Annotated in this window: 51 protein-coding genes; 32 read left to right on the plus strand and 19 right to left on the minus strand. The window is 56.4% G+C overall.

The features are described from left to right. Positions 1–120: 120 nt before the first annotated feature. The 6 genes from V9K67_RS17995 to V9K67_RS18020 all read left to right on the plus strand — a co-directional run bounded on the left by V9K67_RS17995 (position 121) and on the right by V9K67_RS18020 (position 6,118). Entirely contained in the window at positions 121–1,659 is a 1,539-nt protein-coding gene (locus tag V9K67_RS17995; RefSeq protein WP_336724814.1) for a glycoside hydrolase family 32 protein, read from the plus strand. Positions 1,660–1,720: 61 nt separating this feature from the next. Further along, positions 1,721–2,488, plus strand: coding sequence for a TIGR02757 family protein (locus tag V9K67_RS18000; RefSeq protein ID WP_336724815.1), 768 nt, complete (start codon positions 1,721–1,723; stop codon positions 2,486–2,488). Positions 2,489–2,536: 48 nt separating this feature from the next. Then, complete coding sequence (locus V9K67_RS18005; protein WP_336724816.1) at positions 2,537–2,932, plus strand: hypothetical protein; 396 nt, start codon at positions 2,537–2,539, stop codon at positions 2,930–2,932. A 45-nt stretch (positions 2,933–2,977) separates the two neighbouring features. Continuing rightward, positions 2,978–3,322, plus strand: a complete 345-nt coding sequence (locus V9K67_RS18010; RefSeq protein ID WP_336724818.1) for a hypothetical protein — start codon at positions 2,978–2,980, stop codon at positions 3,320–3,322. A 32-nt stretch (positions 3,323–3,354) separates the two neighbouring features. Next, positions 3,355–4,470, plus strand: coding sequence for a GNAT family N-acetyltransferase (locus tag V9K67_RS18015; RefSeq protein WP_336724820.1), 1,116 nt, complete (start codon positions 3,355–3,357; stop codon positions 4,468–4,470). Between the two features lie 118 nt (positions 4,471–4,588). Continuing rightward, positions 4,589–6,118, plus strand: a complete 1,530-nt coding sequence (locus V9K67_RS18020; RefSeq protein WP_336724821.1) for an FAD-dependent oxidoreductase — start codon at positions 4,589–4,591, stop codon at positions 6,116–6,118. A 72-nt stretch (positions 6,119–6,190) separates the two neighbouring features. Here V9K67_RS18020 and V9K67_RS18025 read toward each other — a convergent pair whose 3' ends face one another. After that, on the minus strand, positions 6,191–7,252 hold the full coding sequence (locus V9K67_RS18025; RefSeq protein ID WP_336724823.1) for an NADH:flavin oxidoreductase/NADH oxidase: 1,062 nt from the start codon (positions 7,250–7,252) through the stop codon (positions 6,191–6,193). 247 nt (positions 7,253–7,499) lie between these two features. Then, positions 7,500–8,000: a c-type cytochrome gene (locus V9K67_RS18030; protein ID WP_336724825.1), complete on the minus strand. Its 501-nt coding sequence runs from the start codon at positions 7,998–8,000 to the stop codon at positions 7,500–7,502. A gap of 165 nt (positions 8,001–8,165) precedes the next feature. On the opposite strand from V9K67_RS18030, the gene V9K67_RS18035 reads away from it, so the two are divergent. Beyond that, positions 8,166–9,197: a 2-oxoacid:ferredoxin oxidoreductase subunit beta gene (locus V9K67_RS18035; RefSeq protein WP_336724827.1), complete on the plus strand. Its 1,032-nt coding sequence runs from the start codon at positions 8,166–8,168 to the stop codon at positions 9,195–9,197. Between the two features lie 82 nt (positions 9,198–9,279). On the opposite strand, the gene murA is transcribed toward V9K67_RS18035, so the two are convergent. Further along, the gene (murA, locus tag V9K67_RS18040) at positions 9,280–10,587 is read right to left on the minus strand and encodes a UDP-N-acetylglucosamine 1-carboxyvinyltransferase (RefSeq protein ID WP_336724829.1); all 1,308 of its coding nucleotides are present in this window, start codon (positions 10,585–10,587) and stop codon (positions 9,280–9,282) included. Between the two features lie 119 nt (positions 10,588–10,706). Beyond that, a complete protein-coding gene (locus V9K67_RS18045) occupies positions 10,707–11,408 on the minus strand; it encodes a DUF4290 domain-containing protein (RefSeq protein WP_336724831.1) in 702 nt (233 codons plus the stop codon). Between the two features lie 542 nt (positions 11,409–11,950). Between V9K67_RS18045 and V9K67_RS18050 the strand changes: the two genes are divergently transcribed. The 14 genes from V9K67_RS18050 (at position 11,951) to murI (ending at position 25,365) form a co-directional block, all read left to right on the plus strand. Continuing rightward, positions 11,951–13,042: a glycosyltransferase gene (locus V9K67_RS18050; RefSeq protein WP_336724833.1), complete on the plus strand. Its 1,092-nt coding sequence runs from the start codon at positions 11,951–11,953 to the stop codon at positions 13,040–13,042. A gap of 32 nt (positions 13,043–13,074) precedes the next feature. After that, positions 13,075–13,422 (plus strand): gliding motility protein GldC, encoded by a 348-nt coding sequence (gene gldC / locus V9K67_RS18055; RefSeq protein ID WP_336724835.1) that lies wholly within the window; start codon positions 13,075–13,077, stop codon positions 13,420–13,422. Positions 13,423–13,523: 101 nt separating this feature from the next. Continuing rightward, entirely contained in the window at positions 13,524–13,976 is a 453-nt protein-coding gene (locus V9K67_RS18060) for a GatB/YqeY domain-containing protein (protein ID WP_336724837.1), read from the plus strand. Between the two features lie 10 nt (positions 13,977–13,986). Next, complete coding sequence (locus V9K67_RS18065; RefSeq protein WP_336724839.1) at positions 13,987–14,526, plus strand: CvpA family protein; 540 nt, start codon at positions 13,987–13,989, stop codon at positions 14,524–14,526. Positions 14,527–14,640: 114 nt separating this feature from the next. Continuing rightward, positions 14,641–15,420 carry an alpha/beta fold hydrolase gene (locus V9K67_RS18070; RefSeq protein WP_336724841.1) on the plus strand — a complete coding sequence of 260 codons (780 nt, stop codon included), beginning with the start codon at positions 14,641–14,643 and terminating at the stop codon, positions 15,418–15,420. A gap of 29 nt (positions 15,421–15,449) precedes the next feature. Continuing rightward, positions 15,450–16,106 carry a CBS domain-containing protein gene (locus V9K67_RS18075; RefSeq protein ID WP_336724842.1) on the plus strand — a complete coding sequence of 219 codons (657 nt, stop codon included), beginning with the start codon at positions 15,450–15,452 and terminating at the stop codon, positions 16,104–16,106. 82 nt (positions 16,107–16,188) lie between these two features. Beyond that, positions 16,189–17,643 (plus strand): POTRA domain-containing protein, encoded by a 1,455-nt coding sequence (locus V9K67_RS18080; RefSeq protein ID WP_336724844.1) that lies wholly within the window; start codon positions 16,189–16,191, stop codon positions 17,641–17,643. Between the two features lie 30 nt (positions 17,644–17,673). Beyond that, complete coding sequence (locus tag V9K67_RS18085; protein WP_336724846.1) at positions 17,674–18,555, plus strand: NAD kinase; 882 nt, start codon at positions 17,674–17,676, stop codon at positions 18,553–18,555. 66 nt (positions 18,556–18,621) lie between these two features. Further along, positions 18,622–19,467 (plus strand): type IX secretion system protein PorG, encoded by an 846-nt coding sequence (porG, locus tag V9K67_RS18090; RefSeq protein WP_336724848.1) that lies wholly within the window; start codon positions 18,622–18,624, stop codon positions 19,465–19,467. Positions 19,468–19,543: 76 nt separating this feature from the next. After that, positions 19,544–20,293, plus strand: coding sequence for an undecaprenyl pyrophosphate synthase (gene uppS, locus V9K67_RS18095; RefSeq protein WP_336724851.1), 750 nt, complete (start codon positions 19,544–19,546; stop codon positions 20,291–20,293). Positions 20,294–20,487: 194 nt separating this feature from the next. Next, on the plus strand, positions 20,488–23,232 hold the full coding sequence (locus V9K67_RS18100) for a BamA/OMP85 family outer membrane protein (RefSeq protein ID WP_336724852.1): 2,745 nt from the start codon (positions 20,488–20,490) through the stop codon (positions 23,230–23,232). Between the two features lie 52 nt (positions 23,233–23,284). Then, complete coding sequence (locus V9K67_RS18105) at positions 23,285–23,800, plus strand: OmpH/Skp family outer membrane protein (protein ID WP_336724853.1); 516 nt, start codon at positions 23,285–23,287, stop codon at positions 23,798–23,800. Between the two features lie 78 nt (positions 23,801–23,878). Then, positions 23,879–24,433, plus strand: coding sequence for an OmpH/Skp family outer membrane protein (locus V9K67_RS18110; RefSeq protein WP_336724855.1), 555 nt, complete (start codon positions 23,879–23,881; stop codon positions 24,431–24,433). An 80-nt stretch (positions 24,434–24,513) separates the two neighbouring features. Next, the gene (gene murI / locus V9K67_RS18115; protein WP_336724858.1) at positions 24,514–25,365 is read left to right on the plus strand and encodes a glutamate racemase; all 852 of its coding nucleotides are present in this window, start codon (positions 24,514–24,516) and stop codon (positions 25,363–25,365) included. Here murI and V9K67_RS18120 read toward each other — a convergent pair. Both V9K67_RS18120 and V9K67_RS18125 read right to left on the minus strand, forming a co-directional pair. Next, entirely contained in the window at positions 25,362–26,468 is a 1,107-nt protein-coding gene (locus tag V9K67_RS18120) for a glycosyltransferase (RefSeq protein WP_336724860.1), read from the minus strand. The genes murI and V9K67_RS18120 overlap by 4 nt on opposite strands. Before the next feature lie 248 nt (positions 26,469–26,716). Further along, positions 26,717–27,016, minus strand: a complete 300-nt coding sequence (locus V9K67_RS18125; RefSeq protein WP_336724862.1) for a hypothetical protein — start codon at positions 27,014–27,016, stop codon at positions 26,717–26,719. Between the two features lie 201 nt (positions 27,017–27,217). Here V9K67_RS18125 and ypfJ point away from each other — a divergent pair, with 201 nt between their 5' ends. After that, entirely contained in the window at positions 27,218–28,060 is an 843-nt protein-coding gene (ypfJ, locus tag V9K67_RS18130; RefSeq protein WP_336724864.1) for a KPN_02809 family neutral zinc metallopeptidase, read from the plus strand. A gap of 154 nt (positions 28,061–28,214) precedes the next feature. Here the strand turns inward: ypfJ and V9K67_RS18135 are convergent, their stop codons facing one another. Both V9K67_RS18135 and V9K67_RS18140 read right to left on the minus strand, forming a co-directional pair. Next, a complete protein-coding gene (locus V9K67_RS18135; protein ID WP_336724866.1) occupies positions 28,215–30,002 on the minus strand; it encodes an acyl-CoA dehydrogenase FadE in 1,788 nt (595 codons plus the stop codon). Between the two features lie 10 nt (positions 30,003–30,012). Beyond that, a complete protein-coding gene (locus tag V9K67_RS18140; protein ID WP_336724868.1) occupies positions 30,013–30,462 on the minus strand; it encodes a MarR family winged helix-turn-helix transcriptional regulator in 450 nt (149 codons plus the stop codon). A 144-nt stretch (positions 30,463–30,606) separates the two neighbouring features. On the opposite strand from V9K67_RS18140, the gene V9K67_RS18145 reads away from it, so the two are divergent. Next, on the plus strand, positions 30,607–31,719 hold the full coding sequence (locus V9K67_RS18145) for a glycosyltransferase (protein WP_336724870.1): 1,113 nt from the start codon (positions 30,607–30,609) through the stop codon (positions 31,717–31,719). 12 nt (positions 31,720–31,731) lie between these two features. Next, positions 31,732–32,811 carry an ABC transporter permease gene (locus V9K67_RS18150; protein ID WP_336724873.1) on the plus strand — a complete coding sequence of 360 codons (1,080 nt, stop codon included), beginning with the start codon at positions 31,732–31,734 and terminating at the stop codon, positions 32,809–32,811. A 153-nt stretch (positions 32,812–32,964) separates the two neighbouring features. Here the strand turns inward: V9K67_RS18150 and V9K67_RS18155 are convergent, their stop codons facing one another. Beyond that, entirely contained in the window at positions 32,965–33,444 is a 480-nt protein-coding gene (locus V9K67_RS18155; protein WP_336724874.1) for an Lrp/AsnC ligand binding domain-containing protein, read from the minus strand. A 512-nt stretch (positions 33,445–33,956) separates the two neighbouring features. On the opposite strand from V9K67_RS18155, the gene V9K67_RS18160 reads away from it, so the two are divergent. The 3 genes from V9K67_RS18160 (at position 33,957) to V9K67_RS18170 (ending at position 37,084) form a co-directional block, all read left to right on the plus strand. Next, a complete protein-coding gene (locus V9K67_RS18160; RefSeq protein ID WP_336724875.1) occupies positions 33,957–34,211 on the plus strand; it encodes a hypothetical protein in 255 nt (84 codons plus the stop codon). Positions 34,212–34,369: 158 nt separating this feature from the next. Continuing rightward, entirely contained in the window at positions 34,370–35,839 is a 1,470-nt protein-coding gene (locus V9K67_RS18165) for a DUF1800 domain-containing protein (RefSeq protein ID WP_336724877.1), read from the plus strand. 39 nt (positions 35,840–35,878) lie between these two features. Next, positions 35,879–37,084, plus strand: a complete 1,206-nt coding sequence (locus tag V9K67_RS18170; RefSeq protein ID WP_336724878.1) for a DUF1501 domain-containing protein — start codon at positions 35,879–35,881, stop codon at positions 37,082–37,084. 288 nt (positions 37,085–37,372) lie between these two features. Here V9K67_RS18170 and V9K67_RS18175 read toward each other — a convergent pair whose 3' ends face one another. Beyond that, complete coding sequence (locus tag V9K67_RS18175; protein ID WP_336724880.1) at positions 37,373–38,890, minus strand: peptide MFS transporter; 1,518 nt, start codon at positions 38,888–38,890, stop codon at positions 37,373–37,375. A 77-nt stretch (positions 38,891–38,967) separates the two neighbouring features. Then, positions 38,968–40,551 carry a peptide MFS transporter gene (locus V9K67_RS18180; RefSeq protein ID WP_336724882.1) on the minus strand — a complete coding sequence of 528 codons (1,584 nt, stop codon included), beginning with the start codon at positions 40,549–40,551 and terminating at the stop codon, positions 38,968–38,970. A 132-nt stretch (positions 40,552–40,683) separates the two neighbouring features. Between V9K67_RS18180 and purD the strand changes: the two genes are divergently transcribed. Both purD and V9K67_RS18190 read left to right on the plus strand, forming a co-directional pair. Beyond that, positions 40,684–41,973, plus strand: coding sequence for a phosphoribosylamine--glycine ligase (gene purD / locus V9K67_RS18185; protein ID WP_336724883.1), 1,290 nt, complete (start codon positions 40,684–40,686; stop codon positions 41,971–41,973). 101 nt (positions 41,974–42,074) lie between these two features. Next, positions 42,075–43,079, plus strand: a complete 1,005-nt coding sequence (locus V9K67_RS18190; RefSeq protein WP_336724885.1) for a tryptophan 2,3-dioxygenase — start codon at positions 42,075–42,077, stop codon at positions 43,077–43,079. Here the strand turns inward: V9K67_RS18190 and V9K67_RS18195 are convergent. From V9K67_RS18195 to V9K67_RS18220, 6 genes are all read right to left on the minus strand, one after another. Next, positions 43,069–43,845 carry an MBL fold metallo-hydrolase gene (locus tag V9K67_RS18195; protein ID WP_336724887.1) on the minus strand — a complete coding sequence of 259 codons (777 nt, stop codon included), beginning with the start codon at positions 43,843–43,845 and terminating at the stop codon, positions 43,069–43,071. The genes V9K67_RS18190 and V9K67_RS18195 overlap by 11 nt on opposite strands. 55 nt (positions 43,846–43,900) lie before the next feature. Then, positions 43,901–45,241 (minus strand): rod shape-determining protein RodA, encoded by a 1,341-nt coding sequence (rodA, locus tag V9K67_RS18200; protein WP_336724888.1) that lies wholly within the window; start codon positions 45,239–45,241, stop codon positions 43,901–43,903. 4 nt (positions 45,242–45,245) lie between these two features. Further along, entirely contained in the window at positions 45,246–47,366 is a 2,121-nt protein-coding gene (mrdA, locus tag V9K67_RS18205; RefSeq protein ID WP_336724890.1) for a penicillin-binding protein 2, read from the minus strand. Between the two features lie 149 nt (positions 47,367–47,515). Then, complete coding sequence (locus tag V9K67_RS18210) at positions 47,516–48,049, minus strand: rod shape-determining protein MreD (protein WP_336724891.1); 534 nt, start codon at positions 48,047–48,049, stop codon at positions 47,516–47,518. Then, complete coding sequence (gene mreC / locus V9K67_RS18215; protein ID WP_336724893.1) at positions 48,046–48,927, minus strand: rod shape-determining protein MreC; 882 nt, start codon at positions 48,925–48,927, stop codon at positions 48,046–48,048. Before mreC ends, V9K67_RS18210 begins: the two co-directional genes overlap by 4 nt. Positions 48,928–49,016: 89 nt before the next feature. Then, positions 49,017–50,042, minus strand: coding sequence for a rod shape-determining protein (locus V9K67_RS18220; protein WP_336724894.1), 1,026 nt, complete (start codon positions 50,040–50,042; stop codon positions 49,017–49,019). 216 nt (positions 50,043–50,258) lie between these two features. On the opposite strand from V9K67_RS18220, the gene V9K67_RS18225 reads away from it, so the two are divergent. The 3 genes from V9K67_RS18225 (at position 50,259) to purH (ending at position 54,424) form a co-directional block, all read left to right on the plus strand. Further along, the gene (locus V9K67_RS18225; RefSeq protein ID WP_336724896.1) at positions 50,259–50,711 is read left to right on the plus strand and encodes a hypothetical protein; all 453 of its coding nucleotides are present in this window, start codon (positions 50,259–50,261) and stop codon (positions 50,709–50,711) included. An 80-nt stretch (positions 50,712–50,791) separates the two neighbouring features. Continuing rightward, positions 50,792–52,870, plus strand: coding sequence for a ComEC/Rec2 family competence protein (locus tag V9K67_RS18230; protein ID WP_336724898.1), 2,079 nt, complete (start codon positions 50,792–50,794; stop codon positions 52,868–52,870). Positions 52,871–52,915: 45 nt separating this feature from the next. Beyond that, complete coding sequence (gene purH, locus V9K67_RS18235) at positions 52,916–54,424, plus strand: bifunctional phosphoribosylaminoimidazolecarboxamide formyltransferase/IMP cyclohydrolase (RefSeq protein ID WP_336724899.1); 1,509 nt, start codon at positions 52,916–52,918, stop codon at positions 54,422–54,424. A gap of 120 nt (positions 54,425–54,544) precedes the next feature. On the opposite strand, the gene V9K67_RS18240 is transcribed toward purH, so the two are convergent. Both V9K67_RS18240 and V9K67_RS18245 read right to left on the minus strand, forming a co-directional pair. Beyond that, positions 54,545–55,843: a polysaccharide deacetylase family protein gene (locus V9K67_RS18240; protein WP_489753313.1), complete on the minus strand. Its 1,299-nt coding sequence runs from the start codon at positions 55,841–55,843 to the stop codon at positions 54,545–54,547. A 9-nt stretch (positions 55,844–55,852) separates the two neighbouring features. After that, on the minus strand, positions 55,853–57,235 hold the full coding sequence (locus V9K67_RS18245) for a lactate utilization protein B (protein ID WP_336724903.1): 1,383 nt from the start codon (positions 57,233–57,235) through the stop codon (positions 55,853–55,855). Between the last annotated feature and the right edge of the window lie 85 nt (positions 57,236–57,320).

Consider the following 57,320-nt stretch of genomic DNA (forward strand, 5'->3'; position numbering starts at 1 on the left):
GCTGGCCTTCCTCTTCATCTGGAAATTCATGCCCGAGACCAAGGGGCGCTCCCTCGAACAAATCCAACAAGAATTAGAAATCCATTAAAAAGACCCATAACCCAACAAAACAAATCAACGATGCTTCATAAAAAAACAAATAACCTCCTGGTCCTGGCCCTGCTCGCCCTCTCCTTCGGCGGCTCGGTGCAGGCGCAAACGGCCCATTCTTCCTTTATCGTAAAAGAACCCCACCGCCCGGAGATCCATTTTACCCCTCCGTCCAAATGGATGAACGATCCCAACGGCATGGTGTATCATAACGGTACCTACCACCTGTTTTACCAGCATTACCCCGACAGCACCGTCTGGGGTCCCATGCACTGGGGCCATGCCACCAGCAAGGACCTGGTGCGCTGGGAGCACCAGCCCATCGCCCTCTACCCGGACAGCCTCGGTTACATCTTCTCCGGCAGCGCCGTAGCGGATCCGCACAACACCACCGGCTTTGGCAAAAACGGAAAAACACCCCTGGTGGCCATCTTCACCCACCACAACCTCAAAGGCGAACAGCAGGGACGGACGGACTACCAGAACCAAAGCCTGGCCTACAGCCTCGACGACGGGAAGACCTGGACCAAATATGCCGGCAACCCGGTGCTCAAAAATCCCGGCATCGTGGACTTCCGCGATCCCAAGGTCATGTGGTATGAAAGAGGCAAAAAATGGATCATGACCTTGGCCACCAAAGATCGCATCACCTTCTACTCCTCGCCCAACCTCAAAGAATGGACGAAAGAAAGCGAGTTTGGGCAGAACCTCGGCGCCCATGGCGGCGTGTGGGAGTGCCCCGACCTGTTCCCGCTGGAGCATAAGGGCAAAAATGTATGGGTGTTGCTCGTCAGCCTCAATCCCGGTGGCCCCAACGGCGGCTCCGCCACCCAGTACTTCCTGGGCGACTTTGACGGCACCACCTTTACCCCGCAAAGCACCGACACCAAATGGCTCGATTACGGCCCGGATGATTATGCGGGCATCACCTGGTCCCAAACCGGCAACCGTAAAATTTTCCTGGGCTGGATGAGCAACTGGTCGTATGCCCAGGTAGTGCCGTCTGCCTCCTGGCGTGGCGGCGCTACCCTTCCCCGCGAGCTTCAGCTGCGGGGTGAAGGCAAAAACCTGTACGTATCCTCTGTACCGGTAAAGGAGCTGGAGCGCCTCACAACGACCCCATTTACCCTGCAGCAGCTGTCCCTCGCCAACGGCTTCGACCTGTCGGCCAAGGTGGGCAAGGCGGAAGGACCGTTTCGACTGGACCTGAACCTCCAAAAAGCCGCCGGCTTTTCAGTAGTCTTATCCAATGACCTGGGCGAGGAAGTCGTGATCGGTTATGACCCACAGCACCACCACTACTTTATTGACCGCAGCCGGTCGGGGAAGGTGGATTTTCACCAAGAATTTGCCGCCCGCCACACGGCGCCCCGGCAGGCCACGGGCAGCGCCCTGGACCTGACCCTGGTGGTGGATGCCAGCTCGGTGGAACTGTTCGCCGACGGTGGCCTGAGCGTGATGACGGCGCTTTTCTACCCCCGCCAGCCCTTTCACCAGCTTACCCTGCGCTCCGCCGACGGTGCCGAAGTGAAGAAGCTCACCTACAGTCCATTAAAGCCCGCACGGTAACAAAAGGCCGCCCCGGCAAGACCGGGGCGGGCTTTTCCTTCCTTTCTTTTAGCTTTGAAGGGTGGAAGATTTTATACAGTTTTTGAACCGCAAGGCGGAAGAGTACAATACGGCCGACTTTATCCGGACCGACCCCATCTCCATTCCCCACCTCTTTACCCGCCAGCAGGATATCGAGATCGCCGGCTTCTTCGCTTCCATCTTTGCCTGGGGCAACCGCACCCTGATCATCAACAAATGCAAAGAGCTGCTGCAGCGCATGGACTATGCCCCCTACGACTTCGTTCGCCACCACGGTCCCCGCGAATTACAGGGTTTGCTGGGCTTCAAGCACCGTACCTTCAACGAAACCGACCTGCTGTACTTTGTGGAGTTTTTCCACCATCATTATGCGCAGCATCAAAGCCTCGAAGAGGCTTTTACCCGCGGCCTGGATGCCGGCGACGATACCGTGGCCGGCGCGCTGAACGGGTTTTACCGCTATTTTTTCAGCCTGCCCGATGCGCCCGCCCGTACCCGCAAGCATATTGCCGCCCCGGAAAAAGGCTCTACCTGCAAGCGGCTCAACATGTATTTGCGCTGGATGGTGCGCGCCGACAACTGCGGCGTCGACTTCGGCCTGTGGAAAAGAATCTCCCCGGCACAGCTGGTCTGCCCCATTGATGTGCATGTGGCCCGGGTGGCCCGCCGCTTCAACCTGCTGCAGCGCACCCCCACCGACTGGCAGGCGGCCCTGGAGCTGACCCGTAACCTGAAGAAGTTTGACCCTGCCGACCCGGTGAAGTACGATTTTGCCCTGTTTGGCCTGGGGGTTGTAGAAAAATATTGAGCGAATTACACGAATTTCACGGACGGAAAGAATTTTGGGGTTTGCCTTATGAAAAGAGATAACGACTTTTATTACTTCCTGGCCTTTATTACGTTTTATGGCATCATGCTGATCTGGTACCTGTACTACGTTTCCAATTACGAGGAAATGATGGTGCCCACTTACACGGAGCGCGGCTTTACCGATTACACCTCGGTGACCTTCCTGTTCAAGGTGGTTCTTGCTTTTCCCCTGGGCATTATCAACTGGCTGAAGGATGCGCCGCTGAACCCGGTTTTCTACCTTTTTGGCTGTATCTTTTATTCGTTCCTGCTGTACCGCATTTACTACCGCAAGGTCGATAAGCTGCTGTGGTTCATGCTCATGCTGAACGTACTGGCCGCTATCTTTTTTATATCCTTCCTCCAGGAAAACCCCCTAATTATTCAAGGGCTTCCGATTTGATAAAACAGGCAAGAGGCAATAAAAACAAACCCTAACCGTGAACCAATGAACGTAACAGTTATGGAACTTCCCGAAAAATACGAAGCCTCGTTCCACAACCTGCTGCGGCAGGTGAACCCCAACGATAGTGCCCGGTTTGCCGAACTGAAGGAACAGCTGGCCGGCATCATCAACTTCCTGATCGAGCACCATTTCGAGCGCCTGGTGCACCTGCTCTATACCATCGACGTGGACGAGCGGCAGCTGAAGGAGGCCCTGCTGCACCACCAAAACCGGGACGCGGCAGAGGTGATGGCCGAACTGGTGCTGCAGCGCCAACTGCAAAAGGTGGTGGCCCGCGGCAGCTTCTATAGCGACCCGGGCAATATTCCGGAAGAAGAGCGCTGGTAGCTTTTGATGAGTCAATGCCGTAAGTTTGCAGCATGAGCATAGTGGAAGTGACCACCAAAAGGCAGCAGCAGGATTTTTTAGCCCTCCCCCATACTATTTATAAAAACGACCCCAACTGGATCTGCCCGCTGGAAGCCGAGATCTCCGCAATTTTCAACCCGCAGCAAAACAGCTTTTTCAGCCACGGCACCTGTACCCGCTGGGTGCTGTACCAGGAAAATCGCTGTATCGGCCGCATCGCCGCCTTCATCAATTTTAAAAAAGCCGAAAAGGAAAGCGCCGGCGGCGCCGGTTTTTTCGAATGCATCGACAACCAGGAGGCCGCCAACCTGCTGTTCGACACCGCCAGAGCCTGGCTGCAGCAGCAGGGCGTGCAGGCCATGGACGCCCCGGTCAATTTCGGCGAGAACGACAAGTACTGGGGCCTGCTGGTCGACGGCTTCAAGCCGCCCAGCCTGGGCATGAACTACAACCCGCCTTATTACATCGGCCTGTTCGAAAATTACGGCTTCCGAAAAAATTACGACCAGTTCACCAATTTCCTCGATGCCACCACGCCCATGCCCGAACGCTTTACCCGCATTTCGGACTGGATCATGCAAAAGCCCCAATATTCCTTCAAACATTTTAACAGAAAGGAATTCGACCGCTTTGCCCGCGACTTCCAGGAGATCTACAACGACGCCTGGATCGACTTCGACCACTTCACGCCCATCGACATGGGCAGCATCAAAGACTCGTTTCGCCAAATGGAAGCCATCATGGACGAAAAGATCATCTGGTTTGCCTACCACGACAACGAGCCCATCGCCTTTGTCCTCTGCCTGCCCGACGTGAACCAGCTGCTGAAGCACGTAAACGGAAAGCTGGATCTCTGGGGCAAGCTCAAATTCCTGTGGTACAAGAAAACCACCACCATGGACCGCCTGCGCATCATCATCATGGGCTGCAAGCAGAAGTTCCGCAACCACGGCGTGGAATCAGCGCTGATCCGCTGCCTGCAAAACGAAGTGCTGCCCCGCAAAACCATCAAAGGCGTGGAGCTGGCCTGGGTAGGCGACTACAACGAAAAGATGATGTCCATCCACAAAGCCACCGGCGCCGTTAAAGACAAAGTGCACCGGACCTACCGGATTGAGTTCCGGTAGGTAGTTTATAAGTTTACGAGTTTACGAGTTGTTTCCGTGCAGGGCAGAACTCGTAAACTTGTAAACTACCCCTCCGGGGTCGGGCATCATTTTTTCCGCAGGTCACAAAAAGGAAGTTATGAAAAGAGATGGCGCCTGCATCAGCCTGTGGCAACAAGCTATGCCCGAGTTTACCCCCAGGGAGTACCAATCGGAAAAGAAATCATTTGACGTGATCATTGTCGGTGGCGGCATTACCGGCATCACTACAGGGTTGTTGCTGCAAAAGGCCGGGAAGTCGTGCCTCGTGGCCGAGGCCCACAACCTCTGCTTTGGCACCACCGGCGGCACCACCGCCCACCTCAATACGCTGATGGACACGCCCTACAACACCGTCGAAAAAGATTTCGGACTGTCGGGCTCCCGCCTGCTGGCAGTGGCCGTCCGCGAGGCCCTGGACCTGGTGAAGCAGCAGGTGGCCGACTACCAGATCGATTGCGGCTACGAAGAAAAAGACGGCTATTTGTACTCCCAAAATGCTCAGCAGACCGGCGAGTTGGAAGCGATACTGGAGGCTACGAGGCGGGCCGGCGTCGATGCGGAATTCACCGGCAGCATCCCGGTGCCCCTTCCTTTCGAAAAAGCCATTGTTATCCGCAACCAGGCGCAGTTCCACCCCTCCCGCTATGTGTATGCCCTGGCCCGGCAGTTTGAGGAAAGCGGGGGCGTGCTGCTGCAACATTGCCCTGTCATCAATTTGGAGGAAGGCGAGGAGCTGACGGTACATACGGGCCGCGGCGCCTTTACTGCCCGCCAGCTGATCTATGCCACCCATATACCGCCCGGCATCAACCTGCTGCATTTCCGCTGCGCCCCCTACCGCAGCTATGCCCTGGCGGCTACGTTGAAAGAAGGCGCTTATCCCGATGGGTTGGCCTACGATATGTACGACCCCTACCATTATTACCGCACCCAGGACATCGACGGTAAAAAATACCTGGTAGCGGGCGGCGACGACCATAAGACCGGCCACGAGGAAAATACCGAAGCCCCGTTCACATCGCTGGAGGCGCATGTTCGCCACTATTTCCCCGTGGAGGAAATCGTTTCGAAATGGTCGTCGCAGTATTTTGAGCCCACCGATGGCCTTCCCTATATCGGCCACCTGCCCGGCCATTCCGAAAACGTGTACGTGGCTACCGGCTATGGCGGTAATGGCATCACCTACAGCCATGTGGCGGCGCTGTTGCTGACCGGCCTGCTCACCACCGGCGACAGTCCCTATAAAGAATTATTCGCCCCCGGCCGGGTAAAACCGGTTGCCGGCTTCAGCAGCTTTATCAAGGAGGCCGCCGATGTGGTCAAGGAGTTTTTCGGCAAAAGGCTGTCGCAGGAAGAGCTGCATGCGTTTGCCGACCTGGCGCCCGGCGAAGGCCGTGTGGTCAAGTACGACGGGGAATCGATCGCCCTGTATAAAGAGGAGAACGGGCGGCTGCATGCCGTCAACCCGGTTTGCACCCATGCCAAATGCCTGGTGGACTGGAATCGCGCGGAAAAAAGCTGGGACTGCCCCTGCCACGGCTCCCGCTTCTCCCCCGACGGCGAAGTGCTGACCGGCCCCGCAAGACAAGGTTTGGAGAAGATTGATTTGGGGGGAGCGAGTGAGTAGTTTACGAGTTTACGGGTTTACAAGTTGCTGGCGCCCGTATGGAACTCGTAAACCCGTAAACCCGTAAACTTCTTAGTCTCTCGCCCGCTCATACTGTTCCGGCCACGGCAGTTGGACGCCCAGTTCTTTGGCGGCGCGGAGCGGGAAGTAGGGGTCGCGGAGCAGCTGGCGGGCAAACAGGATAAGGTCGGCCTGCCCGTCGGCCAGGATCATTTCGGCTTGTTTGGGCGTGGTGATCAGTCCGACCGCGCCGGTCATCATGCCGGTTTCCTTTTTAATTTTTTCGGCGAAAGGCACCTGGTAGAGCGGTCCCACCGGGATCTTCACCCGGGGGACGTTGCCCCCGGTGGAGCAGTCGATCAGGTCCACTCCCTGGGCTTTCAGTTCGCGGGCCAGGCGTACCGAATCCGCTTCGGTCCAGCCACCTTCGGTCCAGTCCGTGGCGGAAATACGGACGAAGATGGGGAGGTCCGGTGCCGCCTCCTGTACCGCCGCCGTTACTTCCTGCAGCAGGCGGATGCGGTTTTCGAAGGAGCCGCCGTATTCGTCTTCGCGGGAATTGCTTAGGGGCGAGAGGAACTCGTGCAGCAGGTAGCCGTGGGCCGCGTGGACCTCCAGCACCTGGAAGCCGGCTGCCACGGCCCGGTGGGCGGCTGCCCGGAAGTCTTCGGTGATCTTTTTGATGCCGTCTTTCGAAAGGGCCTGCGGGGGCGGGTCGCCTTCCTTGAAGGGCAGGGCGCTGGGGGCTACGGTGGTCCAGCCTCCGGCTTCGGCGGGCAGCAGGGCGCCGCCTTCCCAGGGTGCCTGGTGGCTGGCCTTGCGGCCGGCATGGGCCAGCTGGATGCCGGCTACCGAGCCCTGGCTGTTGATGAAGGCCGTGATCCGTTTCAGGTTATCGATCTGTTCGTTTTTCCACAGGCCCAGGTCGCCCGGGCTGATGCGGCCTTCCGGTGATACCGCCGTAGCCTCAACCAGTACCAGGCCGGCACCGCCGGAGGCCCTGCTGCCCAGGTGCACCAGGTGCCAGTCGTTGGCAAAGCCATCGGTGGCCGAGTACTGGCACATGGGCGAAACAACGATCCTGTTTTTCAGCACAACCTTTTTTAAGGTCAGGGGTTGGAACAGTAGACTCATTTCTTTAAAATTCTGTGTCCGGAGCAGGTTGCAAATAGCTCACCATAATCCGGGGATGATAGATATTTCGGATGTCGGATTTCGGATGTCGGAACCCTTGATTGTTGGATGTGTCTTTCCCTTGAGGGCACTGCCGAAAACCGAAGGATAATTTAGCTCTTTGATTTTAAATTAGGAAGACTTTCCTGAAAAGAGGGCCCTGTCAGCAGTCAAGGTTCCGAAATCCGAAATCTGAAATTCGAAATCCCTAGGGGTTTTCGCGTTTGGCGGCGGAGTCGGCGCCGGGCGGGCGCTGGCCCTGGAAGCCTCCGGGCTGACCACCGGGTTGACCTTCCCGGGGAGCGCGCTGCTCGCCTACCTGCGGCTTATGGGCCACGTGCGCCGAGCCGTGGTGGCAGGAGTAGCAGGTGACCTCCAGGCGGCTGTCGAGGCGCTCGGGGTGCTTGATGTTGAATGATTTCTTGTTGAGCTTATTGGTCATTTTCATCATTTCGCGGGCAATCTGCTTGTGCTCATTGTTGTCGCTGGCGAAGTCCATGGCTTTTTCCGCCTGGTTGAACACGTGGCAGAAGTTGCAGCGCACGCCCAGCGACTGGGAAAAATGCTTCATGACGCTGTCCATCTGTTGTTTGTTGGTGTTTTTGGGCAGCACCTTCAGGTTCTTATAGCGGACTTCTTCTTTGCTCAGGGCAAAGGACATCAGGAGAATGGCTCCGAAAAGCAGGGAAACGGTGAAAACGCTCTTCATGTGGTCGATTTTGGTCTAATTTAATTAAAGTTTAAACAATCGTTACATAAGTATTACATATGGGCGGAAAGGGTTTCCTATTTTTGCGCCGCAATGCATCCGCAGGCAGGAGGGCAGGGCAGAAGAAGTGCCCGGTTCCGGCCTGCCGCCCCAAAAAAATACAAAATGTCTGAAGCCTTAGCAACAAAAATAAACCTGACCCCGAAAGATTTCGCCACCGACCAGGAAGTACGCTGGTGCCCCGGCTGTGGTGACTACTCCATTCTGGCGCAGGTACAGAAGGTAATGCCCACCCTGGGCATTCCGCGGGAAAATATCGCCATTATTTCCGGCATTGGCTGCTCCTCGCGCTTCCCTTATTATATGAACACTTACGGCATGCACTCGATCCACGGCCGGGCCACGGCCATCGCCAGCGGCCTGAAGGCGGCCCGCCCCGAGCTGAGTGTATGGATTGTTTCCGGCGACGGCGACGGCCTGAGCATCGGCGGCAACCATACCATTCACCTGCTGCGCCGCAACTTCGACGTGAACCTGCTGCTGTTCAACAACCAGATCTACGGCCTTACCAAGGGCCAGTATTCGCCCACTTCCGAAGAGAACAAGGTGACCAAGTCCACGCCCTTCGGCAGTATCGACCACCCCTTCAACCCGGCGGCCCTGGCCCTGGGCGCCGACGCCACCTTCGTGGCCCGGAGCATGGACCGCGACCCCAAGCACCTGCAAAGCATGCTGCTGCGGGCCCACGCCCACAGGGGTGCTTCCTTCCTGGAGATCTACCAGAACTGTAACATCTTCAACGACGGCGCCTTCGAGGTATTTACCGAGAAAGGCAGCAAGGCCGAAGAGACCATCTTCCTGGAAAACGGCCAGCCCCTGGTCTTTGGCGCCAACAAGGATAAAGGCATCCGCCTCGACGGCTTCCGCCCGCAGGTGGTGAGCCTCAACGACGGCTTCAGCACCGCCGACCTGTGGGTGCACGACGAAAGCGATATATTCAAAGCGCAGATCCTGACCCGCATCTTCGACGATCCCCGCCAGGAAGGCCACCTGCCCCGTCCCTTCGGCGTGTTCTACCAGGTGGACCGCCCCTGCTACGAGGACATCATGCAGGAGCAGATCGAGGAAGCCAAGAAGCGGAAGACCGCCGACCTCGACAAGCTGCTGCGCGGCAACGAAGTTTGGAGCATCGCCTAATAAATTAGCACATAAATGAAAAAGCCCCGGTCGATCCGGGGCTTTTTCATTTATGTGCTAATGGTATCGCTTACTTCGTACTTTATTGTATTCTTTTGATTTCGGCGCCCAGTTGCTGCAGGCGGGTGTCGATGTATTGGTAGCCGCGGTCGATCTGGTCGATGTTCTGGATGGTGCTTTTGCCTTCGGCGCTGAGGGCGGCGATCAGCAGGGCCACGCCGGCGCGGATGTCGGGGCTGGTCATGGTGATGCCCCGCAGCGGGAACTTCCGCTCCAGGCCGATAACGGCGGCGCGGTGGGGGTCGCAGAGGATGATGCGGGCGCCCATCTCAATGAGCTTGTCCACGAAGAACAGGCGGCTTTCGAACATTTTCTGGTGGATCAGCACCGAGCCCTTGGCCTGGGTAGCCACTACCAGCAGGATGCTTAACAGGTCGGGGGTGAGTCCCGGCCAGGGATGGTCGTAGATGGTCAGGGAGCCGCCGTCGAGGAAGGTCTGGATCTCGTAAAGGTCCTGGGCCGGGATATGGATGTCGTCTTCGACGAAGTTCATTTTGATGCCCAGCTGCTGGAATTTCTCGGGGATGATGCCCAGGTTCTCGTGGCTGACGTTCTTGATGGTGATGTCGCTCTGGGTCATGGCGGCCAGGCCGATGAACGAGCCGATCTCGATCATATCGGGCAGCATGCGGTGGGCGGTGCCATTGAGCTTTTCCACGCCCTGGATGGTCAGCAGGTTGCTGCCCATGCCGCTGATGTTGGCGCCCATGTGGTTGAGCATTTTACACAGCTGCTGGATGTAGGGTTCGCAGGCGGCATTGTAGATGGTGGTAGTGCCTTCGGCCAAAACGGCGGCCATGATGATGTTGGCGGTGCCGGTCACCGAGGGTTCGTCCAGCAGCATATAGGTGCCCGTGAGCTGGGGCGCCTCCAGGTGGAAAAAGCCGTCTTCGGTATCGTAATTAAATTTAGCTCCCAGCTTTTCAAAGCTCAGGATATGGGTGTCCAGGCGCCGGCGGCCGATCTTGTCGCCCCCGGGCTTGGGGATAAAGGCTTTTTTAAAGCGGGCCAGCATGGGGCCGGCCAGCATCACGGAGCCGCGCAGGCGGCCGCTTTTCTTCTTGAAATCGTCGCTGCGCAGGTAGTCCACGTTCACGTCGTCGGCCTGGAAGATGCAGGTATCCCGTTGGGGACGTTCCACCTTCACGTTCATTTCCTGCAGCAGCTCGATCAGCAGGTTGACGTCCAATATATCCGGAATGTTGCTGATGGTCACCCGGTCGGCGGTGAGCAGGACGGCACTGATGATTTGTAAGGCCTCGTTCTTGGCGCCCTGCGGGATGATCTCGCCTTTCAGCTTCTTCCCGCCGATTACTTCAAATGATGACATATGGGATAGTTGATAAAGTTATTTCCGATACAAGCCGGAAAACTATGAATTGGAGGGTAAATAAAAAAAAAGTTGATTGAAAACTCAACCAACTTTTCTGCAAATGCGGTATAAAGGAATTATTTGAACCGTTTTTTGCCGCCATGGCGGTTGCGGTTGTCCTGCTGGCGGTTGTCCTGGCGGGGGCCGCCGCCGCTGCCACCACTGCCGCCGCGGTGCTGGAACTTGCCCCGGGGTTTGCCGCCGTAGCCGCCGCGTTGGTCGCGGGTTTCCTGCTGGGGACGGAAGGCCTTTACATAAGGCGTATTGGTAAATTCCAGTTGTCCCTGGGTGATGTTTGTCAGCTCGCTTTGGATGGCGTCGTCGTGCACCATATCCTTATGCCAGTTGTTGTAGGCCAGTTTCATGTAGTAGGCGATGGCGTTGGCGAAGCCCAGGCGCTTTTGCTGGTCGTCTTCGGCCAGTGCCTTGTTGATCACCAGCTCCAGGTTCTTGCCCAGGTGGGAGTATTTGGGATAGCGCTTCGGGTACGGCAGGGGCTTGGGCTTGCTTTTCAGGGTTTCCCGGGTAGGGATGGGGTAGGGCGATTGTACGTCCAGTTGGAAATCGGAAATGAGGAACAGGTGGTCCCACAGTTTATGGCGGAAATCTTCAACGTTTTTCAGGTGGGGGTTTAAAAAACCCATGAGTTCGATCACGGCCTGGGCGTTGGCCTGGCGGCGTTCCGGCTCCTCGATGGTCAGCAGGTGATCCACCATTTGTTGGATATGGCGCCCGTATTCGCGCATGATCAGGTGGTTTCTCGTTGTATTGTATTGCATTATAATTTGTTGCTGTGCTGATGAAGTAAATAAGTTTGCAGATTCAATTCTTTATCCGCGGGCACCGTGGGCCCTGGCTGTTTCTAACCGGCTGAGAGTAAGCAGGCGGCGTCTGAAAACGCTAAAGTAACCTTTGGACACCACAAAATAAAAAATTAGCGGCAAAAAGAGCGGGGAACCATCCTGTACCCTTAAAAAAAAAGCGGTTCTGCCGCTTAAATGAAGAAAGGGGCCCCGAACCAAGGCCCCTTTTACAAGCCACCATCCTCTTCCACCTAAGAGGTCGTTTATAGTAAGTTGTAAGGTTAAGGGTGAAGATGCTTCTTCAGAATATTCTTCAAATAGGGTGCCATTCAGGAAAAAAGGGCCTTTTGGGTTTTCTTCCGGGGCGCTTTTCCTTTTTGTTGAAATATTACAACAACAGGAAAGAATTTGCAGAAAAATGTAACCAATCGGCCGAAAGGCCGCGGAAACGAAAGCGGAATGGCTTGTTTTCGAATGTTCCCCTGCCCGGAACCGGGGATCGGTTACCTTTGACGGCTATGGTTATAGCCGTGAACACCTGCAGCTTTTCCCATCGTTTGTCGGACGAAGGCGTTTATTTCCTGGCAAAGGTACTCCCCCTCTGGGCGGAGCGGTTTCCGCAGCACCGGTTCTATATAATATATAATAATGAAGAGGTGGTGCAGGGGTTGCCCGCAGGCGTCACTCCCGTCTTTCTCGACAGCAAGGGGCTCCTGCCCCTGCGTTACCGGCTTTCCCGGCTGCTGAAGAAGATCGGGGCCGGCAGCCTGCTGTCGCTGACCGGCTATTGCCTGTCGCGTACGAAAATGAGGCAATGCCTGGTGGCGGAGCCGTCTTTGGGGCCCGCCGGGAACGACAAAAAGGAAGGCTGGCGCCGCCACCGGCGGCGGGCGGCCTGCCTGCGCCGGGCCGCCCGCGTAGTGGTCTTTTCGGAATACCGGAAAGCCCGCCTGTCCGCGGCTTTCGGCGTGCCTGCCGGAAAGATCAGGGTAGTGCCCCGGGTGCCGCGGGAAGACTACCGGCCCCTCGACTACGACCGGGCCGCCGCCGTCAAGGAGGCCCATACCGGGGGGCGCGAATACTTCCTGTACCGGGGCTCCCTGGATCCCCAGGCGCAGCTGGTGCCGCTGCTGAAGGCCTTTTCGCTGTTCAAAAAGCGGCAGAAGACCGGCATGAAGCTGCTGCTGGTGGAGCAACCGGGCCTCCAAACCGGCGCGGCGGCCGAACTGCTGCATACCTACAAGTACCGCGAGGACGTGGTGTTGCTGGAAGGAGCGGCGGCCCGGGCAAAGGAAGCCCACCTGGTGGGGGCCGCCTATGCCTTTATTTCGCTGGCGGAGGAGGACGAAGGCGCCCTGGAGGCCGTACATTGCGGCCTGCCGGTGCTGCTGCCTGCCGGCGCCCTGGCGCAGGAGTGGCTGCAGGAGGCGGGCCTGTACTTCGATGCCGCCAGCACGGCCGACCTGGCCGATAAGATGATGCAGGTGTACCGCGATGAAACCCTGCGGGACCGGATGATCGCTGCGGGCAGCGAAAAGCTGCGGCCGTTCACCTGGCAGCAGACCGCCGACCTGCTATGGGAAGCGGTTGCCGGAGCGGAAAACGGATGAAACAATTACCTTCGCCGTTCAATTTTAAAATGATGAAGTCGAGTATAACCATTGATGTAGAGCTGAACGACAGCCGGGTACCCGAAAATATCGAGTGGAAGGCTACCGAAAGTACAGCCGATAACCCCCAGAAGGCAAAGGCCATGATGCTGGCATTCTGGGACGGGGCCGAAAAAACCTCCCTGCGCATTGACCTGTGGACACAGAAAATGATGGTGGACGAAATGGCCGATTTTTACTACCAGACCCTGATGAGCATGGCCGACACCTACGGACGGGCCACCAAGCAAAGCGAGCTGGTAAACGATATGAAAGCCTTCGCCAAAGGGTTTTATGAAAAATTCCAGCAGATCCAGCTGAAGGAAAATAAAGCCGGCTAAGCCGGGGAATTGGTTAATTGGGGATTAGGCAGGTATCCGTATATCCAGGGCCGGTCCAGGAAACCACATACTACAAACGATAAACGACAAACCATTCACATATGAGCTTGGAGCAGAAAGTAATGGCCGAAATGAAAGAGGCCATGAAAGCGAAGAACGAAGCCGGCCTGCGGGGCCTCAGGGCCATCAAGGCGGAAATCATCAAGGCAAAGACGGAGCCGGGTGCCGGCGGGGAAGTATCGGCAGAGGCCGAAGTAAAGCTGCTGCAGAAGATGGTCAAGCAGCGCCGCGACTCGCTGGAGATCTACCAGCAGCAAGGCCGCCAGGACCTGCAGCAGAAAGAGCAGGAAGAGATCGACATTATCGAAAAGTTCCTGCCCGCGCAGCTGGGTGCCGAGGAGCTGAAGGCCGAACTGCAACAGATCATTGCCGAAACCGGCGCTTCCTCTCCTGCCGACCTGGGCAAGGTGATGGGTGCCGCCACCAAAAGGCTGGCAGGCCGGGCCGACGGCAAAGCCATTTCGGCCGCTGTAAAAGAACTGCTGGCCAAATAACCCCTTCCCCATGTTCATCGACCTTGTGGTAGGGATCCTGGCAGCCTTTGCCCTGATCAAGGGATTCCAAAAAGGTTTTGTGGTGGCCGCTTTTTCCTTCCTGGCCTTTATCGTCGGCCTGGCGGCTGCCCTGAAGCTGTCGGCGGTTGCAGCCGGCTACCTGGGCGAGTATTTCGCGCTCCCGGGTCGCTGGCTGCCCCTGCTGGCCTTCGTGGTCGTGTTCCTGCTGGTGGTGGTGCTGGTGCACCTGGGCGCCAAAGCCATCGAAGGCCTGCTGCAGGCGGTGATGCTGGGCTGGCTGAACCGGCTGGCCGGGATCCTGCTGTACTTCTTCGTGTATACGTTCATCTTCAGCGTGTTTTTGTTTTATGCCGGGCAGCTGCACCTGTTGCAGCCCGATGGGTTGGAAGCCTCCGTCACGTATCCCTACATCCGGCCCCTGGCCCCGTCTATCCTCAACGCCACGGGCGAGATATTCCCCCTCTTCAAGAACCTGTTCGGCCAACTGGAGCAGTTTTTCGACCGGTTTTCGGCTGCACAGCCCTCCTGAATTTAAGGAAACGGGTTTTTTCCCTGCCTTTCCGTATTTTACGGAGGTAAATCATTTAGTAAGCTTTTTGCTGTAAAACCCATATTTTAGCAGCTATTATTTTACGATGTTCTGATGCAGTACCAATTAAAAGAATATAATAAGTTCAAGTTTATAGAAGAAGGTGAAGGCGAGCCGCTTGTGTTGCTGCATGGATTGTTTGGCGCATTAAGCAACTTTAAAGACCTGATCGAATACTTCCGGCAACACTACAAAGTGGTGGTGCCGATGCTGCCCCTGTTCGAGCTGGACATTCTGCATACCACCGTTGGTGGCCTGGCCAAGTTTGTTCACCGGTTCCTGGAGGCGCGGGATTTAAACAATGTTCATTTGCTGGGCAACTCTCTGGGTGGCCACGTGGCACTGGTATACCTGCTGAAGCATCCCGAACGGGTAAAATCGTTGATCCTTACCGGCAGCTCCGGCCTGTTCGAGAACGGTATGGGCGATACCTACCCGAAAAGAGGCGATTACGAATACATCCGCAAAAAGTCGGAAGTAACCTTTTACGATCCGAAGATGGCGACTACGGAACTGGTGGACGAGATCTTTGCCATCACCAACAACCGCCTGAAAGTGATCAAGATCATTGCCCTGGCCAAAAGCGCCATCCGCAACAACCTGGGCGACGAATTGAACAACATCAAACTGCCCACGCTGCTGATCTGGGGCAACAACGATACCATCACCCCGCCCTTCGTGGCGCGGGAATTCCACCGGCTGCTGCCCAACAGCGAGCTGCATTTCATCGACAAATGCGGCCATGCGCCCATGATGGAAGTGCCCGAGGAATTCAACGTGATCCTGCACAAATTTTTGAAAAAGTTAGGTGAGCCTGCAACAGTTCACTCTTAACTGTTGTCTAATAAAAAAGGCCGTTATCCATGCTGACCCGAGAACTCATATCAAACTCAATCCCCTACCTGCACCGGCAAGACACCGTTTTCCAGGCGCTACAGTTAATGAACGACTACCATGTGTCGCACCTGCCGGTGGTGGAGGAGGAGCGGTATCTGGGGATCATCAGCGAGGAACTGTTGCTGCACAGCGATGAAGAACAGCCCCTGGAGCAGCTGCCCCTGGAAAACAACAATACCATGGTGCAGGCCTCCGACCACTTCCTCAAAGCCATCCAGGTGGCGGTACAAAGCAACCTGAGCGTGGTGCCGGTGATCGAACAGGAGCAAATGGTCGGCCTGGTCACCTACAACGACCTGCTGCGGAATGCCTCTCACTTCCTGAGCCTTAACGACCCCGGCGCCCTGGTCGTCCTGGAAATGGAAGGCAGAAATTATTCCTTCTCCGAGATCAACCGGATCGTAGAGTCGAACGATGCACAAATTACCCAGTTAAATACCCATACCGACCCCGAAACCGGCATCATGCGGGTGACCCTGAAAGTAAGCAAAATGGAGGTGTCCGACCTGATCAGCTCCTTCCAGCGCTACGAATACAATGTGAAATACTACTTTGGGGAAGAACTTTACGAGAATGAATTAAGAAATAATTATGACAATTTGATGCATTTTTTAAGTATCTAATCCGTTTTTTTCTCATCTTTAAGTCAGGTACCATTTTCGTATAGCTATGCCTTATGGCATACCTCGATCAATTCAATACCTGATGAATCCCCAACGAGCTTGTTTCATATTGTTCCTGTGTGCCCTGTGCGCCGCCTTTACCTCCCGGGCGCAGATCGGCATAGTCGCCAGCAATGTGGTCTACTCCACCCTGGACGACGCCGCCGTTGTGGATACCTCCTCCAGCACGCTCTTCACCATCGGGGACATCGTCATCGAAGGCAACAAGCAAACCCGGCCCTCCATCATCCTGCGCGAACTTTCTTTCTATAAAAATGACCGCTACAGCCTCCAGGTGCTGGTGGATAAATTCAACGAAGCCAAACGCCAGTTGATGAATACGGGCCTTTTCCACGACGTGGTGGTGTCGCTGCAAGGCCTCCAGGGGCAAAACGCCACCGTCCGCATCGAGGTCAAGGAGCGCTGGTATATCTTCCCCAAGCCTTTTGTAAAAACGGTGGACCGCAGCCTCGGCGAGTGGATTACCCAGAAGGATATGTCCATGGACCGCGTGAATTACGGCATCAAGCTTACCCATAAAAACTTTACCGGCCGCCGCGACAAGTTCCACGTGGGCTTTATGAACGGCTATACCAAGCAGCTCTCCCTCTCCTACGACGGCCTGATCCTCGACAAGCGGATGCAATGGACCGCCAACATGGGGGTGGCCATGGGCAAGAACCGGCAGGTGAACTACATGACCGCCGAAAACAAGCTGGTTTCCTTTAAGGATACCGCCGACTTCGTTCATTCCTATTTCCAGTCGTACGCCGAACTGACCTACCGCCCGGCCATCAACACCCGCCATACCTTCGGGCTGGCCTTCAGCACCGAAAGCGTCCCCGACACCGTGCTGGCCATGAATCCCAACTTCTACGCCCACAAGAAAAGCGTACGCTACCCCGAATTCTATTACAACCTTTCCTACTACAACGTGGATTTTAACCCCTACCCCACCAGCGGGGTGATCGGGGAATTCTCGTTCCGCAAAAAAAGCATTGACCACCAGCTGAATATGTGGCAGGTGGGCGCCAAGGGCGCCCTGTACAAGCCCCTGGGCAAAAACTATTTCTTCAGCCTCAAGGCGGCCGGCATGCTCAAGCTGCCCCTGAAGCAGCCCTACGTGAACCAGCAGTTACTGGGTTTTAATAATATGTACATGCAGGGCTACGAATATTACGTGGTCGACGGCGTGGCCGGGGGCTATACCAAGGCCTCCTTCTCGCGGCAGTTGGTCAATACCGTGGTGCATATTCCTTCCGAACGCATTAAGCGTTTGAATCATATTCCCTTCCGGCTGTATGCGAAAGTGTACGGCAATACCGGCTATGTGTACAACCCCGATGCCGGCCGCAATGAGCTCAATAACCGCCTGCTGTATTCCGGCGGCGTAGGGCTGGACATCGTTACTTTTTATGATTTTATTATCAAGGTGGAGTGGAGCTTTAACCAATTAAATCAAAACGGCCTATATTTACACAGGAAGGATTACTTCTGAAAACTTGCCAGCAATTGCAAATTATACACTTTGAAGGTAGCTATTTATAACAGGGTGCTGGATGTACGCCAGCTAAAGGATATACAACTTTTTTTTGACGAGCTGGACAAAGAAGGAATTGTTCCGGTGGTTTACCAGCCTTTCCTCAATGAGCTCAGAGGCCAGATCTCACTGCCCGCCCGTCTGGAAAGCTTTTCCCGTTCGCAGGACCTTACCAACGACATCGACTTCTTCGTGAGCCTGGGCGGCGACGGTACCCTGCTGGATACCGTCACCCTGGTGAAGAACAAGAACATCCCGGTGCTGGGCATCAACTTCGGCCGACTGGGCTTCCTGGCCTCCATTGGCCGCGAAGAAGCCGTCACCGCCGTGAAGGCCATGGCCCGGCGCTCCTTCATCGTCGACAAGCGCGCCCTGATCCACATCGACGCCAACCTGCCCCTCTTTGGCGAGGCACCCTTCGCCCTCAATGAATTCGTGATCCACAAGCAGGATACGGCGCCCATGATCAAGATCCATACGTACCTGAACGGCGAGCTGCTGAATACGTACTGGGCCGACGGCCTGATCGTATCCACGCCCACCGGTTCTACCGGCTACTCCCTCAGCTGCCAGGGCCCCGTGGTGTTTCCCGAGTCCGGCAGCTTCGTGATCACGCCCATCGCCCCGCACAACCTCAATACCCGCTCGGTGGTGGTGCCCGATAATACCATCATCTCCTTTGAAGTGGAAAGCCGCTCGCCCAACATCATCTGCTCGGTCGATTCGCGCCGGGAGATCGTGGACAAAAGCGTGCTGCTGGCCGTGCGCAAGGAAAGTTTCCAGGTGAGCCTGGTACGCCTGAATGAAAACAACTTTTTGCAAACGCTGCGGAATAAACTGTCCTGGGGTCTGGACAAACGGAATTATTGACCCCTATAATACCAAAACCGCCGTTCTTTTCGTTTATCTGCTTTGATCCCTTTATTTTGTACTGTTATGAGAAAGGTATTTGCTGTTTTCGCTGTTCTCCTGCCCTTATTCTTATTTGCACAGGATCCTATCGTCCAGGAAGGTGAGTTTGGTATCGGTATCGGTGCCGCCCATTACTTCGGGGACCTGAACACCCGTGCCCGGCTGAACCGCCCCAAGCCCGCGGCCAGCATTTTCTTCCGCAAGAACTTTGGCAATTACATCGCCCTTCGGGTAGCCGGCAACTATGCCCGCCTCGGGTATTCCGACAGGTACAATACCCATAACGAGTTCATGTACCGCCGCAACCTCAGTTTCAACTCCAACGTATGGGAACTGTCGGTGCAGGGCGATTTCAACTTCTATAAATTCCTCCCGGGCAATCCCGATTACCGCTTTACGCCTTACATGACCCTGGGCATCGGCATCTTCAACTACGATCCGTTTGCCTTCCTGGCCGACAAGAAATACTTCCTGCGCCCGCTGGGTACCGAAGGCCAGGGATCGGCCGCCTACCCCGACCGCAAGCCGTACAGCTCCATGGCCGTGAGCGTTCCCTTCGGCATCGGCGTGAAGTATGCCCTCAACGACCGCATCAACCTGGGCTTCGAGGTGGTGCACCGCTATACCGGCACCGATTACCTCGACGACGTGAGCAAAACCTATGTGGAGCCGGAGATCTTCCCGCCCCTGCCGCCCGACAATACCGCCAATCCCGCCCTGCTGCTGTCGGACCGCTCGTACGAAACCGGCACGCCCATCGGCGAAAAAGGACGCCAACGGGGCAACAGCCGCCAAAAGGACCAGTTTGCCACCGCCCTGTTCTACGTCAGCTTCAACCTGCAGTCGTATAAATGCCCGACGGCCCGGTAATTCAAAATCCTTATTTCCGTTGCATTCGGCCTATATTGTTACCTTTGCCCACCTTATTGACAAGGGAAACATAACAATGCAAGACCAGTTACAACAAATCGACAAGAACCGCTTGCCCCGGCATATCGCCATCATTATGGACGGCAACGGCCGCTGGGCAAAGGAGCAGGGACAGGACCGCCTGTTTGGTCATTATCAGGGCGTGGAAAGCGTGCGCAATATCGTGGAAGGATGCGCGGAGCTGGGCGTCGGCTACCTGACCCTTTATGCCTTTTCTACCGAAAACTGGGACCGCCCCGAGTACGAGGTGATCGGTTTGATGGAATTGCTGGTCAAAACGATCCGCGGCGAAGTGGAGAGTTTAAAGAAAAATAACATCCGCCTGCACGTGATCGGCGATATGAACATGCTGCCCGATTATGCCCGCAGGGAACTGCAGGAAGCCCTGGAGATCACCAGCACCAGCACCGGCCTGAACCTGATCATGGCCCTCAGCTACAGCGGCCGCTGGGAACTGCTCAACGCCGTAAAAAACATTGCCCACGAAGTGGAAAAAGGGCAGCTGGCGGTGGAAGCGATCGACCAGTCCATCCTGGAAAAATACCTGTGTACCAGCGAGTTCCCCGACCCCGAGCTGATGATCCGCACCAGCGGCGAATACCGCATCTCCAATTTCTTACTGTACCAGCTGGCCTATGCCGAGCTGTATTTTACCCAGGTGCGCTGGCCCGAGTTCCGTAAACAAAACCTGTACGAAGCGATCCTGGACTACCAGTCGCGGGAGCGCCGGTTCGGCAAAACCAGCGAGCAGCTTCTGAATGCCTAGGTGCTCCGCCACCCCCGGTCAAGCCCTTTCGACCACCTGTTCCGCTGGGAAAAACCGAACCCGTGCGCCCGTGAAGGGCAGAACAGGCAAAGGTTTACTTTAACAAAACCGTTTCGAAATTACCCTTAATTTGCTGCCCTATCAGTGTATAGGGAATCGAGTGACCCATTTAGAGACTGACTGAATATTTGATCATGCTACGACTTTCACCGCGAATTCTTGTTTTATCCGCCAGTGTTCTTTTTTCGGTATTGTCCGCTTCCGCGCAGGATACCACCCATCCTACTTCGGTAGACCCCGACCTGCTGGCGCTGGAAACGGCAAGAGTTCCCAAAGAATACACGATTCGTTCCATCAAGATCACTGGGATCAATTATCTGGACTCCTCGATTGTCCAATCTATTTCCGGCCTGCAGCCCGGCGATAAGGTGATGATCCCCGGGGGCGACCAGTTCTCCAAGGCCATCACCAGCCTGTGGCGCCAGAAGCTCTTCTCCAACATCAACATCTATATCATCGCCCTCCAGGACAACCAGATCGACCTGGAGATCAACGTGCAGGAGCGGCCCCGCCTGGGCAACTTCAGCTTCCAGGGCATTAAAAAATCCGAGGCCGATGAACTCAAAGGCAAGGCCGGCCTGGTGAAGTCCACCATCATCACCGAGAACACCCGCCGCAACGCCGTGGAGGCCATCCAGAAATTTTACGTGGAAAAAGGCTTTAAGAACGTACAGATCCGCTTGGACGAAAAGCCCGATCCCTCCGTGGCCAATACCAACTCCCTCACCTTTTACATCACCAAGGGCAAGAAGGTGCATGTGAACGAGCTGAATTTCTACGGCAACGAACAGGTGACCGACTTCAAGCTGAAAAAGCAGATGAAGGGAACCAAGGAAATGACCAAGATCACCCTCCATCCCGTGGAGACTTCCAGTTCCTTCGGCACCAACGATAAATACTCCTTCGACCAGTACCTGAAAGACTGGGGCTTCCTGTCGTTCTCCAAAACCAGGATCTTCCTGGATCCGTACTTCCGCTTCAAGCTGTTCAGCTCTGCCAAGTACGACGAAAAGAAATACCTCGAGGACAAGGAAAAGGTGCTGAGCTACTACAACTCCCTGGGCTACCGCGATGCCCAGATCGAAGACGAGAAGCAAACGCCTACCGCCGACGGCAACCTGAATATCGACCTGAAGATCTCGGAAGGCCGCAAATATTATTTCGGCGACGTTGCCTGGAAAGGCAATACCAAGTATCCCGACTCCTTATTGAACAACATTCTCGGCATCCACAAGGGTGACGTGTACAACCTGGATGTGCTGAACAAGCGCCTCGGCAAGCAGATGTCGCAGGAAGGCAACGATATCAGCGGCCTGTATATGGACGACGGCTACCTGTTCTTCCGCGCCGATCCCGTAGAGACTTCGGTATATAATGATACCATCGACCACGAGATCCGCATCGTGGAAGGGCCGCAGGCCACCATCAAGAACGTGGGCATCTTCGGCAACGAAAAAACCAAGGACCACGTGATCCGCCGCGAGCTGCGGACGGTGCCGGGTGAAAAGTTCAGCCGCTCCGACCTCATTCGTTCCCAGCGCGAGCTGTCGCAGCTGCAGTACTTCAACCAGGAAAAGATCAACCCCGGCGTGAACCCCAACCAGGAAGACGGCACCGTGGACATCAACTGGAACCTGGAAGAAAAGTCCTCGGACCAGCTGGAGCTTTCCGCCGGCTGGGGTGGCGGTATCGGCCTGACCGGTACGCTGGGTGTGACCTTCAACAACTTCTCGGTAAAGAATATCCTGAACAAGGAGTCGTGGGATCCGCTGCCGACCGGCGACGGACAAAAGCTGAGCCTGCGGGTACAGTCCAACGGCCGCGCCTACCGCTCGTACAACTTCTCGTTCACCGAGCCCTGGCTGGGCGGCAAGAAGCGCAACTCCTTTACCGTTAACTTTTATAACAGTAAGTACTCCAACGCCTACGACTATGCCACCGGCACCCTGCTGAAAAGCAAGGCCGACAGCAGCTACCTGCGCGCCCTCGGCGGCGGCATCTCGCTGGGCAAGCAGTTGAAATGGCCCGACGATTATTTCAGCCTGGTGTACTCGCTCCAGTACACACAATATAAATTAAAGAACTACCCCGGCTTCTTCAATACCGACGCGGGCAACCCCATCAGCAATGGTACGTCTACCAACGTGAGCCTGAAGCTGGCGCTGCAGCGTTCCTCGGTTTTCGACCCCACCTTCCCCCGGAGCGGATCGAACTTCGTGGCCAGCGTGCAGCTGACGCCGCCCTACTCGTTGCTGAACCCCAGCCTGGTCACTTCCGACAACCCGTATAAGAACCCGGAATTCCACAAGTGGCGCTTCAACTCCGAGTGGTATGTGCCCGTTGGCCGTGCCCACGGCGCGGAAAAGAACCGGCAGCTGGTGCTGAAGCTGGCCGCCAAGTACGGCTTCATGGGCCGCTACAACCGCAACCTCAACTTCTCGCCCTTCGAACGCTTCCAGGTGGGCGGCGACGGTCTGACCAACAGCTACGGTCTGTTCGGCTACGACATCATCGCCCTGCGCGGGTATCCCGTATTCCAGAATTCGGACCCGACCATCAACCCCGACCTGAGCCAGGCCACGCGGTACTTTACCATATTTAATAAGTACTCCATGGAGCTGCGCTACCCGCTGGTGACCAACCCCAGCAGCACCATCTTCGGCCTGACGTTCTTCGACGCGGCCAACGGCTGGTTCTCCTTTAAGGACTACAACCCCTTCCGCCTCCGCCGCAGCGCGGGTGTGGGCATGCGCTTCTTCCTGCCGATGTTCGGCCTGCTGGGCTTTGACTACGGTGTGGGTCTCGACCGCCTGCAACCGGGTGTAGGCCTGAAAGACGCTTCCCGCTTCACCTTCATGTTAGGTTTCGAACCGGAATAATCTAAACTTTTACCATTCACGATCAACGATTCAACGTACTAAAGAATTAAATATGAAGAAACTGTTTCTCGCCGCCTGTGCGCTGTTGTTCGTATTTTTTGCCAGTGCGCAGCGTTACGCCATTATTGATACGAAGTATATCCTGGACAAAATGCCGGAATACAAGGAGTCGCAAAAACAGCTGGACGAAGTTGCCGGCTCCTGGCAAAAGGAAATCGACGGGCTGCAGCAGGAGCTCGATAAGATGTACAAGGACTACGAGGCCGAGCAGGTGATGCTGAGCAATGAGCTGCGCAAAAAACGCGAGGACCAGCTTTTTGCCAAGGAACGCAACCTGCGCGACCTGCAGCGCAAGCGCTTCGGCTTTGAGGGCGACCTGTTCAAGAAGCGGCAGGAGCTGATCAAACCCATCCAGGACAAGGTGTACAGCGCCGTTCAGCGGCTGGCCGTGGCCCGTGGCTATGACTTTATTCTCGATAAGAGTGAAGGAATTACGGTTATATTTGCCGACCCCAAACTGGAAAAAAGCGAGGACGTGCTCCGGGAACTGGGCGTCAAAAACCAATAATTTGTAAAAAGCGTCAACTACATACAACTTCGACTAACGAAAAATCATCATCAAAACAACGCAAACAATCAACTCCCAATGAACAAGATCAAGTTATTTCTTATTGCAGCCATCCTGCTGATAGGTGCGGGTAGTGCCATGGCCCAGTCGAAAACCGGTTACATCAGTGTAGACAGGGTGGTTGCCATCATGCCGGAAACGCAGAAGCTGGACTCGCTGCTGCGCAAATACCAGGCTGACTCCCTGAATCCCCGCTTCTCCTATATGGTACAGGAATACAACCGCAAGGACAGCATGGTGAACACCAAAGATTCCGTGAAACTGGGCAAGGCCGTGATCGCCCAGATCCGCCAGGAACTCGAAGGCTATGCCTACCAGATCCAGAACTGGCAGCAAATTGCCCAGCAGGAAATGCAAAGCAAGCAGGGCGAGCTGCTGGAACCCATCTACCGCAAGGTGGACAATGCCATCCAGGCTGTAGCCAAAGAAAACGGCTATGGTTACGTACTGAACCAGGAAGCGCTGCTGGTGATGCCGCCCGCCGACGACCTGTTGCCGCTGGTAGCGAAAAAGCTCAACGTAAAAGTGCCTACTGGCCCAGCTGCCGGTGCTGCCGCCCCCAGCCGCAAATAAGCACTCCTAAATTTTTTTTAAAGGTCCCGCCAGTTGCGCGGGACTTTTTATTTTAGTCCCCAAACCTCTAAATCTTTCGAATGGCTTCTATCGGCGTATTTGACTCGGGTTATGGTGGCCTGACGGTGTTCCGCCAGCTGGTGCAGCAGCTGCCGCAATACGATTATGTGTACCTGGGCGATAACGGCCGCGCTCCTTACGGTACCCGCTCGTTCGAAACGGTGTACAAATACACCCTCCAGTGCGTGGAGTGGCTGCTGCGGCAGGACTGCCCGCTGATCATCCTGGCCTGCAATACGGCCTCTGCCAAGGCACTGCGCACCATCCAGCAGCACGACCTGCAGCGGCTGAACTCAGAGGCCCGCGTGCTGGGCGTTATCCGGCCTACCACGGAAGTGATTGGGAAATATACCGAGACGGGCCATATCGGCATCCTGGCCACCAACGGTACCGTCCAGTCCAACTCCTATGCTATCGAGATCGGCAAGTTCTACCCGGAGGTCAGCATCACCCAGGAAGCCTGTCCCATGTGGGTGCCGCTGGTGGAGAATAACGAGCACAACGGTCCCGGTGCGGATTATTTTATTGAAAAACATGTCCGCAGCATCCTGTTGAAAAATCCCCGGATCGATACCCTGCTGCTGGCCTGCACCCATTACCCCCTGCTGAAGGACAAGATCCGCGAGCACCTGCCTGCCAGCATCCAGCTGCTGTCGCAGGGCGAGATCGTAGCCGAGAGCCTCAAAAATTACCTGGAGCGCCATCCCGAGATCGAAAGCCGGCTCTCCCGGGGCGGGCAACGCCGTTTTTATACCACCGACTCCACGGAAGAGTTTAACCGGCAGGCGACCACCTTTTTCGGCGGGCCGGTGGTTTCGCAACGCATCGATATCGAGCTACGAGAAAAGGAGGGGAAAGAAGTAAAGAGTTAAGCAGGCCTTTTCTTTACCCGTTGGGGCAGGCCGTCCAGGAGGGTGGAAAGCTGATCCCTTTGCCCATCCGCTTCCGGCAGGAAACGGTAAGGAAAGGTAGCTGCAAGCTCCAGGGCCGCCTCCAGTTCAAATTTATCCTGGGGAAGGCACAGTGCCAGCCCGGCCTGCATCAAATGGCGGGAAAGGTACTCCTGTTCCGTTTGTCCTGGTGTAGGCACCAGGATGCTCTTTTTTCCCAGGCATGCCAGGTCCATGACGGTGCTGTAGCCGCAGCGGCTGATGACGGTGCCGGCTTCGGCCAGGACCTGCTCCAGGGCAGGAGCGGGCAGGTGGTTTTTCAGAAAAATGTGGGGCGGGGCGGCCGGCAGTGCTTCTTCGCCGGGCAGGCCCCGGACAAAGACCACCGGTTGGGTATAGGACCGCAGTTGCCGCAGCAGCTTTTCTTCCAGCAGGCTGCGCTGGGGTTCGGGTCCCGACAACAGCACCAGCAAATGTTTTGGCGGAACGGGCGGCCCCAAACGGAACCGCGACAGGGCACCGGTATAAAACAGGGGAGTAGCCGGCGGGTCCGCCGGGTGCGACAGCTCGCCGGCCAGGCCGGGTGCTTCGGGGCGGTCGGGAACCCAGCATTCGCGGAACCGGCGGATGAGCCGGTAGTTGATCTTTTGCAGCACCGCATCGAACAGGGGGCGGGGCGTTTTGATGAGCAGCTGGTGGGTCATGAAAATCGAGTACGCCTTCGGATGGTACAGGCCGTAGCGGTTGTCGGAAAGCACGATGTCGATCCGGTGCGCCGCTACGATGTGGTCGAGCCAGTGGCGTTCGCGGCGGATGGCCGACAGGATGCGGGGTATTTGCAGCAGGAGGGCGGCCAGGACGCCCCACCGGGTTTTGGCGTACCGGATGCCATAACCGCTGAGCTTGATCAAGGGGAGCTCCGGAAATTCCTGCTGCAATAAAACGGCTGTTTTTCCCTCGGCTGCAATCAAAACCGTATATTTCCGTTTCAACAGTTCGTGGATGACAGGGATACAACGGGTGGCGTGGCCGAGTCCCCAGTCGAGCGGGGCTACCAAAATCCGGGTTTCATCTATCGTTTGCATAGGTTCAAATTAATTTTTGCCACTTTAGTCGAAGGTTTAAACCTGTCATAAAAAATGCTTTAATTTAGGAGACGTAATTATGAAAAAGTTTTATTTCGTTTTACTGCTTGTCGCTTCTACCATTATGTTTGCCGGCTGCCAGAAAAATTACTACTCGGGCAGCTACGGTAAAAGTAAGGATTGCGGCTGCCCGGGCAGTAAAGGAAGATAAGTCCCAAAAATCTTACAACATGATCACTCGAGATTTGTTACTGCTTATCAACAACCGGATCAATCAACAGCAACTGGACAGCACTGTGGAAGGCCTGAATAAGATCCTGCTTCAGGCGGAGAGCAACCATAATTTTTGCCAGGTGCACGAACTGGCCCGGCGGAGCCGCATTACCAGCAATGCGAAAAAAATATTGAAGGCGATCTCCGGTTCGGATCAGCTGAAGCCTTTTTACTTTCTCATCAATAAAAATTAATCCGTTCTTCCTGCTCAAGTGCTTGCCAGCTCCTTCAGCATTTTCAAAAATCCTCCTTCTTACCGATTGTACATTTTTCAAGCGTAGCCCGTTTTTGGGAGTGCTTTTGCCTGCACCGCCGTTCCGGTGGTTGAGGTAGCGGCCTGTCCACCCTGTTGTATACCATTCCCGGCTGACCGCCCTTGCCGGTTGCGCCTGCCTGTACCCGCATTTCGTCCCTTGTATTGCGTACCTTCACTTTGGCCCATTTTTTTAGGGATTCATTTACTTAAATCTGATCGTATGCGTTGGATGGGAAGACAAGGAAGTGGTAATGTAGAAGACCGCCGTGGTGTTTCGGGCGGCCAGGTGGCCGTCGGAGGCGGCATTATTGGGGTAATTGTGCTGGTACTGAATTTCCTGCTGGGAGGCGATGGGGGCCAGATGCCGCCCCTGCCGGGCCAGGGAAGGCAGGTAACCGCCGAGCAAAAAGCTGCCGAGGACAAGGATGCCCAGTTCGTCAGCGTGGTCCTGAAAGACACGGAGGATGTCTGGAACGCCCTTTTCCAGAAACAGGGAAAAAATTATTCGGAGCCTAAGCTGGTCCTTTTCTCCGGCGCCGTACAGTCGGCCTGCGGTAATGCCAGCTCGGCTTCCGGCCCCTTCTATTGCCCCGGCGACTATAAGGTATACATCGATCTCTCATTTTACCGCGAGCTGAAAGAGCGCTTCCAGGCGCCGGGCGACTTTGCCATGGCCTATGTCATTGCCCACGAGGTGGGACACCACGTACAAAACCTGATGGGCATCTCCGACCAGGTGCACCGTTTACGGCAGCGCTTAAGTGAGGAAGAGTACAATAAATATTCCGTGCGGCTGGAACTGCAGGCCGACTTCCTGGCCGGCGTATGGGCGCACCATGCCCAGCGGACGAAAAATATCCTGGAGGAAGGTGATATCGAGGAAGCCCTGAATGCGGCCAACGCCATCGGCGACGACAACCTCCAGAAGCAGGCCCAGGGCTACGTAGTGCCCGAGTCCTTTACCCACGGCACCTCCGCCCAACGGGTATACTGGTTCAAAAAAGGCTTTGAAACCGGCGATATGGACCAGGGGGATACGTTTAATGCCAGTGAACTGCAATAAAAAGTTCCAGAGTTCCAAAGTTTGGTTTCTGAGTTCCTGAGTTATGTGTTTACGAGTTCGGTGGCAAACCTGACAGGTTTTAAAAACCCTGTCAGGTTTTTTGTTTAGGCCGGTTCCCCGTCCCTAATTCCCAATGAACCAATGAACTAATTCCTTAAAAGTTTTTGTATTCATTCTTATCAATTAGGACGTCGGCGATGCGGCGGCGGGCTTCCTTGCTGTTGAAGGGCTGGGCTTTGGTAAAGCGGCGCAGGCCCATCAGGATCAGCCGTTGCTCGTCGCCTTCGGCAAAGGCGTTGACGGCATCCTTGCCGTTTTTGAGGAGGCGGTCACCCGCATCGTAGAGGAAACAGCCCAGGATGTCGTGGTGGGCCTGCCGGGCCTTATTTTCTTCGGCCAGCTTCCGCACCCGCAGCAGCAGGCTTTCGGCCAGGAAGATTTCTATGGCCATGTTGGCAATGTTCATCAGTACTTCCTGCTCGTTTTCCAGCTTCATCATCAGCTTTTGGGCGGCGGCACCCGCTGTCAGCAGCAGGGCTTTTTTGAAGTTGCCTACCAGCTTTGTTGCTTCGGCAAAAGGCGTTTCGTCGGGCTCGCCGAAATCCGGAATGCTCATCAGTTCTTTCTGCACTTCCATGGCGCCGCCCATCAGGTTCAGGCGGCCCTGCATGGCCCGTTTCAGGGTCATGTCCACGGTCAGCAGTCGGTTGATCTCGTTGGTGCCCTCGTAGATGCGGTTGATGCGGCTGTCGCGGTACGAGCGGGAGATGTTGTATTCGGCGCTGTAGCCGTTGCCGCCGTGGATCTGCACGCCTTCGTCCACCACGAAGTCCAGCACCTCGCTGCCGGCCACTTTGAGAATAGCGCATTCGATGGCGAATTCCTCGGCCCCGCCCATCAGCGCTTCGGTAAAAGGCTTGCCGCTGTCCAGCAGCTCGTGTTCCTTGTCGTCGATCCATTTGGCGGTGCGGTAGAGGGCGCTTTCGCAGGCGAAGGTGCGGATGGCCATTTCCGCCAGCTTGTGCTTGATGGCGCCGAAGTTGGCAATGGCGGTCTTGAACTGTTCGCGGGTGTTGGCGTACTGGATGGAATTGGTCAGGGCGTAGCGGGCGCCTCCCATGGCGGCGGCGCATAATTTCAGGCGGCCGATGTTGAGGATGTTGAAGGCGATCTTATGGCCCTTGCCGATCTCGCCCAGTACATTCTCCGCGGGCACTTTACAATCCTGGAAGTACAGCTGTACGGTAGAAGAGCCCTTGATGCCCATCTTGTGTTCTTCGGGTCCCTGGGTAAAACCTTCAAAGCCCCTTTCGATGATAAAGGCGGTGAACTTGTCACCGTCGATCTTGGCGAAAACGGTGTACACATCGGCAAAGCCGCCGTTGGTGATCCAGCATTTCTGGCCGTTCAGCAGGTAATATTTGCCGTCTTCGCTCAGGCGGGCGGAAGTTTTCGCTCCCAGGGCGTCGCTGCCGCTGTTGGGCTCGGTCAGGCCGTAGGCGCCGATCCATTCGCCACTTATGAGTTTAGGCAGGTATTTCTCTTTTTGCTCGGGGGTGCCGAAATACAGGATGGGCAGGGTGCCGATGCCGGTATGGGCGGAGATGGCAACGGAAAAGGAGTGGCCGGCGCCGAGGTAATCGCTGAGGATGGTGGAAGTGACGAAGTCTTTTCCCAGGCCCCCGTAATCTTCCGGGAAGGATACCGCCAGCAGGCCCTGGTCGCCTGCCTGTTGCAGCAGGGAGCGCATGAGCCCGGGTTCCATATTGTCGATGCGTTCCAGGTTGGGCATCACCTCGGCTTTGAGGAACTGGTCGCAGGTATCACGGATCATTTGCTGTTCTTCGGAAAAGTCCTCGGGGATAAAGGTAGCTGCGGGCGCACTTTCTTTCAGGAGCCATTCGCCACCCTTCAATACGGTTGTGGTAGGTAGGGTATCCATATTGCTTTATTTAAAGGTAATTGCTGAGATTGTCGTACACCTTCTGCAGCACTTCGCGGCAGAGGTTTACCTGGTCAGGGGGCACGCCGTCCAGGGCTTCCGCGAGGGTTTCCTCGGCCAGCACCATGGCTTCCTCCTCCAGCTTCAGGGCCTGGCGGGTTAAAAAAACTTTCTTGATCCTTCTGTCGTTGGGTTCCGATACGCGTTTGACTAATCCGGCCTTTTCGAGGTTGTCCACCAGTCGGGTGATGCTGGGCTTATCGCGGAAGGTGGCGTTGCACAGCTCCTGCTGGCTCTTGCCGTCCTCCTTCCACAGTTGATACAAAACGCTCCATTGTTCGATGGTGATGTTGAGTCCCGATGCGTTGAATTTCTTCTGCAGCCTGCGGGCAACGGCCGTGGAGGCCTTACCCGTGATAAAGCTGTACAGTTCGCCTTTCTTAAATTGGTTGTTTTGCATACAGTTGTTCCTGCAACCTTTTAAAGTTACGGAGAAAATAAGCAATAAGCAATGGGCAACGTCCCGGCAAGGATACTTTTTATAGTCCCCGTTCCTTTTTGCCTATTGCCCATTGCTTATTGCCAATTGCGTTAGTTTTGGCCGATGCTGCCGGTGACCCTGATTATCCTGTTGTTGTACGCCCTGCTGATCTTTTACTACCACCATCACTGGCGTTCCCTGGAAGAGCCTTCGGCCCCGCCGGCGGCGGGCCTGCCGCTTTCGGTGGTGGTGGCTGCCCGCAACGAGGAAAGCGCCATAACCGGCCTGCTGGAGTCGCTGGAGCGGCAAACCTATCCCCGCCACCTGGTGGAGGTGGTGATCGTGGACGATTTTTCCACCGACAGCACCCGGGAGGTGGTGGCCCGGCATGCCAACGGGCGGACGGTGGTGGTGCAGCCTTCCGTGGCTCCTCACCTGTCGTCGAAGAAAAAAGCCATCGAGGCCGGCATTCACACGGCCCGGCATCCCTTTGTGGTCATCACCGATGCCGACTGCCTGCCGCCGCCCCAGTGGCTGCACCGCATTGCCGGCTTCCAGCAGCAGTCGGGTGCTGCCTTTATTGCGGCCCCGGTAAAATTTACCGCTCCCCCCACCCTGCTGGGCATCTTCCAGCGTTTGGACTTCCTGACCCTCCAGGGCATTACGGCGGCCAGCGTGGCTGCCGGTTTCCACAGCATGTGCAACGGCGCCAACCTCGCCTACAGCCGCGCGGCCTTTTTCGAGGTGGACGGCTTTGCCGGCATCGACCAGGTGGCCTCGGGCGACGACATGCTGCTGATGCACAAGATCTGGAAAAAGCATCCCCGGGAAGTGCGCTACCTGAAAAGCCGGGAGGCGATCGTGGAAACCCCGGCCATGCCCGACTGGAAAGGTTTTTTGCGCCAGCGCATCCGCTGGAGCAGCAAGACCGCCCATTACGACGACCACCGGGTGCTGGGGGTGCTGCTGTTCGTGTACGGGTTCAACTGCTGGTTTTTTGTGTTGCTGGCTTTGGTCCTGTGGGGCAGCGTTGCCTGGTGGCTGCCGCTGTTGTTCGTAGTTGCCAAAACAGCTATCGAATGGCCCTTCGTTTTTTCCGTAGCCCGGTTTTATGGCGAACAAAAGCTGCTGAAGTATTTTCCTTTTTTCCAGCCCCTGCATATCTTTTACGTGGTATTTATCGGCCTGGTGAGCCAACTGGGCACCTATGAATGGAAAGGCCGCCAAACAAAGTAAAACAACAACAGCATGGAACCTGCAACTCCGGACCGGAAAGCCACCTGGCGGCGGTTGAAAAAGAACAAGGGCGCCCTCTTCGGCATCGGCCTGATCGCGCTGGCCCTGCTGGTGGCGCTGGCGGGGTATTTTATTGCGCCCGATCCCTCGCCTTTTGCCAACCGGATCATCCTGGAGGTTGGCGGCCGGAAGCCGGGATTCGAACAATCCTTCCTGCTGGTAAAAAAGCCGCAGGGGGTGCTGGAAGCGAATGTGCTGGAGCGGGCCCTGTCGGGGCGGCCGGATGCCTTCCAATGGATCCCGGTAACCAACTGGAAGGAGCAGGGCGGCCAGGTGCGGGTGCAGCGCTACATAGATGAAGGGGTAAGCGAGCCACTTGACTTTAATAGGAAAGAACTTCCTGAAGATTATATTATCACCAAACGCTTTTTACTGGGCACCGACAAATACGGCCGCGATATCCTGAGCCGCCTGATCATCGGCACCCGTGTGAGCCTGAGCGTGGGGCTGATCACGGTACTGATCTCGCTGACGGTGGGCATCGTGCTGGGCGCGCTGGCCGGTTATTTCCGGGGGCGGGTGGACAACGCGGTGATGTGGCTGATCAACATCATCTGGAGCATTCCCACGCTGCTGCTGGTGTTTGCCGTGACGCTGTTGCTGGGCAAGGGTTTCTGGCAGGTGTTCGTGGCGGTGGGCCTGACCATGTGGGTGAATGTGGCCCGCCTGGTGCGGGGGCAGGTGCTGGTAGCCCGCGAGCTGCAGTACGTGGAGGCGGCCCAGGTGCTGGGTTTTTCACATGCCCGCATTATTTCCCGGCACATCCTGCCCAACATCATGGGGCCGGTGCTGGTGATCGCCGCTTCCAACTTTGCGTCGGCCATCGTTATTGAGGCCGGCCTGAGTTTTTTAGGCGTGGGCGTGCAGCCGCCCCAACCCTCCTGGGGACTGATGATCAAGGAAAACTACAATTTTATCATCACCCAGAACCCCATGCTGGCCCTGGCCCCCGGCTTTGCCATCATGCTGCTGGTGCTCGCCTTCAACCTTTTGGGCAACGGCCTCCGCGATGCCCTGGACGTCAGGGGGTAGGAACGGGGAAAGGGAATTGGTTCATTGGTTCATTGGGAATTGGGCGGGGAACCACTTAAACGAAACCTGTCAGGTTTGTGGTAGCCGCAGGAACTCAGGAACCTAGGAACTCAGGAACCTTCCCTCAGCTCGTAAACCCGTAAACTCGTAAACTTACATTTCACTGATGGAAACCCCCCGGTTCAGCGTTTCTTCAAGGGAAATAAAGGTTTCGGTACGTTCGATGCCTTTAATTTTTTGGAGGTCGTCGTGGAGCACCCGGCGCAATTGGCCTATATCTTTACATACGATCTCGGCGAAGATGCTGTAGTTGCCCGTGGTATAGTTCATGCGGACAATCTCGGGGATGCGTTTCAGCTCTTTGGCCACGGTATCGTAGAGCGAGCTCTTTTCCAGGTAGATGCCGATAAAGGCGATGACGTCGTAACCCAGCTTTTTCAGGTCCACATGCAGGCGGGTGCCGCTGACGATGCCGGCTTCCTGCAGCTTTTTGATGCGGACGTGGATGGTGCCGGCCGAAACGAACAACATTTTGCCCAGTTCGGCATAGGAAATGTCGGCGTTTTGCATCAGGTGCTGGATGATCTGCACATCCAATTTGTCAATATTCAACGCGGGCGATGTGTGGGCCATTTTGGTTAAATAAATTTTATTTCGTCGCTAAAATATTAAGTTTCGTCTAAATTTTTGAAAGATTGTTTAAAATATTTTGAAGGTTTAGGGGTAAGCATTAGTTTTGTAGTCACAACAATCGACAAGCTCTTTTATACTGTGGGGTGATGAAATTTTGGCAGACATGCCCTCTTGTCTCGAGGGTGGGGATCACCGGATAAAAACAGCATAGAGCCGACCTAACCATTCTTGTTCGGCCGACCAGGATTGACCACTAAGTTTTGTGCTGCGTCTAACGGCCCCGTGGAGGTTCGACTCCTCCCCCTACAGCTTCGTTACTACGCCTTGCAGGCCACCTGCAAGGCGTTTTTGTTTTCAGCCGCCTCCAGCTTTCCTCTCCAAATTGGTATGATTGTTTTATTAACTCTCCCGTCTGGGCCGCTTTCTAAAGGAATAAAAGTGCACTTTCGTAAAAAGACGAGTGACCCTTGGAACGCCTGACTTGCTTGCCTCCTTAAAAAAAGTCAGAAGCCATGAACAAAGTTTATTTTACCTACAACGACAAGACCGTATCGGGAGACATTAAGATCAGCCTGGATAAAGAACCCCGTTTTGCCTGGTGCTACCTGGGCGACCCCGAGCTGGTGGGCGAACTGGAACAGAGCTGCATTTTCTTTGTGTGTGATAAAGGCACCTTTAAAACCCCGCACTATTATTCGCCCCGCTTCCGGCCGCTGATCGGCACCATTGAAAATGCCATCCGGGACTACCTCTCCGGCTGTGCCTGAGCAAGACCAGGGAAGGACAGGCAATAAAAAGTAACCGCCCGGGCCGGGGGAAATGATTATTTTCCACCTGCGGAACGCGATGGCCAATGGATATTTCTTTTCCTGTTAAACCTTTGCCTGTCCTTCCGGTCAGTTTTCCCTTAACGATCAACGTGCCTATGACCCAACAACTGTACAACCAACACCTGATGTGGCGGGCGGCCTTCGGCCCGGCTGCCGGTCAGCTGGAACAACTAAAATCGCTTTCTTCAAAGCAACTGTTTACCTCCCTGCGGGAAAAGTCGGCTCCCAAGCCCCTGTTCCTGGATACCGCCGATGCCTACCTGAAAGAAATGCGGGAAGGAGCCGACGGCACCCAGATGGCCAAAAAGCTCCTGGATAAGGGGGAGCGAAAGAACTTTCAGCAAAAGCATAACCAAAGCATCCGGGACCTGAACCTGGCCTGGCTGCGGCAGATGGTTTCTTCCGAAGGACAGCTCCGCGAAAAGTTGGCGCTCTTCTGGCACGGCCATTTCGCGGTCCGCGAAAAAAATATCTTTTTCCACCAGGACCTGCTGCACATCATCCGCTCCAACGCCCTGGAAAGCTTTCGCGACCTGCTGCACGCGGTCTCGAAGTCGGCTGCCATGCTGAATTTCCTCAATGCCAACCAAAACCGCAAGGGCCATCCCAATGAGAACTTTGCCCGCGAGGTGATGGAGCTCTTTACCCTGGGGCGCGGCCACTATACCGAGAACGACATCAAAGAAGCCGCCCGTGCCTTCACGGGCTGGGGCGCCAACTTCCGCGGCCAGTTCGTGTTCCGCTCCTTCCAGCACGACACGGGCTCAAAAACCTTTTTGGGTAAGACCGGCAACCTTACCGGCGAGGAAGTGCTGGACCGCCTGCTCGAACAGCAGCAGACCGCCCGCTTCATTACCCAAAAGATTTATCGCTACTTTGTCAACGACACTCCCGACAGCCAGAAGGTGGAATGGCTGGCCAAACGCTTCTATCAAAGCGATTACAACATTTCCGCCCTGATGCAGGACATCTTCACGGCCGACTGGTTTTACGATGCCGCCAACAGGGGCACCCGCATCAAGTCGCCGGTGGAGCTGCTGGTAGGCATGCGGCGGATGCTGCCGATGGCTATGGGCAACGAAGACGTGCTGCTCCTGCTGCAGCGGGTGCTGGGACAACTGCTGTTCTACCCGCCGAACGTGGCCGGCTGGCCCGGGGGCAAAAGCTGGATCGACTCCTCCTCGCTGATGCTGCGCCTGCGCCTGCCCCTGCTCTTTGGCGACAACGACGAATGGAACGTGCGCCCGAAAGCCGACGACGACAACGGCGGCATGGACCGCATGGAAGGCGAAGACATGATGGCTGCCGTCCGCCAGAAGGGCGACAGGGGCATGGGCCGGCTGGGAAAGCCCCTGCAGGTGGACATTGACTGGACCGCCCATCTCAAAGACTTCGCTGCCGTGCCGCGGGAGCAACTGGTTCCGGCGCTGGCCGGCACCCTGCTGCAGACCGGCAGTGCCAACGCCGAACTGATAAAAAGTTTTGCCGACAGCACTGCCCGCGACACCTTCATCAAATCGGCCACCCTGCGGCTTATGGGCCTGCCCGAATACCAGCTATGCTGATCTCCCCTTCCTTTCTCACTCCCTAACCCGAACGCATTTATGCTGATCAAACGCAAAGAATTTTTACAGATAGGTTCCCTGGCCACCGCTTCGTTTATGGTGCCCAAGTTTTTAAAAGCTTTTGAAGGCGAACGCCTGGTGCCTCCCGGCAACAAGGTGGTGGTGGTCCTGCAATTGAGCGGCGGCAATGACGGCCTCAATACGGTTGTCCCTTTAAGCAATGATATTTATTACCGTTCCCGTCCCCGCCTCGGCATCGAAAAAAAAGACGCGCTGCGGCTCCAGGACGAGGCGGGCCTGCACCCGGCCCTGACTGCCTTCAAGGAGGCGTATGATGATGGAGCGCTGGGCATCCTGAACAGTGTGGGTTATCCCAATCCCGACCGGTCGCACTTCCGCAGCATGGACATCTGGCAGGGTGCCAGTCACAGTAACGAATACCTCCACACCGGCTGGATCGGCCGCTACCTCGACGCCCAGTGCCGGGGCTGCGACAAACCCACACAAGCCCTGGAAATAGACGACGTCCTCAGCCTGGCGCTGAAAGGCGATCTGGTAAAAGGGCTGGCGCTGAAAGATCCCCGGCGGTTGTACGGCATCAGCAACGAACGCTTTTTCAAAGAAACGCTGCGCCAGCACGGGCCGGCGCACGACCACGACGAGCAGCCGGTGGAGTACCTCTATAAAACCATGGCGGAAACCCTGTCGTCGGCCGACTATATTTTCAAGGAATCAAGGCTGCGGCCCTCGCGGGCGCAATACCCGGCCACCGAGCTGGGAAACAGCTTCAAGACCATTGCCTCCCTGATCTTTTCGGACATCAATACAAAGGTGTACTATGTGTCGCTGGGCAGCTTCGATACGCACGTCAACCAGGCCAACCAGCAGGAGCGGCTGTTCCGCGACATGAATGCCGCTGTGGGCGCCTTTATCAGCGACCTGAAGGCGGCGGGCCGCTTCAACGACGTGCTGCTGTTTTCGTTTTCCGAGTTCGGCCGGCGGGTGGCCCAGAATGCCAGCGGCGGCACCGACCACGGAACCGCCAATAATATGTTCTTTGTCAGCGGTGGCCTGAAGCAGAAAGGCCTGCTCAACGCCCTGCCCGACCTGACCGACCTGGATGCCGGCGACCTGAAGTACCAGGTGGATTTCAAGGAAGTGTACGCAACGGTGCTGCGCAACTGGCTGGGAGCGGATGATGCCAAGATCCTGGGCCGGAAGTATGCCACCCTGGACTTTATTTAGTTCCATAGCCCCAATAGAAAAAGCATCACGCACAGGCGCGATGCTTTTTCTATAATTGGCATGCAAACGTTAACACCTTCTTTAACAAGAGAAGAAAAGCAAGTTATAAAATTCTTCCATTAAAAACAACGGTTGAGAAAAATATCCTTGAGGATGCGCAGGCGCTTGATAGCCGCTAAAAAACGGCCGCAATTAACCGACTCTTTTCCTGTTTTCTCTTGATAACGGTTTATGGTAAACTCTCCTTTCCAATACCCTATACCCCAATTAACCAATTAACCAATCCCCTCAACGTACACCTCCCATCCATTTCCGCAACACCGGCACCAGCAACAGCAGGCAGGCGCCCAGCGCCACGGAGCCCAGCCCGATCTTGCTGAGGATAGAGGCATAGTAGGGAAGGGATTGCACCGGATCGTTGACCAGGTGTTCCGGTACGCTCATAAGCGAGCCGATTTTGCCGGCCAGGAACTCGCCAATGGCGCTGGCCAGAAACCAGATGCCCATCACCATGCCCACGATCCGGGCAGGCGCCAGTTTGGTGATCATGGAAAGGCCGATGGGCGAGATGCACAATTCGCCGCAGATGATGGCCACGTAGCCCAGGGTAAAAGTGCCCAGGGAGATCAGACCCGTGTCGCTGCCGCCTTTGCAGCCCAGGTAAAAGACCAGGAAGCCCAGGCCCAGGAAAATAAACGACAGGGCGAACTTCACCGGCGTGCCGGGTTCCAGGCCCCGTTTATTCAGCCAGATCCATAGCCAGGCGGCAACCGGGCTGAGGGCGATGACCCAGAAGGGCGGCAGGAAGTTGTTGACCGACAGGGCCGGCAGCTCCACGCCGCCTACGTGCATGTCCACGTTCCGCATGGCAAAGAGGTTCAGCGCGCCGCTGTTCTGCTCGTAAAACGCCCAGAAAAGGATGGAGGAGACGATCATGACGATGGCCGCCAGCAGCTTGTAGCGGGCCACCGGCTCCAGCTTGAAGGCGGTGGAAACGATATAGACCAGCGACAGCACGCCCAGCCCCATCATGATAAAGTCCATGGCCTCGTAGGCATGAAACAGCCCGATCACCACCGGCACCACCAGCACGGAGCCGGCATAGATCAGGAGCTCCAGGCTGAGGCCCGCAAACAGCTTCCGGCCCAGGGCCTGCGGCTGTGGCGGCAGTCCGCGGTGGCCGAGCGATTTCTTGCCGGCGGTAAACACCAGCAGGCCCACGATCATGAACAGGCCTGCCAGCCCGAAGCCGTAGTGCCAGTTGATCTTCTCGCCCACATAGCCGCACAGCAGCCCGCCCAGGCAGGCCCCCAGGTTGATGCCCATGTAGAAGATTGAAAAGGCGCTGTCCTTGCGCGGGTCGTTCTCGCTATAGAGCGTGCCCACGAGGCTGGAGATATTGGGTTTGAAAAAGCCGTTGCCGCAGATGATGAAGGCCATGCCGGCAAAGAAGCTCCACCCCTGCGGGATGGCCAGCACCAGGTGGCCGATGGTCATGAGGATGCCGCCGAAGGTGATGGCTTTGCGGTAGCCCAGGAAGCGGTCGGCCAGCATGCCGCCGAACAGGGGCATGGTGTACACCAGGGCGGCATACGAGCCCAGGATGGCGTAGCCTTTGGGCTCGTCGAATTTCAGCTGGGTGACCATATATGCCAGCAGGAGGGCCTTCATGCCGTAAAAGGAAAAGCGTTCCCACATTTCGGTAAAGAACAGCAGGTAGAGTTGTTTCGGGTGGCGGTTCCCGCGAAGTGGCGGCTCCTGTTCCAGTTCTTCTACGGGGGCGGTAGTGGCATTGTATTCTTTCATAACGAGGTGGATGATTGGTTCTGAACGTAAGGAAATAAAAAAGGTGATGCGGAGCGCATCACCTTCGGAACAATTGATTAATGAATTCCGTGCATTTTCTTTTTCAGCGTCCGGTTCAGCGCCAGCATGATCAGGCCGGCCACGATGGGCAGGAAGGTAAAAATGAGGAAGAAGACCGATATGGAATATTTTTCCGTAATGCTGTCGATAAAGCTCCCGGTCAGGCCCGCCAGGAAGTTGGCGATGAAGGTGGCGATGAACCAGATGCCGAACATCAGGCCGACCATTTTCACCGGCGACAGCTTGCTGACATAGGACAGGCCCACCGGCGACAGGCACAGCTCGCCCAAGGTATGGAACAGGTAGGCGAGGATCAGCCAGGACATGCTGACCGAGGCGGTTTTGGCGCCCTGGGGGATGGTCATGCCACCGTAGGCCAGGATGGCGAAGCCCAGGCCCAGCAGAATCAGGCCGATGGCGAATTTTACGGGACCGGAGGGATTGTATTTGCTGGCCCAGACCATGGAGAAAAGGGGCGCGAAGGCAATGATGAAGAACGAGTTCAGGATGCCGAACCAGGAGGCCGGCACCTCGGCCAGGTTCTCGCTGAAGTCTCTTTTCAACATCCAGATAATGATGCCCCAGATGATGACAAAGGAAGTGCCCAGGAAGATGTTGGATAAAGCGTAGCGCTGGAAGGTCTTTTTGAAAAGATTCAGGAGCACGCCGGTCAGGATAATCATGGGCACCACCACCAGGATGGCGTTCGACCATTTGAACACCAGGGCGCTGTTGCCGGACAATTGCCGCTGGGTGTAGTCGTTGGCGAAGATGGTCATGGAGCCGCCGGCCTGTTCAAAGGCCATCCAGAAGAAGATGGTGAAAAAGGCGAAGACGCCGATGACGAAGATGCGGTCGCGGGTCACGTGCTTCGGCGTATGTTCTTCCGCCACGATCTCCCGGGTAACCGGGTTCGTATTGGCGTTCTTCTCGGCCAACTTTTCTTCCTTTTTCGGGCTCAGGCCGATGGTGCCGAAGATCTTTTGGGCAAAGGCGAATTGCAGCAGGCCAAACAGCATGAAGATGCCGGCCAGGCCGAATCCATAGCTCCAGCCCACTTTTTCACCGATATACCCGCATAGCAGGATGCCGAGGAAGGCGCCGGCATTGATGCCCATGTAGAAGATGGTATAAGCCGCGTCTTTGCGGTCCTCGTCCTTGGCATAGAGCTGGCCGACGATGGAGGAAATGTTGGGCTTGAACAGGCCGTTGCCGATAATCAGGCACACCAGGCCCAGGTAAAAAAAGAACGGCGTTTCCAGGGCCATGCTGGCGTGGCCGAGGGTCATGATGGCGGCGCCGGCGATCACGGCTTTGCGATAGCCCAGCAGCTTATCGGCGATCAGTCCGCCCAGGATCGGCGTCAGGTATACCAGGCCGGTATAGATGCCGTACAGTTGCAGGGCTTCTTTGCGTTCCCAGGCCCAGCCGCCGCCGGTCAGCGAGGTGGTCAGGAACAGGACCAGCAGGGCCCGCATACCGTAATAGCTGAAGCGTTCCCACATTTCGGTAAAAAACAGGATGAAAAGTGCCGGTGGATGACCTGCCTGTGCAGGTACTTCGTCTGCCGTAAGGGTCCGGGCGGTGGCTGTATTTCCCATAATAAAAAAATATTAATTCGTTGAAACCTTGAATCGATAATGTTTCCAAAATAAATAAAAAACGGGCCTGATGCATATTTACCGCCATCTTTAATAATCTTGCCCGACCTTCGCGGCACTTATTTTTGCTACATGAACATTTTACTATTAGGCTCCGGCGGCCGGGAACATGCCCTGGCCTGGAAAATCTCGCAGAGTAACCTGACTACCAAGCTGTTTATTGCTCCGGGCAACCCCGGCACAGCGCTGTGCGGCACCAACCTCCCGTTCTCCGCCACGGATTTTGACGCCATCAAAAAATGCTGCCTTGACGAGCACATCGGCCTGGTGGTGGTCGGCCCCGAAGAACCGCTGGTAAAAGGTATCGTAGACACCCTGAAGGCCGACGCCCGCTTCAGCGACCTGCTGATCATCGGCCCTGCGCAGGAAGCGGCCCAGCTGGAAGGCAGCAAGGCCTATGCAAAAGAGTTCATGGAGCGGCACGGTATTCCCACCGCCGCCTATAAAGAGTTTACCCAGGAGAATTTTGAAGACGGGCTGGCCTATATCCGCCAGCACCCGCTGCCCGTGGTGCTGAAAGCCGACGGCCTGGCTGCCGGCAAAGGCGTGATCATTGCCCAAAGCACCGAAGAAGCCCTGTCCGAGTTCACCCAGATGATCCGGGACGCCAAGTTCGGCGCCGCCAGCAGCAAGGTGGTGATCGAGCAGTTTTTAAGCGGCATCGAGCTGTCGGTGTTCGTGCTGACCGACGGCCGCAACTACGTGCTGCTGCCCGAAGCCAAGGACTACAAGCGCATCGGCGTCGGCGATACCGGCCTGAACACCGGTGGCATGGGCGCCGTAAGCCCCGTACCGTTTGCCAACGACGCTTTTATGCAAAAGGTGATCACTTCCGTGATCGAACCCACCGTTAAAGGACTGGAAAAAGACGGCCTCGACTACAAAGGCTTTGTGTTCTTCGGCCTCATCAAGGTAGGCGACGAGCCGTTTGTGATCGAATACAACTGCCGTATGGGCGATCCCGAGACCGAAGTGGTGATGCCCCGCCTGAAAACCGACCTGGTGCCCCTGCTGCAGGCCGCGGCCCGGCAACAGCTGGAAAGCATCCGCGTAGAGCAGGACAGCCGTTTTGCCACCACGGTGGTAGCGGTCAGCGGTGGTTATCCCGAAGAGTATAAAAAAGGTTTTGCCATCAGCGGCCTCGAAGGCGAGGTGGCCGACACGATCCTGTTCCATGCCGGCACCAAGGCCGAAGGCGACCAGATCGTCTCCAGCGGCGGACGGGTGCTGTGCGCCACGGCCCTGGCACCCACGGTAGCCGAGGCCATCGCCAAAAGCAAGGAGCGCCTGCAGCAGATCGGCTTTGAAGGCATGTACTTCCGCAGCGACATCGGCTACGAGTTCACTTCGGACAAAGCCTAAGCCGACTGCCTAAATCCTGGATTTGGGAGCATGAAAAGGAGATAGGGGATGATTTTTGATTTCATCTTCCTGCGTACCTTTTCATCCTCCCAATTTTTTTTATGGCCTCTGACGAGTTGCATTACCACGATTACCTCCAGCTGGACAAGATCCTGAATGCCCAGGAGCCCGAAGCGGCAAAGCATTCCCTGTCCGCCCATGATGAAATGCTGTTCATCATCACCCACCAGACCTACGAGCTCTGGTTCAAGGAGCTGCATTACGAGGTGGACTCCATCCTGGAAATTATGCGCCAGCCCACCCTCAACGACAATTCGCCCCTGCTGCAGACCGTCGTGCACCGCCTGGAGCGCATGGCGGTGGTGCTGCGGGTGCTCATTCACCAGATCGACGTGCTGGAAACCATGACGCCCATGGACTTCCTGGACTTCCGCGACCAGCTGCGGCCGGCCTCCGGCTTTCAGAGCTGGCAGTTCAAGCTGCTGGAAGCCAAGCTGGGACTGAAGTTTGAGCAACGCTACGGCCAGGGATACTACACCTCCCAGCTACGCCTGGAACATATAGACCTGATCAAGAATGCAGAAGGGCAACAATCCTTGCTCCAACTGGTAAACAGTTGGCTGGAGCGGGCGCCTATCCGGGAAGAGGCTTTCTGGACCCACTACAAAGACCTTTATGCCGGTAGCCTGGCCGAGGCGGAAAAACACAATATGGCCGCTTTTGAAGAAGTATTTTTCGAGCACCGTTCCGGCGACTATTCCTTATCGCCCAAAGCCTGCCGGGCGGCGCTGTTCGTGATGCTGTACCGGGGGTATCCCCTGCTGCAGCTGCCGTTCCAGCTCCTGAACAACCTGCTGGAGATCGACGAGCAGCTCAGCACCTGGCGGCACCGCCACATCAATATGGTGCGGCGCATGATCGGCACCCGCATCGGCACGGGGGGCAGCAGCGGCAAGGACTACCTGCAGGGCGCCGCCGACCGCCATTATATTTTCAAAGAGATCGCCCAGCTGACCTCCTTCCTTATCGAGCGCCGCCGGCTGCCCCAGTTGTCTAAAGAACTGGAGCAGCAACTAGGATTTGCAGGCCCGGGAGTTACTGAGTAACTACGGGGTTCTGGATGTCGTGGTAAAACAAAAAGGTCCAGCCTTCTTCCTTTCCCTGCTGCCACCACTGCTGGCGCAGCTGCAGGGCCCGGTCGGGGTTGTGGTCGTATTTCGTTTTGTACCGGATCTTCATCTGCTGCAGCTGGGGGGCTTCGTCGCCGCCGAAGAAGATGGTCTGGCCGTCTTCGCGGATCCAGAAGGCCTGGTGGTAGGGCGAATGGCCGCCGGTATGCTGGTAATAGATGTAGTCGTCGATATAACCTTCGTCGGCATGCAGGAACGCTACCTGGGGCGACATAGCAAGGGCCCGCAATTCATCGGGGATAAAGGAAGGAAAGCCGGTTTTAAAGGCAAAGTCCAGCTCCCGTTGCTGGATATAGTAGGTGGCATTGGGAAAGCTCAGCCGGTTGTGGTCCGATTCCATACAGATGCCGCCTGCATGGTCCTTGTGCAGGTGGGTCATCAGCACCTTGGTTACCTGCTCGGGCTGTACGCCGGCCCGGGCCAGGTTGGCATGGAGCTGCATGGTGTCGGTGCCGTTTTCCAAAAAACCCAGGCCGGCGTCCAGCACCAGCACATCCTGCGACGTTACTACCAGGAAGGGCTGTACTTCCACCAGCAGGCTGCCCACCGGGCGCTGCTGCAGGTCGTCTTCTTCGGGGTTGAAGGGCACGAACAACTTGGTCTTATCGATGGTAAAGGAGCCTTCGGACAGGGGAATGATGGTGCCTGGTTTCGGAAGGCCGGTCTTGGCTTTATGACTCATGGATCTTCTTTAGGTGATTATTTGAATGGATTGCAAGTTGCGCCTTTTCTGATCGTTATCTTAAAATCATTTGCCGGTCGGCATCCAGGCGGATGAGGATGAACAGCAGGATGGTAAACGTCAGCAGGGCTGTTCCGCCGTAGCTGATGAACGGCAGGGGAATGCCGATCACCGGGGCCAGGCCAATGGTCATGCACACATTGATGGTGATGTGGAAAAAGAAGACCGCCGCCACCCCGTATGCATAACACCGGCTGAAAACGCTTCGCTGGCGTTCGGCCACCATCACGATCCGGAACAGCAGGAACAGGAAGATGCCCAGCAGCGTTACCGTACCCAGGAAGCCGAATCCTTCGCCGATGGTGCAAAAGATAAAGTCGGTGCGCTGTTCCGGCACGAAGTCGTAGCGGGTTTGGGTGCCGCTGAGCAGGCCCTTGCCGGTGACACCGCCGGAACCGATGGCGATCTTCGACTGCTTTACGTTATAGTCCTGGGCGTCTTTCTTTTTCAGCGAGGCGGCGTCCAGGGCGACCGGGTGGTCGGAATAAGGGTTGTCCTTGCCGAACAGCGAATAGATGCGGTCTACCTGGTAGCCCTGCATCACTTCCTTGAAGATGAAGGGCACGGCAAAACGCTGGATGCCCACGCAAACAAACCACATCAGGACGATGGTGATCAGCAGGGACTTCCGTTTCTTGATCTGCCGCCGCATCAGGTAGGCCGCCAGGCCGGCGATCACCGTCAGGGTAATGGCCAGGACGTTGGGTTCGATAACGATGGTGGCCACGATCAGGGTGCCCAGCGAAAAGCCCACCACCAGGATCATCGGGGGCAGCCCTTCGCGGTACATCACCAAAAAGAAGGAAAAATATACCAGCGCCAGCCCCGTTTCGCTTTGCAGGATCGTCAGGATGGCCGGCGTCAGGGCAATGGCCGCAGCGATCAGCTGCGAGCGGGTTTTGGTAAAATCCGTATCCGGCCGCGACAGGTACTTGGCCAGCGCCAGGCAGACGCACACCTTGCAAAACTCCGCCGGCTGGAACTGGATGCCGCCCATGCGGATGATGGACTTGGTCCCGTGCACGTCGGTATGGAAGGGAAAGACCAGCAACAGTAAAAAGATGCCCACCGCGTACCATACGTTGGCGGTAGCCGGGAAGAACTTGCTGTCGGTAAGCAGGATAAACACCCCGATCAGGCCGGAGACGATGAAGAAATAGAATTGCTTGCTGTAATCGGGACCGAACGAAAGGAAACTGGCCAGGATAGGGTCGCCCTCGCGGTAAGTAACCGCAAAGATGGCCACGATGCCGATGGATACCAGCAACAGGTATAGCCCTACCAGCACGCCGTCAATTCCCTTGGAGATACTTACCGTGTTTTTGCTTCTGCTCATTTTATTAGGTGGTGGCTGTTTTCTTTTTAAGGCTGATTTGATTTTTGGGCTCCAGGGCTTCGGTCCGGGCGGCTACCCGCTTCTCGGGCTTGGGCTGGGAGTTGGCGGGCTTGGGCTTGGTGGTCGACGAATCTTTTTTCGGCGCCGACCGCTGGTAGAACTTCCGCAGGAAGCTGCTGTCCTTGGTGATCTTGAACCATTCCACAGCACGGGTAGAGTCGGCTATGTATTGTTCGCGGGCCAGGATGCTGGGCATGAAGTTCTTTTTGCTCAGCTCTTCGGCTTTTTTCTTGCTTTCCGGCCGCAGCGAATCGGTCAGGTATTGCTCCATCATCAGCGAGGCGATCGGCGCAGCGGCGGTGGAGCCGAAGCCGGCGTTCTCTACCACCACGGCAATGGCGATCTTGGGGTTTTCGCGGGGGGCAAAGCACACGAACATCGAGTTTTCATTCAGCTCGATCTTTTTACCGCCAATGTAGCGGAAGTTCTGGGCCGTACCGGTTTTGGCGCAGATGTTAATGCCGGGGATGGCGGCGCCGCGGGCCGTACCGGCGGTGACCACGTCCTGCATGCCCCAGATGATGGCCTCGAAGGCCTCGTCGGAAATGTGGGTCAGCACTTCGTGCTTCCGGCGGAAGGGATTCAGCAGGGCGGTATCGGACGGGCCTTCGTTATCGATGGACTTGACGATGTGCGGGGTGTAGTAATAGCCTTTATTGGCGATGATGCACATGGCATTGGCCAGCTGCAGGGGCGTAGCCGTCATCATGTCCTGGCCAATGCCAAGGGTCAGGTTGGTGCACGAGCTCCAGCTGTTGCGATATACCTTGTTGTACTTGCTGGTATCGGGAATATTGCCCTTGTCCTCGCCCGGCAGGTCGATACCGATACGGGTGCCCAGGCCGAAAGCGTTCATGTAGTCTTTCCATTTCGAATAGCCTTTTCGCACATTCCCGATCCGGGGATTGTCCACCGCCATGCGGTACACGTGGGTAAAATAGGAGTTGCAGGAGTTGGCGATGGCCCGGCGCAGGTCGGCTGCGTGGCCGCCGCCGGAGTGGGTACAGGCCGGCTTGCCGATGCCGCAGGCATAATAACGTCCGCCGCAGGGATAGCCAAAGGAGGGCGTGATGAGTCCTTCGTCCAGCGCCACCAGGCCGCCCAGGGGTTTGAAGGTGGATCCCGGCGGGTACTGTCCCTTGATGGCGCGGTTGAGCAGGGGACGCGATACGTCCAGCACAAATTTGCCGTAGGTTTTTTTGAAGTTGGAACCGGTGAGGGCGCTGGGGCTGAAGTTGGGCGCCGACACCATGGCGATGACGCCGCCTGTTTTGGGCTCGATGGCGACGGCTGCGCCCACCTTGTTCTGCATCAGCTTTTCCAGCAGCTGTTGCACGTCCACATCGATAAAGGTGCGCAGGCCGCGGCCGGCGATGGCGGCGGAGTCGAACTCGCCGTTTTCGAAATGGCCCACCAGCCGGTTCTTATGGTCCTTGATCAGGTATTGCACGCCCCGCTGTCCCATGAGGGCTTTTTCGTAAAAGGATTCGATGCCGCTGCGGCCGGCATAGTCGCCGGGCCGGTAAAAGCCGCCCGAGCGGGCGATGATGCCGGAGTCCACCTCGTTGATGTAGCCCATGAAGTGGGCGCCCACGTTAAAGGGATAGGTGCGCACCGGGCGCTCCTGCAGGTAAAAGCCCTTGCCGGCAAAGCGCCACATGTTCTCTTCGATGCGGGCATATTTTTCGGGCGACAGCAGGCTTTCAAAGGAGGAAGGGCGGTAGCGGCCGTTTTTGATGATGGCCGTTACCAGGCGTTGCCGGAATTCGGTGGTATCGATCTCCAGCAGCTGGCAGAGGTAGGCGGTGTCCACGCCCCGCACTTCGGAGGGGGTCACCACCAGGTCGTACATCAGGGTGTTGTTGACAATCGCCCGGTTGTTCCGGTCGTACACGATGCCGCGGGGCGGGTAGATGGTTTTTCGGAAAACGGCGTTCTCTTCGGCCAGCTTCTGGTACTTGCTGGAGAAGACCTGGAGGTTAACGAGCTGGGCAATAATGACGGTGAAAGTAACCAGGAAGATGATCCTGATTATATAACTCCTGGATTGGTTAAACACAGACATAATTCGATGGATGAGGGTGAAATAGGAGAGCAACCGTGTATTCTACCACAAAATTTGTTAAAGAGCTGCAGATGTACAAATGTGAAATTGTGAAAGTTTGAAAACAATTTGGTCTCGCCGGAGGCGAGACCAAATTGTTTTCAAAATGTTTAGGCGGTATTCGTTCGGAAGCGGAGCTTGCGGGGGAAGAGCAGCTCCACGATCACTACCAGCAGCATGCTGATGGCCGTGGTGGACACCACCTTGACCAGGAAGGCGAGCAGGGTGCCGAACTGGAACCATTCCAGGAATACCAGGTAAGTATGGTGCAGCAGGGTCAGGAAGAAGGCGTACACCAGGTAGGGCGACCAGCCCATGCCCCGGGGCGAGGGCTCCTTATGGGTGAATTCGGTTTTTTCCTTGGGCGACAGCAGGGTGATGATGAAGGGCCGTACGTAGGCCACCAGGATGCAGGCCGCGGTATGCAGGCCGGGGGTCATCTTGAAATAATCCAGTGACAGGCCGGTAATGAACCCGATGAACAGCAATCCCAGCCGCGGCGTGTTGTAGGGCAGCCACAACAGGAACAGGTAATAAATATAGGGAACAATAAAGCGGTGCAGGTGCGGGATCTTGTCCAGCACATACACCTGTACCAGTATAAAAATGGTTAATCGGAAAAAGTTTCTTACCAGGTCGCTCAACGGTTCGTCTTTTTTTGTTGGTCTAATTGTCGTTTGGTGTCCTCATTCAGTTTCAGTTGTTCCTCCAGTTGCAGGTTTTCCACCAGGAACACCTGTTGCACGGCATTAAAATGCACGGCGGTCCGGATTTTTAAAATATAAAAGCCGGAGGCCGGGTCGGGCTGGATGCCTGCAACCGTGCCGATCAGGAAGCCGGGCGGAAAGTTATAGGAATAAATGCTGGTGAGCACCGAATCGCCTTTTTTCACTTCCACGTCCCGGGAGATGCCCTTGAGCGACACGAAGCGCGGGTCCTCGGCGTCCCACTCGATGGTGCCGAATACGTTGGAATGCTTCAGGGAGGCCGGCACCCGGGTTTTGGTATGCAGTAGGCTCATAACCTGGCTGAAGTTGTTGCTGACATTCACTACCAGTCCCACCAGCGCCCCGTCGGAGTTCAGCACCGCCATGTTGTCGCGGATGCCGCCGCTGGCGCCCCGGTTCACCTGCAGGTAGTTCTGGTCGAAGTTGACCGAGTTGTACACCACCTTGCCTTCGCGCCACAGGTACCGTTTCACCTTTTTGGTGCTATCATTCACCCGAAGGGTGTCGGCTACCATTTTGGTGGCGGTATTGCCGGAAACGTTGTTGAGGGACAGCAGGCCCAGGAGGGAGTCGTTCATGCGGTGCACCCGCTTGTTCTCGTCCCGCAGGTGAAAGTAGTCGTCCACCTTGTCGGCCTGCTTGTTGAAGCGGCCGGTGATCTCGCTGGCAACACCCGAAAAGGCCGTGTGATGATAGCGGTTGTTGGTCACCAGCATCCACCATGCAATGAACTGCAACACTAAGAAGGTCAGGAACACAAAAAAGCGTCGGATGAAGAGAAAAATGTTGCGCATGGATGAAAGAGGTAGGGGTAAGGGGATTATGAACAAGCAGCAACCCCCGGGAGGAAGGTTGCTGCTTGTGTCGAATCACCAGTGTTTTCTTATCTCATTACAAAAGGATAGCGTTCGTAGCTTTTCAGGGCCAGGCCGGTACCCCGTACCACGCTTTTCAGCGGGTCGTCGGCCACGTGCACCGGCAGCTTGATCTTCTGGCTCAGGCGCTTGTCGAGGCCTTTCAGCAGGGCGCCGCCGCCGGTCAGGTACAGGCCACGACGGTAAATGTCGGCGGCCAGCTCGGGCGGGGTTTGTTCCAGGGCCTTCAGGATGGCTTCCTCTATTTTAAAGATGCTTTTGTCGAGGGCTTCGGCAATTTCCTGGTAGCTCACGTAGATCTGTTTGGGAATACCGGTCACCAGGTCGCGGCCGTTGACGGGGATGTCGTCCGGCGGATTTTCGAGGTCTTTCATGGCGGCGCCAATCTGGATCTTGATCTGTTCGGCGGTGCGTTCCCCGATCAGCAGGCTGTGGTAGCGGCGCAGGGCTTCCATGATGTCGGCGGTGAATTCGTCACCGGCGATGCGGATCGACTGGTCGCAGACGATACCGGCCAGGGCGATCACGGTGATGCCGGTGGTACCCCCGCCGATATCAATGATCATGTTGCCCACGGGCTCTTCCACGTCGATGCCGATACCCAGGGCGGCGGCCATCGGCTCGTGGATCAGGTATACTTCCTTGGCGCCTGCCTGTTCGGCACTGTCGCGAACCGCACGCTTCTCTACCTCGGTAATGGAGGAGGGAATGCAGATCATCATCCGCCAGGAGGGCGGAAACAGGGGCTTTTTCGGATACACCAGCTTGATCAATTCGCGGATCATCAGCTCGGCTGCGTTAAAGTCCGCAATCACTCCGTCTTTCAACGGGCGGACCGTCTTTATACTTTCGTGGGTTTTCTCGTGCATCATCAATGCACGCTTGCCCACGGCCAAAACTTCTTTTGGATTGTTACGGTTTAAGGCCACAATAGAGGGCTCATTCACTACTACTTCGTCATTATGAATAATTAGGGTATTAGCCGTGCCTAGGTCTATCGCAATTTCCTGGGTAAACCAATTAAAAAGTCCCATGCTGCTCTTAAATGATTTAAGTGTTGAAGGTTGTGTGCAAAGTTGCTGGAAATAATCCGAATTGGCAAAGTTAAAACCACGCCGGCCTATTTCGCCCTGACAACGAGCCTGCTGGATTTAAATTGCCGCGACGGCTGGTAAATTTTGCATAATTTCTTGCGGGCCGGCTTTTGGCACGGTGTTCGTTAAAAAGGGCAAAAGCAGGCACAACCGGTTATGAAACAAACGCTTTTACTGATCGCAGCTTTTCTACTTCAATATACAGCGCAGGCACAGACGGCCTATAAATCGGCCGTGGGTGTAAAGGTCTGGGACGGCGCAGGCGTTTCGTTCAAGCATTTCTTCACCGGCAACCAGGCCGGCGAACTGGTCGGGTACTTCTGGAAAAGAGGTTTCCGCCTGACAGGCCTTTACGAATTCCACGGACCTATAAACGGCGCGCCGGGCCTGTTGTGGTACGTGGGCCCGGGTGCACACCTGGGCTTTTACAATTCCAAATGGGGCCATAAAGGAACTTATGCCGGTATTGATGGTGTGATTGGTTTGGACTATAAGTTCCGCGAAGCTCCCGTCAACGTTTCGCTGGACTGGCAGCCTTTTTTTGAGTTCGGCGACGGTGTTGGTTTCAATGGGAATTTGGGCGGACTCGGGATCCGGTACACCTTTTAAGAAAACGTAGGCTATACATAGAAAGGCGATGCCCCGGGCATCGCCTTTCATTTTTTGCCCTATCCTTCCTAACTTATACCATGCCCCCGGTTTATTTCTGGAGCCATGCCCTCTTCGTTCGCTTGCTGCTTCCATTCGGGGCGGGTATCCTGCTGCAGTGGTATTACCCTTTGCCGCCCGGCTTTTTATCAGGAGTATTGACTTTTTCCTTCGCGGCCGTTTTCCTTTATTCCTTATTACCGGTGGGACCGCTGTACCGGTGGCGCACGGCCAACGGGCTGCTGGTCCACCTGCTGCTGGCTGCCGGGGGCGCCCTGCTGGTGTGGCGCGCCGATGTGCGCAACGATCCCCGCAACATCGCCCGCAGCTACCGCCCGGGCGATGGCCTGCAGGTGGTGCTTTCCGAGGTGCCGGTGGAAAAAGCGGCCTCTTTCAAAGCGCTCGCCCGCGCAGAACGGCTGGTTCACGGCGACAGCATCTTTCCCGCTACGGGCAAGGTGCTGCTGTATTTCAGCAAGGATGCCGCCATCACCCAACTGGCGCCCGGCACCCGGCTCCTCTTTCAAACGCCCCTGAAGGACATCCGCGGGCCGGGCAATCCCGGCAGCTTCGACTACCGGCGCTACTGCCTGTTCCAGGGCATTACCCACCAGGTGTTCCTGCCTGCCGGCGGGTTTGCGCTGCTGTCGCCGGCCGGGCAAAGCCGCCTGGAGGGTTTTGTCGGCAACTGCCGGCGGTGGGTGCTGTCGGTATTACAGCAATACATGCCTCCCGGCCGGGAACGGGGCCTGGCCGAGGCCCTGCTCATTGGTTATAAGAATGACCTGGAGAAAAGCCTGGTGCAGGCGTATACCCGCACCGGGGTGGTGCACATCATCGCCATATCGGGGCTGCACCTGGGATTGATCTACGCGTTGTTGCTGGGGCTTACGGGGCCGCTGAAGCGCCGGAAAGGAGGGGCGCTTTTTCGGTTATTGGTGGTCGTGGGGGGCCTGTGGCTGTTCAGTCTTCTGGCGGGGGCGCAGCCCTCGGTGCTGCGGTCAGCAGTGATGTTTACCTGCCTGGCGGTGGGCGAAGCCCTGGACCGCCGGGGCTCGGCCCTTAACACCCTGGCCCTTTCGGCTTTCCTGCTCCTGTGCTACCAGCCTTTCTGGCTGTGGGATGCCGGCTTCCAGCTGTCGTATGCCGCCGTGGCCAGCCTGCTGTTGTTTTACCGGCCGGTGGCCGGCTGGGTGTATTTTCCCAATAAAGCCATCGACCGGGGGTGGCGGCTGGTGGCGGTCACTATCGCGGCCCAGCTGCTGACCCTGCCGGTCTGCCTGTACCATTTTCACCAGTTTCCCCTGCTGTTCCTGCTGACCAACCTGTTTGCCGTTCCCTGGTCTTCTTTCATATTAATTGCGGAGATACTTCTGTGCGTCCTGTCCTTTTCCCCGCCAGTGGCCGGGGCGCTGGGTGCGGCCATAACCGCCATGATCCGCTGGATGAATATATATATTGAGCGGCTGGACCGCCTGCCCTTTGCGCTTTGGGACGGCCTGTCGCTTTCGCTGCCGCAGGCCCTGCTGCTGGCCGGCTTGGTGGGGGCCCTTGCGTATTGGCTGATGGAACAACAAAAAAGGGGGCTTTGGCTGGGGCTCTTCTGCCTGCTGGGGTTCATGGGGCTGCGCTCCTGGTCATTCGCGGCAGCGAACCGGCAGCAAAAGCTGATCGTATACAACGTGCCCCGCCTGCGGGCCATCGACCTGATCGAGGGGCGGTCGGCCCTGTTTTGGGGCGACGAGGCTCTGCTGCAAGAGGGCTTTGCCCGCAATTTCTACCTGCAGCCCTCCCGGGTGCTGCACCGGGTAGCGCAGATCGTCCCGGCTCCTGCGCATTCCCATGCCTTTAACTTTTGTGGTAAAAAAGTAGTGTTGCTCGATCCCGGCCAGCGCTTCCTTCCCCGGGCGTCGCGCCTGCCCCTGGACGTGCTGGTGGTGTCGGGCAGTCCCCGCACCGGGCCGGCGGAGCTGGCCGCCAGCTTCCTGCTGAAGCAGGTGGTGCTCGACGCCTCGGTGCCCCGCCGCAGGGCGCAGCGCTGGCAGCACGCCTGCGATTCGCTGGGCGTGGCCTGCCACGACGTGGCCGAAAAAGGAGCTTTTGAGATGACCGTGCAGTAAATTACCTTTGCGCCTCGTAAAATCTCTCTTTTCAATAAAATAATCATGAACAAGAAAATTTCTTCCGCCCTGATCTCTGTCTTTTACAAAGACGGATTGGAACCCGTAGTGCAGCAGTTAAAGCAGCAAGGCGCCACGATCTACTCGACCGGCGGCACCCAGCAATTTATAGAAAAGCTTGGCATTGAGGTCGTTCCGGTGGAAAACCTCACTACCTATCCTTCTATTTTGGGGGGAAGAGTGAAGACCCTGCACCCGGCCGTGTTCGGCGGCATCCTCGGCCGTCGCGCCAACGAAACCGACCTGCAGGAGATGAAGCAGTACAACATCCCCGAAATGGACCTGGTGATCGTAGACCTGTACCCCTTCCAGGAAACCGTGGCCCAGACCAGCGAAGAAAAACTGATTATTGAGAAAATCGATATCGGCGGCCCCTCCATGATCCGCGCCGCCGCCAAGAACTTCAGCGACGTGACCGTGATCGCCTCCAAGGACGATTACAGCAAGCTGGTAGAGATGCTGCAACAGCAGAACGGCGAAGTATCGCTGGAGCAGCGCCGCGCCTTTGCCGCCAAGGCCTTCAACATCGTGGCCGACTACGACATCGCCATCAACAACTACTTCAACCCCGAAAGCCCGCTGACCGTGCTGGGCCTGGGCGCCAAAACCGTGCTGCGCTATGGCGAGAATCCCCACCAGAAGGCCGTCTTCACCGGCAACCTGGAGGCCTGCTTCAGCCAGCTGCACGGCAAGGAAATTTCCTACAACAACCTGGTGGACATTGACGCCGCTATCGAGCTGATCAAGGAATTCCAGGAAACCACCTTCGCCATCATCAAGCACACGAATGTGTGCGGTATCTCCAGCCGGGCCACGGTGGCCGACGCCTGGAAGGACGCCCTGGCCGGCGACCCGGAAAGCGCCTTTGGCGGCGTGCTGGTAGTCAACGGCGAGGTGGATGCCGCTACCGCCGAGGCCATCAACGAGATCTTCTTCGAAGTGCTGCTGGCGCCCGCTTTCACCCCCGAAGCGCTGGAAAAGCTGAAAACCAAGAAGAACCGCATCCTCCTGCAACTGAAGAGCACCAACACCACCCCCAACGTCTATAAGAATGCCGTCAACGGCACCCTGGAGCAGGGCAAGGACGAGGGCAACTTCGAAAAATGGGAAGAAGTAGGCGGCCGTACCGCCACTGAAGCCGAGAAAAGCGACCTGGTGTTCTCGAACATCGTGTGCAAGCACCTGAAGTCCAACGCCATCGCCCTGGTAAAGAACAAACAACTGATCGGTAAGGGTTGCGGCCAGACCAGCCGGATCGACGCCCTGCGCCACGCCCTGGAAAAGGCCCGCCAGTTCAACTTCGACCTGAACGGCGCCGTTATGGCCAGCGATGCCTTCTTCCCCTTCAACGACTGCGTGCAACTGGGTCATGAAGCCGGCATTGCGGCCTTCATCCAGCCCGGCGGCTCCATCCGCGACAAGGACAGCATCGAATACTGCAAGCAGAACAACCTGGCGCTCGTTATGACGGGCTTGAGGCATTTCCGCCATTAATATAGTTCCTGAGTTTCTAAGTTCCTGAGTTTCTAAGTTCCTGAGTTCCTGAGTTGTTCTGAGGTTTCGGAGTTACCCCATTTAAGAGGCAACTCAGGAACTTAGCAACTCAGGAACTTTTTATTTGGCGACGGCGGCCACAAACTGTTCGTACGTCTGCCGCCAGCCTTCGAACTCTTTGCCGGTGCCGAGGAACTGGTTGTGCCAGAGGGTGATGAGGGTGCCATTGACCGATTTGACGCTGTTGTAGTAGTGCAGCAGTTCTTCCAGGGCTTCGGCCGGGGTGCGCTCTTCTTCGAAATAGGCGTTGGCGTCCATGAAGCAGAAGGGATACACCAGCAGGTTGGTGCTTTCTTCTTTTTGCAGGTCGTACCAGTAGAAGGGCGAGGCAATGGAGGCCCGGAAGCCGTTGACGGTGCCATAGCCCATCGAGTATTCGTGGGAAATGCCCTGGCCCATCAGGAACTGGTAGGTGTAGGGCAGCATAAAGCGCAGGTAATGCTGGCGGGAGGCGATGATGTTGCGGTGGGTAAGTTTTTCCAGCCACTTTCTTTCTTTGGGAAAGAGCGACCGCTCGTCGCCGCTGGCCCAGGAAGGGTGCAGGCCCAGGGGATATTTCTGGGCGATGGACTGGATCAGTGCCTGGAACTCGGGATTATCTATGGAAATGTTTTTGTCATAGACGCCCGCTTCCCGGGCCACCAGGAAGAAGTAGACGGGGGTAAGGTTATATTGTTGGTGCAGGAGGTCTATCCATTCGAAGGAATCGTAGGGGTCGGGCAGCTTGCCCTTCAGCACCTTGATGCGCTCATTAGCCTGGCGCCAGCGGCCTTCGAAGATATCACGAACCAGCGGCCAGAAGTTGCGTTTAAAGCCCTTGTTGCGATAGCTCCAGGCGATGTCGATATCGTAGGTGGGGATGAAGCGGAACTGGTGGGTGAAGAGCTCAAGGCCTCTGAACCTTTTTTCCAGCAGTTGCTTGAAGTCGTCCAGCCAGATGTTGATCAGCGGCTTGTCCAGGAAACCTTCCTGGAAGGCCACGGAGCTTTTGTGCGAGAAGCGTCCATACTGGTCCTTTTCGTGGGGCAGGTATTCCTCGTAGCGGCTGAGCAGGAAGAAAATGCCGGCAAAGAGGTCGAAATGCAGGTCGCCCGAAGCGGCAAAAAAGACCGTGTGGCCGTTGTACTCAAAGCATTCGGCCTTTACCTTCCGTTTTTCGCTTTCGAAAAGGAGGGCGTGCGGGTTAATGTAGAGCTCATCGTCGCTGATCCGGGTATGGGAGTAGTTGATCTTATAGTCAGCAGAGGCAATATAAGCCTGCTCGTTCGCTGTCAGCTTGAACGGGTGGTGAAAGTAATCCGCCAAAAAATTAATCACATACTGAAGCCTGGGGGTTATAGTATGACTATATACGATCACCGGAGCAATTTAATCAGTTTTCTTATTCTTTTCTCTCCAAAGCTGGCTAAAAGATTGGGGCGGGAACCGGATCTCGCCGCGGCTCTTTTTCCAGTCCGTCGCCAGTTTGTTCACCACCCAGTCCTTGACGCGGCCGGGGGCTACATCCAGCAAACTTCGGTTAAGCATGGCTGTCTTCCACAAGGTCCAGGCCACTTTTTCGGCCAGGGAGGTATAGTTCTCTTTTACCGCCTCGCGACGGTTCTCCAGCAGCAGCTCGTGCAGGTTGATTTTCACCGGGCACACTTCGGTGCAGTTGCCGCAAAGCGAAGAGGCATAGCTTAGGTGCTGCCACCCCTCCAGCCCTTTGAGGTGCGGGGTGATGACCGAGCCGATAGGGCCGCTGTAGGTGGTGCCGTAGGCATGGCCGCCGATGTTTTTATAGACCGGGCAGGCGTTGAGGCAGGCGCCGCAGCGGATGCAGCAGAGCGCTTCGCGGGTTTTGGGATTGGCCAGCAGGCGGGTGCGGCCGTTGTCGAGCAGGATTACGTACATGTCGTCGGGGCCGTCCACTTCGGGGCGCTGCCTCGGCCCGGCGATAATGGAGTTGTACACGGTGACCCTCTGGCCGGTACCATAGGTAGCCAGCAGGGGCCAGAACAGGCCCAGGTCGGACAGGGAAGGGAGCACTTTCTCGATGCCGGCGATGACGATATGGGTTTTGGGCCAGGCGCAGCTCAGGCGGGCATTGCCTTCGTTTTCGGTGATGGCCACGGCGCCGGTATCGGCAATGAGGAAGTTGGCGCCGGTGATGCCTACCTGGGCTTCGCGGTATTTTTCCCGCAGGTTTTCCCGCGCCACCTGGGTCAGCTGCACGGGGGTTAGGCCGGAGGCGGTGCCCAGCTTTTTGGCAAAGAGGCGGGCCACGTCTTCCTTGCTTTTGTGCATGGCCGGGGTAACGATATGGTAGGGCGGCTCGTTGTCGAGCTGCTGGATGTATTCACCCAGGTCGGTTTCCACGCTTTCAATCTCGTGTTCGGCCAGGAACTCGTTCAGCTTCAGCTCTTCCGTCACCATGCTTTTGCTTTTGACCAGGGTGGTGCATCCCTTCTTCCGGCAAATGTCCAGGATCAGCTGCCGCGCCTCCGCGGCCGTTTCGGCCCAGAGCACCTTGACGCCGCGGCGCGTACTGTTCTGCTCAAAGGTTTCCAGCTGGCGGTCCAGCGTTTCCAGGGCCTGCCACTTGCGGTTCTTGGCCCGTTCGCGGGCCAGGTGCAGCTGGGTGAACTGCTGCTTGCCCACGGGTACGACGGCATTGTAGCGGGCAATGTTGAAGTTGATCTTGCGACGGTGCTCCCGGTCCGTCGCCTTCACCGTGCTTTTGGCCTTAAAAGTGGAAGAGTGTTCTGACATGCGTATCTGTTTTTGATAGCGATGAATAATCCCGGGCAGCCGTTAAGGTCCTTAAAGTTAAGCTTCATGGAAATAAAAAAGAGAA

This window comes from Huijunlia imazamoxiresistens, assembly GCF_037132455.1.
Taxonomy (GTDB): domain Bacteria; phylum Bacteroidota; class Bacteroidia; order Chitinophagales; family Chitinophagaceae; genus Flavisolibacter; species Flavisolibacter imazamoxiresistens.

Bases quoted from the DNA above. Each gene is read 5' to 3' on its own strand.
- uppS (WP_336724851.1), top strand. From the start codon at position 19,544: ATGCAAGACCAGTTACAACAAATCGACAAGAACCGCTTGCCCCGGCAT.
- ypfJ (WP_336724864.1), top strand. From the start codon at position 27,218: ATGCGTTGGATGGGAAGACAAGGAAGTGGTAATGTAGAAGACCGCCGT.
- V9K67_RS18160 (WP_336724875.1), top strand. From the start codon at position 33,957: ATGAACAAAGTTTATTTTACCTACAACGACAAGACCGTATCGGGAGAC.
- rodA (WP_336724888.1), bottom strand. From the start codon at position 45,241: ATGAGCAGAAGCAAAAACACGGTAAGTATCTCCAAGGGAATTGACGGC.
- V9K67_RS18170 (WP_336724878.1), top strand. From the start codon at position 35,879: ATGCTGATCAAACGCAAAGAATTTTTACAGATAGGTTCCCTGGCCACC.
- V9K67_RS18140 (WP_336724868.1), bottom strand. From the start codon at position 30,462: ATGCAAAACAACCAATTTAAGAAAGGCGAACTGTACAGCTTTATCACG.
- V9K67_RS18155 (WP_336724874.1), bottom strand. From the start codon at position 33,444: ATGGCCCACACATCGCCCGCGTTGAATATTGACAAATTGGATGTGCAG.
- V9K67_RS18100 (WP_336724852.1), top strand. From the start codon at position 20,488: ATGCTACGACTTTCACCGCGAATTCTTGTTTTATCCGCCAGTGTTCTT.
- V9K67_RS18195 (WP_336724887.1), bottom strand. From the start codon at position 43,845: ATGAGTCATAAAGCCAAGACCGGCCTTCCGAAACCAGGCACCATCATT.
- mreC (WP_336724893.1), bottom strand. From the start codon at position 48,927: ATGCGCAACATTTTTCTCTTCATCCGACGCTTTTTTGTGTTCCTGACC.
- V9K67_RS18050 (WP_336724833.1), top strand. From the start codon at position 11,951: ATGGTTATAGCCGTGAACACCTGCAGCTTTTCCCATCGTTTGTCGGAC.
- purH (WP_336724899.1), top strand. From the start codon at position 52,916: ATGAACAAGAAAATTTCTTCCGCCCTGATCTCTGTCTTTTACAAAGAC.
- V9K67_RS18150 (WP_336724873.1), top strand. From the start codon at position 31,732: ATGGAACCTGCAACTCCGGACCGGAAAGCCACCTGGCGGCGGTTGAAA.
- murA (WP_336724829.1), bottom strand. From the start codon at position 10,587: ATGTCATCATTTGAAGTAATCGGCGGGAAGAAGCTGAAAGGCGAGATC.
- V9K67_RS18080 (WP_336724844.1), top strand. From the start codon at position 16,189: ATGAATCCCCAACGAGCTTGTTTCATATTGTTCCTGTGTGCCCTGTGC.
- V9K67_RS18065 (WP_336724839.1), top strand. From the start codon at position 13,987: ATGTTCATCGACCTTGTGGTAGGGATCCTGGCAGCCTTTGCCCTGATC.
- V9K67_RS18190 (WP_336724885.1), top strand. From the start codon at position 42,075: ATGGCCTCTGACGAGTTGCATTACCACGATTACCTCCAGCTGGACAAG.
- V9K67_RS18035 (WP_336724827.1), top strand. From the start codon at position 8,166: ATGTCTGAAGCCTTAGCAACAAAAATAAACCTGACCCCGAAAGATTTC.
- V9K67_RS18060 (WP_336724837.1), top strand. From the start codon at position 13,524: ATGAGCTTGGAGCAGAAAGTAATGGCCGAAATGAAAGAGGCCATGAAA.
- V9K67_RS18070 (WP_336724841.1), top strand. From the start codon at position 14,641: ATGCAGTACCAATTAAAAGAATATAATAAGTTCAAGTTTATAGAAGAA.
- V9K67_RS18105 (WP_336724853.1), top strand. From the start codon at position 23,285: ATGAAGAAACTGTTTCTCGCCGCCTGTGCGCTGTTGTTCGTATTTTTT.
- V9K67_RS18010 (WP_336724818.1), top strand. From the start codon at position 2,978: ATGAACGTAACAGTTATGGAACTTCCCGAAAAATACGAAGCCTCGTTC.
- V9K67_RS18015 (WP_336724820.1), top strand. From the start codon at position 3,355: ATGAGCATAGTGGAAGTGACCACCAAAAGGCAGCAGCAGGATTTTTTA.
- murI (WP_336724858.1), top strand. From the start codon at position 24,514: ATGGCTTCTATCGGCGTATTTGACTCGGGTTATGGTGGCCTGACGGTG.
- V9K67_RS18225 (WP_336724896.1), top strand. From the start codon at position 50,259: ATGAAACAAACGCTTTTACTGATCGCAGCTTTTCTACTTCAATATACA.
- purD (WP_336724883.1), top strand. From the start codon at position 40,684: ATGAACATTTTACTATTAGGCTCCGGCGGCCGGGAACATGCCCTGGCC.
- V9K67_RS18075 (WP_336724842.1), top strand. From the start codon at position 15,450: ATGCTGACCCGAGAACTCATATCAAACTCAATCCCCTACCTGCACCGG.
- V9K67_RS18175 (WP_336724880.1), bottom strand. From the start codon at position 38,890: ATGAAAGAATACAATGCCACTACCGCCCCCGTAGAAGAACTGGAACAG.
- V9K67_RS18110 (WP_336724855.1), top strand. From the start codon at position 23,879: ATGAACAAGATCAAGTTATTTCTTATTGCAGCCATCCTGCTGATAGGT.
- V9K67_RS18045 (WP_336724831.1), bottom strand. From the start codon at position 11,408: ATGCAATACAATACAACGAGAAACCACCTGATCATGCGCGAATACGGG.
- V9K67_RS18245 (WP_336724903.1), bottom strand. From the start codon at position 57,235: ATGTCAGAACACTCTTCCACTTTTAAGGCCAAAAGCACGGTGAAGGCG.
- V9K67_RS18145 (WP_336724870.1), top strand. From the start codon at position 30,607: ATGCTGCCGGTGACCCTGATTATCCTGTTGTTGTACGCCCTGCTGATC.
- V9K67_RS18230 (WP_336724898.1), top strand. From the start codon at position 50,792: ATGCCCCCGGTTTATTTCTGGAGCCATGCCCTCTTCGTTCGCTTGCTG.
- V9K67_RS18220 (WP_336724894.1), bottom strand. From the start codon at position 50,042: ATGGGACTTTTTAATTGGTTTACCCAGGAAATTGCGATAGACCTAGGC.
- gldC (WP_336724835.1), top strand. From the start codon at position 13,075: ATGAAGTCGAGTATAACCATTGATGTAGAGCTGAACGACAGCCGGGTA.
- V9K67_RS18120 (WP_336724860.1), bottom strand. From the start codon at position 26,468: ATGCAAACGATAGATGAAACCCGGATTTTGGTAGCCCCGCTCGACTGG.
- V9K67_RS18135 (WP_336724866.1), bottom strand. From the start codon at position 30,002: ATGGATACCCTACCTACCACAACCGTATTGAAGGGTGGCGAATGGCTC.
- V9K67_RS18005 (WP_336724816.1), top strand. From the start codon at position 2,537: ATGAAAAGAGATAACGACTTTTATTACTTCCTGGCCTTTATTACGTTT.
- V9K67_RS18025 (WP_336724823.1), bottom strand. From the start codon at position 7,252: ATGAGTCTACTGTTCCAACCCCTGACCTTAAAAAAGGTTGTGCTGAAA.
- V9K67_RS18180 (WP_336724882.1), bottom strand. From the start codon at position 40,551: ATGGGAAATACAGCCACCGCCCGGACCCTTACGGCAGACGAAGTACCT.
- mrdA (WP_336724890.1), bottom strand. From the start codon at position 47,366: ATGTCTGTGTTTAACCAATCCAGGAGTTATATAATCAGGATCATCTTC.
- V9K67_RS17995 (WP_336724814.1), top strand. From the start codon at position 121: ATGCTTCATAAAAAAACAAATAACCTCCTGGTCCTGGCCCTGCTCGCC.
- V9K67_RS18030 (WP_336724825.1), bottom strand. From the start codon at position 8,000: ATGAAGAGCGTTTTCACCGTTTCCCTGCTTTTCGGAGCCATTCTCCTG.
- V9K67_RS18020 (WP_336724821.1), top strand. From the start codon at position 4,589: ATGAAAAGAGATGGCGCCTGCATCAGCCTGTGGCAACAAGCTATGCCC.
- V9K67_RS18165 (WP_336724877.1), top strand. From the start codon at position 34,370: ATGACCCAACAACTGTACAACCAACACCTGATGTGGCGGGCGGCCTTC.
- porG (WP_336724848.1), top strand. From the start codon at position 18,622: ATGAGAAAGGTATTTGCTGTTTTCGCTGTTCTCCTGCCCTTATTCTTA.